Origin of the sequence: Trinickia sp. EG282A (assembly GCF_040965455.1) — a bacterium.
Taxonomy (GTDB): domain Bacteria; phylum Pseudomonadota; class Gammaproteobacteria; order Burkholderiales; family Burkholderiaceae; genus Trinickia; species Trinickia symbiotica.
Genome location: NZ_JBFRCC010000011.1, coordinates 1 through 55,755, shown reverse-complemented (window position 1 = coordinate 55,755; position 55,755 = coordinate 1). Strand labels below are relative to the sequence as shown.

Below are 55,755 nucleotides of genomic sequence, written 5' to 3'. Positions count from 1 at the left end.
CCTGCTCGGCCTGCTTGACACGCTGCGCCGCGCGCGCCCCGAACACGGCGCATTACGCTATGGTGTCGCGCCGCATTCATTGCGCGCGGTATCGAACGAATCGTTGCGCGCGTTGCTGAACGGACTCGACGCGATGTCGCCAGGTGCGCCCGTGCACATCCATATCGCCGAGCAGATGGCGGAAGTGGGCGCCTGCGTCGAAACGGAAGGCGCGCGTCCAGTGCAATGGCTGTTCGATCGCTTCGACGTCGATCAACGCTGGTGCCTCGTGCATGCCACGCATATCGACGCCAGTGAAACCACGGCTCTCGCGAAAAGCGGCGCCGTCGCGGGCTTGTGCCTGACGACGGAAGCGAATCTCGGCGACGGCATTTTCCCCGCGCACGATTATCTGGCGCAAAACGGGTGCATCGGCGTGGGCAGCGACAGCCATATCGGCGTCGACTGGTGCGCGGAACTGCGGCTGTTTGAATACGGGCAGCGGCTCCTGCGGCGAGAGCGCAATGTGCTTGCCTCCACCGACATGCCGCGCGTAGCGGACCGTCTGTTCGCTGCCGCGCTCGATGGTGGTGCGCAGGCGACGGGGCGGGCGGTCGGTGCGCTCGCAGTCGGGCAGCGCGCTGACTGGATTGTCCTGGACGCGAATCATCCGAGCATCGCGTGCGATGTGCCGGACGCATGGCTTTCGTCAGTGATCTTCGCGGAGCATGGCGAAAACGTTGTTCGAGATGTCTATGTGAGTGGCAATGCAGTTGTGCAGGACCGCGTCCATCGTGACCAAGAAGATGCATATAGGGGCTACAAGGCCGCGCTCGGCGAGTTGCTGGGCCGCTAATCCAGGACACCGCAGGAATCGGAAATGATCGAACGCAAGGACGAGCCAGTTTTCTTTCTCCATCGAGGCAAGATTCCATTACTCTTGTCGATTCCTCACCTCGGGACTCAAATCCCGGAAGACATCGCTGCAACGATGACGGATGTGGCTTCGCGAACCGACGATTGCGACTGGCATCTGGATCGCTTGTATTCGTTTGCGGAACGGCTTGGCGCCTCGATCATTAAACCTTTGTGTGCACGTTACGTGATCGATCTCAATCGCCCACCTGATGACGCAAACCTCTATCCAGGGCAAGACACCACGGGACTGGTGCCACTCGACACATTTGAGAAAGAGCCGCTTTATCGCCGCGGGCACGTGCCCACAGATCAGGAAATATCGCGTCGACGCGCTGTCTACTGGCAGCCCTATCACGATGCGCTCGCTCGCGAACTGGATGCGCTGAAGGAAAAGCACGGTGTCGTGTTGCTGTGGGATGCGCACTCGATTCGCTCGCAGGTACCGCGTTTATTTGACGGGGTATTGCCTGATTTCAATTTTGGCACGGCAGGCGGAGGGAGTGCGTTACCGGGTCTTGCCGAAGCGATGGCCGGCGCTGTACAGCACCGCAGTGCGTACTCGGCGGTCGCAAACGGTCGTTTTCGAGGGGGGTACATCACCCGTCACTACGGCCGGCCGGAAGACGGCATCCATGCGCTGCAACTTGAGCTTTCGCAGCGCACGTATATGCACGAGCAGATGCCCTATGCGTACGACGAAATTCGAGCAGCGAGAATTGAGCCGCTACTCGAATTTCTGGTGAGCCGTGCCGTCGAAACCCTGCATACCGGAAGAAATGGTTGATGGCCCTGATGCCACTGTCCGCATGCTTTGTCGTCCAGCAACTCTAACGAAGGTAGAGAAATGCTTCCCACTGAAGTTAACATAGCGGCGTTCGGGGTATCCGACACTGCAACCGCTTTCGACTCGCATCCAGTGAGCAACAGTGCAGCGCAGAAGTCGCAGTATGCGATCTTGCTGCGGGCGCCGATGTCATCATTGGCCAGCAGCGCCAGCGACGGTGCCGATGCCTATTCGGCGGCAATCCTGGGCTACAACTGACGTTCTGAAATCCAAACAAAGCACGCCGTAAAGGCCGCCATCCAGACCGATACGCCTTCCACAGGCAAATGCTTTCTTTAAGACCGGGCCTGCTAACCTGAAGGTTCGAATCCCATCGCAGATGCCGAAATCCATCGGGGTCGGCGAAAGGCAATCATGGTCGGTAGACAGCGCGCCTCTTTGGCCACGCCGCGATCCACTTAGGTCAGCATCGCGGTAATCGTAGTTCAGTGTGCGTCGCTGCTCATCGGTCGCTCGAAGGTCCCGGCTGCCTCGGCCAGTGCGTCGGCAATCAGTGCGACCTGTTCAACGCTAATGCTAGTTGCGACGCGGATATGAGGTCGGTGCGCAACCTGAAATCGGGAACCTGGCTGTACGGCAATCCCGCGCGCAGCGAGTGTGACCAGCGCGTATTGTTGATCCCGGACAGGCAGCCAGACGCACAATGTGTCCTGTCCAGAGACCGACAATCCGCGTTCTGCAAGCGCGGCAGCCAGTCGCGCTCGTCTGGTTGCATAGGTGTCGCGAGCAAGGGCGACCTGATGCAACGACCCTTGATCGGTGAGGAGAGTAGCGGCTGCGCTTTGTAATAGCCGACTGGTCCAACCTTCGCGAAAATTCCTGAGTGCCTGGATCTGATCGGCAAATCTCGGGGAGCTAGAAAGCACGGCCAGCCGGAAGTCCGTTCCCAGGGATTTTGAGAACGTACGGATATGCACAGTGCGCTCAGGGTACGCGGACCCAAGGGTAAGGGGAGGGGTGCTGGCGAGACCCGCCAGACCATCGAGCTCCACGATCATTGTCGCGTTACCCACTAAAAGTCTTCGCATCTCTTCGAGCCGTGACGGGCTCACGCGCATACCAGTGATCGAATGGGAGCCCGGCTGATAGACGAAAGCAACCGGGTGCTGCCCAAGGGCGGCCCTAAGCGATTCCGGGAGTGGTCCTTGTGAGTCGCATTCGACGCCGATTGGCCGCGCGCCGAGCTTTTCCAGAATGTCGAACACGCGCAATGTAGTTGGATCTTCGACTGCCACCGCGCAGCCGGGAACAACGATTATCTGCAACACGGTGTGGAGACCGTCGTATCCACCGTTAACAGCAGTAAACATGCATTCGGCATATGGCCAGCCCGGCGCCACGGCATTCTTCAACTCGCTGCAGATGGACTCCCGAGAATAGCTATGAAGATTGCGCAACTGATGTGCCTGAGTCAGGGCGTATTTGGTGTCGGGCAGCAGTTCCGGATCGGGCGAAGCGAAGCGGAGGTCCGCCACTATGTTTTCGCCGTAGTTTGCGAAGTCCTCATAGCGTGCTGGCCGCAGTGTTGTCTGATCACCGCGTACCCATGTGCCAGTACGGCCTCCGCCGTCGACCATCCGGAAGGAGCGTAGATGTTTCCATGCACCGGATATGGTGGCAGGGCTTACCCCGAACGCTTCGGCGAGGTCGCGAACCGGAGGCAGCTTAGTTCCGATGGGGATCCTTCCGTTGCGGATGAGTTCGGCCACCTCCAGAGCGATTCCGCGCATGGTCCGCGAACTGACCTGCGCGACGAGCGTCTTGAGATCCATCTCCAATCATAATGTTCAATAACGAAAAAGACATTGTACATTTTTTTTGATAAACATATGCTTTGATCACGGTGCTCAAGAAACGGCATCTGATCGCAAAGAAAGCGATCGCGAGCTTTGGGCGCTGGCTAGAGGCCGCGTCGTGAAGCGGGCATGAGAACTTACTACGGAGACACTTCATGAAAGGCAGTCGTCTGATTTATCCAGCCATCCCGTACTCTGGTGCATGCTTGTCTGAGACCTGACATGCAGTCCGGGACGCCTGGCAACCTTGCCTATGCGCAACCATGATCGAGTTCGGGCTGACGGCGTTACCGATAGGCCTAGGTTGCGCAAGCTCGTAACCGTGTATGGTCGTCCCTGATCCTTTCTATCATTTGATAAATCCAGTCCGCAGAAACGCCATCGACAATTCGATCCAGGCAACAGGCTGCACTAGTGCTGCAGTGTGGCAGGTTTCGATCAGTGGCCTTGAAGCGATCACACCAAGGGAACACCATGATTCTTCGGTCTTACAGAGCGATCTTCAGTGGGTGCCTCATCGTTGCAGCTAGCATGACGACCCTGACAGCCCGTGCTGAGGACATAGCTGCGGGTACCACCTACGACATCAAACTACCGACCAAGGTAGCCAAAAGCGTTGAGCCGCCCGAGAAACTCGCGAAAGCGGGCAAGATCGTGTTGTGCACGGAACTCGGTAATCCGCCGGGTGGCTTCCTTGCCGAAGATGGCGCGACGCCTAAGGGTTTCAATGTGGACATCATGTCTGCCATCGGGCCCGCGATGGGGATCAAGAGCGAAGTGGTCAACTATCCTTTTGCTGACATCTTCGCGGCGCTCGACTCCGGGAAATGTGACGCGGTCATGTCGAATAGCTCAAAAAGCCCTACCCGTGTCGCACGCTACAATTTTGTTGACTACATGACGATGCGCCTGGGCCTGATGGTTCCCAAGGGCAATCCACTGGCTCTGAAAAACTTTGCGGATCTTTCCGGTCATCGCGCAGCGGTTCTGGTATCCAGCACCACCGAGCGCCTCCTGAAGGAAGCCAGCAGCAAGGCCGTTTCTGAAGGAAAGAAACCGATCGAGATTCAGTCCTACCCGCAAAACACCACCGTGTTTCGACAGCTGGAACTGAAGCGCGTCGACGCGTTCGTTGGCGATGCCATGACAATTGGCTACTTCATCCATCTGATCCAGAACCGCTTCGAGGTAGGCGGACTTCCCGTGGACCCGCTTACTATCGGGATCGTCATGCGGAAGAACGATCCTCAGCTCGAGGAGGCCGTGCGGAACGCCTATTTCGCCCTCTATGACAGCGGCTATGTGGAAAAGTCGGCCAAGCGATGGGGTATGGATGGGCTGGTTACATTGTGCCGTGACGACAAACCGTGTTCGTGACTTTGCGAAGGCATCCGGCCATGTCGCTCGTCTGGTGATCGCTCAATGTCTGTGTCGTCAGGAGCAGTGAATCCGGGAATCCCGACAGCTTTATGAAGATGGCTGACTAGGATTTCATCGAAGAGCGGAGAGATTTTCGAAATGCATTTCGACGTAGGCTATTTTCTAAGTTTCGTCTTCCACCCTCCGCTCGCGCTGCTGCGGGGACTGCTAACGACGGTATTGACAACGTTTGTGTCGATGGCATTCGGTGTACTACTCGGGCTATTGCTCTCCGTGTGCGGGCTAGCGCCATGGCGTCTACTTCGGTGGTTCAACACCGCATATATCTTTGTATTTCGCGGTACGCCGCTTTTGGTACAGGTCATCATGATCTATTTTGGTCTACCGTATCTAACCAATCTGGATCTATTTCCGCAAAGCATCCAGTTGTTCGGTGTGATCTCCCTCGCGGGCGCAATTGTGGCTGGCGTGACAGCCTTCGCTTTGCACGAAGCGGCCTACTTCAGTGAGATATCGCGTGCCGCGATTGCGGCGGTGGATCGTGGGCAATGGGAGGCAGGCAAAGCGCTGGGCATGTCACCGGGACTCGTTATGCAACGCGTTATACTGCCGCAAGCTGTGCGGACCATGTTGCCTCCGCTGGGCAATCAGATCAACGGAATGTTCAAGGCGACTTCTCTGCTGTACCTGATTGCTGTACCTGAGATGCTGTTTATTGCGGACGCTGTGCAATCAGTCAACTATAAGACAATCGAGGTCTACCTCGGTGTCTCCGTCTACTACCTCGCGCTTACGACCGCATGGGGTTTCGCACAGGAGGTGTTGGAAAAACGATATTCAAGAGGGTTCGGTTCGATATGAGATCGGGTTCGACGAGACTATCAGATATCACGCTCACTACGGCGGTACTCCGTGGTGATAGCGAACCTCCACGCTTGGGAGAGCACTCATGAATTTCGATCTTCACTACTTCCTTGAACTCGTCTTTGTGCCACCACCACAATTGCTCTATGCGGTGTGGGTGACAGTATCGGTCACCTTGACGTCAATGGCCGTCGGTACTGGCGTAGGTCTGATGCTCGCATTGTTTGGAACCAGCCGTCTCGGAGCGTTTAGAGGATTCAATCGCTTTTACGTCTGGTTTTTCCGCGGTACTCCCGTTCTGGTTCAGATGTTTTTGGTCTACTTTGGGCTGCCATCTCTTTTCGGTGTTGATCTATTTCCGTCGACGGTACATACGCCCATCTTTTCGATGAGCGGCAGTATCGTAGCCGGCATTCTAGCGTTCAGCATGCACGAAGCGGCACACATGAGCGAGATAACGCGGGCTGGTATTCGGTCGATTGACAAGGGCCAGAACGAGGCTGCGCAAGCCCTTGGTATGTCGCCTGCACTTGCTATGCGTAGGATTATCCTGCCCCAGGCTTTTAGGACCATCCTGCCATCGCTGGGAAACCAGTGCAACCTGATGTTCAAAACTACAGCTTTCTTGAGTGTTATTGCTGTTCCCGAGTTGGTGCACGTGGCTGACAGCCTGCGTTCCGGAAACTTCAAGACTTTCGAAGCCTATGGCGCAATCTCCATCTACTATCTTCTGCTCAGCGGAACGTGGATGTTGCTGCAGCGTTGGGTCGAAAGCCGACTCTCCTGGAGCCCGCGTGCAGTGACGCAGAAGCTGGACGACAAAACTACCACTCTCTTACAGATGGAGAACTGATATGGCCGAGAGTCGCGCTGTGCCTGCCGTCGAGCTCCGCAATGTGAGCAAGTCATTTGGCAACCTGAAGGTGTTTGATCATGTCTCGCTCACTGTGGAACGCAACGAGGCAGTGGTGATCATTGGCCCTTCAGGTTCGGGGAAGACAACGCTGATTCGTTGCATCAATCATCTTGAAGAAATCCAGGACGGTGAGATCTTGGTGAACGGAACGCGTGTCAGCCATAAAGTTGTCGGGGGAAAAAGGGCTCCTCTCAGCGAAAACGAGAAGACGGCAAACCGCCGCAGCGTGGGAATGGTCTTCCAACGGTTCAACCTTTTTCCGCATCTCACGGCGCTCCAGAACATTGTGGAAGCTCCGATGCATGTGCTCAAGCAGACAAGACAGGAAGCGACTGAACATGCACTCGCGCTACTCCAGCGAGTCGGTCTGGCCGACAAGAAAGACCAGTATCCGGCTCAATTGTCCGGCGGCCAGCAGCAGCGTGTCGCGATTGCGCGCGTCCTTGCGATGAAGCCCGAAATCGTCCTGTTCGACGAACCAACCAGTGCACTCGATCCGGAAATGGTCGGCGAGGTGCTGGCAGTGATGAAGGAACTGGCAGGAAACGGGATAACCATGATCGTTGTCACTCATGAGATGGGGTTCGCCCGTGAAGTGGCCGACCGCGTCATTGTCATGGACAAAGGCGTCATCATTGAAGAAGGTTCACCCGATCAGATTTTCTCCCAATCTAAGAACGCGCGCACTGTTTCATTTTTGAAACGCGTTGCCTGATGGCCTGCCGAGTTCGTCTCACCTCTGATCTTGGACGACCCGTTATCGTCTGGTGGAAAGCCAATCGTTCCCTCTAAATGAACATGAGGGGGAGGAGCGGTTGTTTCGGCAATCCTAAACCGACGAATCCGAAATTAGTAAATCGACGCAAGAAAGGAGACGTCATGGCAATTTCAGCGACCACTAGCCTTGCTGAGTTTATATCTAATGTGCGTGAATTGCCTGCGGTCGTCTGTGAACGGGCCAAGCTTCATATCGCAGATACGTTGGCGTGCATCTACGCTGGTTCGGCCTCCCGTGCTGCTGCGCTTGCAAAACAGATTTCCGCTCGCGAGGACGAGTGCGCCCGAATTATCGTGCCCGGTCTGGGACGATGGAATGATCCCGCGCTTGCTGCCTTGCTTACAGGAGTTTGTGCACACGCGGACGATTTCGACGATACCAGCGAGCACTCAATGAACGGTCACCCGAGCGCGCCGATCGTTAGTGCACTGATCCCGACAGCATGCATGCTCGGTGCGAGCGGCACAGACGTAGTTCGCGCATACGCCGTTGGGGTAGAGGTGGCGTGCAAGCTCGGGGTTGCCGTTGGCCCGGCACATACGAGTCGCGGTTGGCACACGATGTCAACTCTGGGCACCTTGGGCGCCGCTGCGGCTGCAGCCAATCTGCGCGGCCTCGATGCTGTTCAGACGCAGCATGCAGTGGGGATCGCGTGTTCATTTGCCGGTGGGTTGCTCGGAAACACGGGGACTATGACTAAAGCCCTTCATTGTGGGCGCGCAGCACATGGCGGGTATCTGGCAGCCGCCCTTGCCGAGCAAGGCTTTACGGCTGGCGCTGATATTCTGGAAGCAGAGGCCGGATTTATCGATGCATTGACGGACCGGTCGGTGGACCGCATTGATCTTCCGGGTCTCGGCGGGGACTGGGAACTGCTGCGTCCTGGTCTCGCCGTGAAGCTGTATCCATGCTGCAGTTGCACGCATCTCGCTATCGATGGGGCAATTGAAATTAAAGGTCGACATACATTCGATCCGTCGAGTATTGAGCGAATCACTTGTTCGGTTCGCGAGGAGTGTACACATTATCTGCGATTTCCGAACCCTAGGAATGGCATAGAAGCCAAGTTCAGTATGACCTACACGGTGGCAGTGGCATTAACGCGCGGAAAAGTGACGCTCGAAGATTTCGAGACGACCGCGCTTGATCGCGAGGACGTAGCCGTGCTAGTGCCGAAAGTTCGCATGGTTGCTTGCTTTGATGAAAACGAGGTGGGCAGCATCGAGGTTGTCCTGAAGGATGGGCAGCGTTTTGCCACACGCAGAGCTGCTCCGCATGGATCCCCGGATGACCCGCCGGAGTGGGATGACATAATAGGAAAGCTCCGACAATCTGTCGCGCGTGGAACGAGCTGTGTGCCACAGCAGCTTGAAGAATTTTTTGTCGCAATTCGAGGGATGGACAAACTATCAAAATTTGTCGATCTACTGGAAACGTACCTCTGAAATCGATGTCGTTATCGCGAGAGAGCGGTAAACCAGAACACTGTCCGAACAACTGCAACATGACTTTCGGACGAATCTCATTTGTCAACTTCGTTACCGTGTGCGTGAGCCACGTCGTGGGCAGGGGGAAGTTGCCTGCCCAACAAAGTGGGTACGAGACGTTCCACGCCAGCTCGCGTTCCGGGAGTTCGCGAGCTGTTGGCCCGGCATCGCCGGGCACTTTTGTTGAGCGATCGTGTCCGCCGTGAGGATCGGGCGACGCGCGTGCTGCGTCGGTAGGGCTTTCGCTCGGTGCCGCTGATGTAACGGTATTTTTCGGCGGTATCCAATCGATGCTGCCGTGCATCGGCTTGATCAATGACTCTTAACCCAGGCCAAGACCGTATTGGCGGCTTCATTGATGGACGTCGAGCTGGTGTCGATGAAGATGTCCGGGGCCGTTGGCGGTTCATACGGCGAGTCAATGCCGGTAAAATTCTGTATCACCCCTCGTCTCGCGAGCCGATAAAGTCCTTTGGTATCGCGCGCCTCGGCTACGGCCAAAGGTGCGTGAACATGAATTTCGACGAACTTATGCTGGCCCGCGGTGCACTTGGCGATCTCTCGATCCGAGCGGAAAGGCGAGATAAGGCAGACCAGCACCACGATCCCCGCATCGGCCATCAATTTTGCGACTTCCGCAACGCGTCGTATATTTTCGCGTCGATCGTCATTGCAAAAGCCGAGATCTTTGCAAAGCCCGAGTCTGACGGAGTCGCCGTCGAGGACGTAGGTAAGGTGTCCAGACGCATGGAGACGCGCCTCGACCCTGTTGGCGATAGTCGATTTTCCGGCCCCGGACAGACCGGTGAACCAGAGAATTGCCGGTGTTTGTCGCAGCAACTGTGCCCTTGACTCGGGAGCAACCTGAAAGCCGTGTGTGCAAAGATGTGGAGCGGACGCCTCTATCGTCATACTCGCCTCAGTACATGGGATTTGAATCGTCAATGAGATTGCACTCCGCAGGTCAACACGCAGCAATCCGCCCAGGCAACATGTCTTGATCGTCGTCGGACCCGAGGTGATAGCGCGAACTGCCAACGCAAATGACAGCGGCGTACAGAGCACCGATGACCCGCGTCAGCGGTCTCCAATCGGAGACGCAGATGAAAGTGTTTCGTCGACTGTCGACGGCCGGCCAGTTCCGCATGCCTTGGTCAGTAACACGCCATCACACCAGACATGATCGACGCGTCCCCAGTCGCAGGCTGAAGCCGCGTCCGGGAAGAAACCTCGCCCATGGTAGTTGGCGCTCGTATTGCAGAGCACTGGGATACCCGTGAGCCTTTCGTATTCGACCAGAAGTTGCGCCACCGGATGCTCGGAGTTTCTTGAAATGGTCTGCAATCGCGCAGATCCGTCGAGATGCATGACAGCAGGGATCTTCTCTCGCCATTCCGCCCGAATCTGATGGTCGAACAGCATGTAGGGATCGGGAGTCCCCGGGTTAAAGATGGTCGGCGCACGGTCCTCGAGGCATATGGGTGCCACGGGGCGGAAGTGCTCGCGAAGCTTGACGTCGTTGAGGTGATTCTTCATTTCCGGCAAAGTCGCAGCGGCTAAGATGCTTCTGCCTCCCAATGCCCGTGGTCCAAGCTCGGCCCGACCAGCAAGGAAAACGACAGGTTTGTTATTGGCAAGAATTCTGGCGAGTCCGGCCACGGAGCAAGGCGAGGCCGTCCATCCGTGTGGTATTTGGTCACATTTCATTGACGGCCCGCTGTACAGTGACCAATCCAGCGGCACGAAACCCTCGTCAGTTGCCAGTGCGCAGCAGGCGGCACCGATTGCCGATCCGCTATCGTTTGGAAATGGCGGCACCCAGATCGCGTCGAACAAGCCGCTCGCGCGCAGCGCGCTGTTCCATTTGATATTGAGCCCGCATCCGCCAGCGATACACAGGTTTCTTTGTCCCGGAAACGAATGGCGCTGCAGGGCATTCGCCATTTCATGAATGAGTAGACGCTCAAGAAAGACATGAAACGAGGCGAGCACGTCTTCGGGAGGCTTGCCTCCCAGCAGCAGTGCGCTTGCTTCGAAGAAGTCGCGCACAGCCGCTAGTGATAGGTCCGCGTCGTGGATGTTTTCGCGATAATCATGCGCACATTCAGTATCGCCAGCAAACCGTTGATGGTACAGCCCGCGAAATACCGTCACGATGTCTTCGTAAACCGACCCTAGCGCGATGTAAGCCATCAACTTGCCGGCCACACCCAGATCCCATCCTGCACCATTCGCCTTTTTGTAGGGTCCGAAGTGATGACCTGCCGCCGCGTAAATGTGACCTATGACGGGGAACAGGCAATCAACTAGGCGGGCGCCGTGGCGCTGTACATGATAGAGGCGAGGGACAATCCCACCATCCCACACCAAGCATAACGCTGGCTGCCCGTTTTGAGCGAAAGGGCTAGTGCAGTACGCGGAGGCCACATGGCCTGACACGTGAGGGTAGCTCTTGTAAGGGAAGGAACGGCCGCCGACAATCAGTCCTGAGGCGTCGTATGAGGCGAGAAGATTATCCGCCTTGCGTTCGGCATAAGGAGCCCCTTTCAGAATAACGGGGATAGACCCACTGAGTATCCGAAACTGCGACTCGACTTCTCCGTCCCAACCGTCGATGACAAACTGGTCAATATCTTCGACTCGAAAACCATGCTCGGACAATATGATCTCGATGACATCGAGGTCGTCGATTGCCAAATACCGAGGATTGTTGTCTCGCTTTTCCTGCTCGATGCAAAAGACGAGCTTCCCTTCCTCGACGACGGCAATCGCTCCGTCGTGGGTCAGTTTGATGCCGCAGATGCGCATAGTATTTCCTGCCTAGTGATGGAAAGCTGTTTCATCCGAAACCGGAGCCGGGTTACGAAAGCACGCGAGCAGACAATCTTCATTCAGCGACTGACCGATGCAGCTCAAGCGATCGACCTCAACCAGCTCTTCTGTCAGGATCGCTATGACCGTTTCTGCTCCAGCGATGTGACCCCATCGCTGGCAATTGGCGTCACGTGCAGAGCCGAATACCAGCTGACCAGCGGGCGCAAGCATCCGTGCCAAATTGCGGACAGCGGTGCGCACCTCGGCGATGCCGTCGAGATAGTAGAGAACCTCCGCTACGACGATCAGATCGAATTGTTCCTTACTCCGGAAATGCTGGACATCGGAGACGATCCAGTTGATGTGAGGTGCGTCTTTCATCCGTTCGCGTGTCCTGGCAATCGCACGTGGCACGATATCAATCACGGTAAGCCGTTCGCAATGGGGTGCCAGTTTTTCCGTGAAGGCTCCCCTCGCGCATCCGACTTCGAGTGCGCTTTTGATGGACCCCTTGGACAGTGACAGATGAAGCATTTGCCTATGGCGCTCGTGCTCGAACGGATTGCTGTCGAGTCGCCACGGATCGTCTGCTTCCAATTCCCGATGCAGCAATTGGAAATTCGTTTCATGTGTCAATGTCACCTCCCTTCGTACCGTGCCGCTACAAGTGTCGCCAAGCACCGCCCATCTTCAAAAAACGTAGCAAGGCGAATCGCCAAAATCGCGGGCAGTTTGAACGTGCCGCACTCATAGCGACCGCAGGAAAACCCGCTTCGTATTTCAGATCGGTGAGTGGAGCGTTTCATAGCTCCGGACCGTTGCGATCGATGAACGTACCAGCCGGCCACTCACTCATCGAGCTGGCAATTGGCAACACCACAGCGAGTACATCCTCAACGCGCGTAGGCGGCAACTGGGGGTGCATGTCCGGGAGCGTCGATCGCACGCGGACTCCCGATAAAACCGTCCCAAGACCGTGCCGGCAGAACCTCGCAAAGTGGTTGTGCAGTGCATGTCGAACGGCACCGAAAGCAAATGGAACGCCAAGCTCTTGCAGCACGGGATACATCGCGCGTATCGAATGGCCGATTCCGAACCCCTCGAGGTCTGGACGTACGCCGTACAATCCCAGTTCGGCTACGAGCAGATCGACCTCCCCAACCTTGATGAAGCGACGCAGCGAACCCATGTGAGCCGCCACACCGTGCGAATCGTAGGCGATTGCGCGGAGTTCGGGCCTAGCCCCAGCCCAGCTTCGGCCGCGCTCGAACGGTTTTGCGTTGAAGGCTCCAGTCGGCCCATAGGTCTTTCGAAAGAAATCAGCCAATTGGACATGGTCGGAGAGCTGCAGCTCGTTTTCCCAGCACAGTCTCCATTGCACCTTTGAGGACATGTAAAGTCACCTGTTTTCGACGCGTTCGTGCCGCCGCAACGCGGCCGCAGCGACGTCGCGCACCGTGTAAAACGGTTTCTGTCGCTACATAGCGACCGCAAGATTGATCAAATCGAATGCTTCTAGAGCAAACGTGAAGATATGGATGGGTGACGGCCAGCGCTTTCGTGGCATGTATTTGTGCCTTTCATCGCCCCGATCTCGAAAAACCTCGCATACTGCCCCCCTGCAAAGTGGCGCTTCAATTCATGGAAGTTCTCTAACGTTTGATCCAGCGATCGGCCTTCTTGGCGCTGAAGGATAGTGCCACCTGAAAAGGGATGCGCCGCTGCCCCCAGGAATTTCCAGATCTTCTCAAGGCATGCACACGGCTCCTCAAGAAGGCTTTCATAGTCGATCGCCAGCATGTTGGTCGAAGCGAACGTGCGCGCCACACGGGCGTGGAAATCGTCGGCAGCCTTGAAGTAGGTCTCGCAGTCTTCGACCGTCAATCTGACGCGTGGCGGCAGAGCCGAATCGCTGTCCGAACCAAACTTCAGCCATTGACCACTTTGCCTCGCCTGTTTCAGCGATCGCAGCGATTCCAAGGTGTTTTCTCGAACCACGAGGATCACCTTGAGGCCCGGCCAGCGGGTCAACTCATCAAAGAATCCCGGGCGATCATGAAACTGCGGTTCGTTGATCTTGCAACCCACATGCGCCACATTTGTTTTGCCGGCCCGGGGGGGATAATGCTGGTAGGCTAGCTTCAGGAGTTCTTGATCGCTACGTACCAGGCGATCGCTATCTGCCCAATTCGCATCATACCGATTGAGCAACTCGCCATTACTCGATACGTTCGGATGCTCGTTCAGCAATTCTTCCAGATAGTGTGTACCTGTCCTCGGCATCGCGAGGATTACAAATGGCTGGGGGGGTGGCGTAGCGGAGTTCATTACATGTATCTCCATGATGCGGTTCATGGGCCAACTCGGATTAGCCCCAAGTTTTGTCAAGACATGAGGCGCCGGCGAAAAAGTGCCGTCGACAGGAAAAACGGCAACACGGAGTAGACGCAAAGTGCCCCGATATGCAGGCCGATTCCGCCCGCTGTGCGCCCCAGCATCGCCGGACGAATGAGATCGACCGCATGCGCCAGCGGCAAGAATTGCCCTAGCTGCCGAAAAACACCGGGGAGTTGGCCGACCGGGAAAATCACGCCGCTTAGGAAGAGCATGGGCGTGAGAACGAGCGTTTGATAGAACACGAAGTAGTCGTAACTGGGTGCAACCGCAGTGAGGATCATTGCCAGGCTTGCGAAGGCGAGGCCGGTGAGGATCACTACTGGCATGACGTAGAGGACAGATGGGAGTGCTGCATAGCCCAGCATAGCGGCGACCGACATAACCGCAGTTCCGGCCAGAAAGGCCTTGGTGGCGGCCCATGCCAACTCACCAAGAATGACATCGCCGAGTGTGAGCTGTGTGCACAATATCGCTTCCCACATGCGCTGCGTATGCATGCGAGAGAACGCTGCATAAATCGTTTCGAAAGTAGCGGAGGTCATCGCGGTCGTTGCGACCATGCCGGCCGCCAGAAACGCGATATATGGAGTTCCGTCAACGCTGCCTATCATTATTCGAAGACCGAAGCCAAGCCCAAACAGGTAGATCATCGGGTCGGCGAGATTTGCGAGAAGCGACGCGAACGCGGCTTTTCTCCATGCCAGGTAGTTGCGGCGCCATACCGCACCCCAGTTCCAAGCGTTCGCTGGCAGGGCCGTCAGATATGCTTCACTCATCATTCAGTCCTTCATCTCACGTCCGGTTATCCGCAAAAACACATCTTCCAGATTCGCGGGACGCTGTAGAAAGCGCAGACCCGTACGCGCGCGCAATTGCACGCGTAGCAGAGCCGTATCGGCCGCATAACAAAAGAGCGTCTCACCGCTTACCTCTACGCGCTGCGCGTACGGCCCAACCAGCGAACGCAACTCGTGCGGATCGCCGCCGTAGATCTCGATCACGTCGCTCCCAATCCATTGTTGAATTAGTGCATGAGGGCGGCCTTCGGCGATGCAGCGCCCATCCTCGAGGATGCAAAGTCGATCGCAAAACCGCTCGGCTTCCTCCATCAAGTGGGTGGTCAAAAGAATTGTCTTCCCGCGTGCCAGCAGCGAGCGCAGGCGTTCCCAGATCAGATGGCGCGCATGCGGGTCCAGGCCAGTTGTAGGCTCGTCCATTACCAGCAACTGTGGGTCGTTGATCAGCGCGCGTGCCAGTGTCAGCCGGCGCTTCATGCCACCAGATAGGTCAGTAACGCGCGAGTACGCCTGGCCCTCAAGGTGAGCGAATTCGAGCAACGACGGCATCACTGCTTCGATTTCACGTGTGCTCATGCCGAAGTAGCGTCCGAATACCAACAGGTTTTCCCGCACTGTGAAGCCGGGCTCGAGGTTGTCGAATTGCGGAACCACGCCAATGCGCGCGCGTGCCGAGCGAGCGCGTGCCGGCACCGGTTCTTCAAGCACCGTGATCTTGCCTGCTTCAGGGAGCGCCATGCCTAGGACCATACGCACCGTCGTGCTCTTGCCTGCGCCATTTCGTCCGAGCAGGCCGAAGCACTCCCCGGGTTCAACGCTGAACGACAATCCATCGACAACACTCCTGCCGCCATATGACTTCCTTACGCCGGTGAACTTGATTGCTGTTGTGGGCATGGAGCTAAGAAGCATATGTATTTGCTTTAAAGTGAAAGGGCCTCTATGCCGCGCCCAATTTCGTTGCAAACGCCCGGGTCTACCGAAGACGCGGGCATCACGTGTGGGCGAGCCGCTAACAGGGAAGGGTTGGCATCTCTGGGGATGATGCCGACGTTGTGAGCGGACGATTACTGCGCGAATACGACTCGGCATCCCATATAGCAAGAGGTCACTCGCTGCTGACGAACTCGTCACGCGTCACCAATGTCGACGAATCGGGCGTGAGATGCGGCTGACCAGACTGAGCGTCAGCTGCCCGCGATCCCGTCGCACATTGTTTCTTGGCCTGATCGTGGGTATTGACCTCTTCTTTCTGCTCATTTGTTACATTGCCCGCGGAACCGCGGGTCAGCCAATCGCTGTTGCTCAACGTACATAAGGCATAGGCCTTCACCGGGAGTAGGAGAAAGACGTTGATCAGCGTGTGCACAGTAAACCCGAGGAATCGGATCTGACGAGCCCGAACTGCTGCCACGCTGCAGCGAATGGTGGTCATTGCTCCGATGACGAGAATGGCCAGCCAGGGCACTGTGGCAGTCAGCGCGAGCTGCAGGAACCCGGATAGCAACGATAGGGAAAGCAACAGCGGACCTAGGTTCTGCCCAATCAGGTCCAGCGTGAGGTAGCGATCGAGGGTAGGCAGTAGTCGCAGCGCAAGCAGCGTGTCACGATAAGTGCTGCGCGCCCAGCGTAGTTGTTGGTGCAGGTAAGGCCGTAGCCGGTCTGGAACAACTGTGGTCGCGATGGCATCTGCAACGTACTCGGTTCGGTAGCCTGCCATCAGCATCAGAATCGTGAGGTGTCGATCCTCGCCGAAGTCGCTCGGCTTTCCCCGAAACAGCTGTGTCTCGTACTGGTCCAACAGCAAAAGAAGCGCGGTGCGTCGATATATGGCACATGGACCGCAGCAGCACATAACGGCGCCGAAGCGAGCCTGAGCGGCACGCTCTTCGTTGCAGGCCAACCAGTACTCCATATCGATTAGACGGGTCAACAAAGTATCGCCCCGGTTGCTAGCCTTCAATTGCCCCATGGCAGCGCCGATTGCGGTATCTCGCATTGCCACTACAAGCTTCTTGACGACGTCGGGCGCAAGTGTCGTGTCTGAGTCGACGTTGAGTATCAATTCTCCGGATGACAAGCGTATTGCGGCAATCTGCGCCTTGCGCTTTCCAACATTTTGGGGAAGCAGAATGAAGTTGAATCTCGGGTCGTGCGCGTACGCGCGGTGTACCGGTCTCAACGCGTTGCAGTTGCTGGAGCCGTCGTCGACCACATGGACTGTCAATCGTCCGGCGTATTCTTGAGCGGCAATGGAGGCCAAACATGCCCGGAGTGTGCGCGGGTCTTCGTTGAAGCACGGTACGACGACGTCCACGTCCGGTAGAAAGTCGGCGCCGACCGTGTTGTTCGACGCCGGAGGACCGCTTGTCGGCAGAGTGTGAAAGTACTGCACGCCCTTATATACGGTGGATAGAAGTGCATACAACAAAACTGAAACGGTGTTGATTGTGGCAGCGCCGTTCATGTTCATAGAGATCAGTTTGCTCAGTGGCGTTGAGGAAGTGAGCTGAATACAAACTTGCGGTCGTGCAGTGCAGGGATCAGACGGGAAAGCGCCATGAGCGTCTGATCGCGCGATTGGGCATTAGAGCAACCTGCTGATTCGGCGGGAGGTACGCCGTCATGCAAGAGCACGATTGAGCCTGGCTGGATGGACGTCAGCACCGCATCGACAATCGCATCGACACCGGGGCGAGCCCAGTCTTTTGGATCCACCGACCAGTGCAGGGCTGCCAGCCCCGCTCTTGCTGATACAGCGAATACCTCCTCGGTCCATATTCCGTACGGTGCACGCACGTGTCGCACCTTGGCTTCGGCACACGCCGTCTGAATGATCCTGTTGGTACCGAATATTTCGCGCTGTACCTCATCAGACCCACATCTGGACAGATCAGGATGAGTCATCGTGTGATTGGCTACTTCGTGCCCTTCGGCAACCATCCGTTCGATGAGCTTTGGCTGATCCGCCGCGTACGCACCGATAACGCAGAACGTTGCGGGAATCCGATGTTGCGCGAGTAGGTCAAGTACATCCGGTGTGCAAGACAAATTCGGTCCGTCGTCAAACGTCAAGTAGATGTCGCGATGTTGGCAGAGTCGCGGCCCTGCAGTTCCAAAGTTCATAAGATATGAGGCTACGAAGGCTGGTTGCTTTCGTTCAGGACGATGCGAACTTTGCAGTACGTCGATAAATTTGTAAAATTAATTGTTTCGATGACATGCATCCATGACGTGGATGCCGTAAAAAAATGCGTTTCAAAGGCCTTGATCTCAATCTCCTCGTCGCGCTGGATGCGCTGATGACGCAGCGTAACGTGACAATGGCGGCGCGAAGCATCAATCTCAGCCAACCAGCGATGAGTGCTGCCGTCGCTCGGCTACGCGACTATTTTGGCGACGAATTGTTCGTGATGAGGGGGCGCGAGTTCGTTCCGACAGCGCGCGCGATGGAACTCTCCGGGCCGGTTCGCGAAGCTCTATTGCATATTCAGCTTTCCATCATTTCCCGAGATGCGTTCGACCCGGCCCAGTCGAATCGCCGCTTCCGGATCTGCCTCTCCGACTTCATGATGCTCGTGTATTTTCAAAACGTCGTAAGGCGCGTGGCGCGGGAGGCGCCCTCCGTCAGTTTCGAATTGCTACCCCTCGACGACGACCCCAATGACATACTCCGGCGGGGCGAGGCGGATTTTCTTATCATGCCGGAATTGTTCCTCAGTAATACCCATCCCAAAGTGCGGCTCCTCGACGAGAGGCTCGTATGCGTGGGCTGTCCGACGAACAAACAGCTATCGCGGCGGCTCTCGCTCGACAAATATATCTCGATGGGGCACGTTACCGTGAGGTTCGGACGCGGGCGCAAAGCCTCTATCGAGGAATTCTTTTTACTCGATCTTGGCCTCAAGAGGAGGGCCGAAGTCGTGGTTCCAAGCTTCAGCATGATCCCGCCAATGCTGTCAGGTACCCAGCGTATCGCTACAATCCCCTTGAGGCTGGCCAAGTATTTCGCGGAATTCGTACCGCTGCGGATCGTCGAAGTTCCTCTGCCGCTTTCCACATTCACTGAGACCATCCAATGGCCTGCGCTTCATAATGGTGATCCAGCGAGTGTCTGGATGCGCGGGCTGTTACTGCAAGAGGCTCGAAGCAGTATCAAGTGAACGACGGGATGAGCGAGAACTCAGGTGGGCCGAGGGGTACAGTCTCGCAAATCGTCCAGGGGCCCGCCCCGGTTCATGCTCGTCACAACGTCAGTAAGCGTAAAGCGGAATTCGCGCAGCGTCGCGTCGATTGCCGCGGCGATTTCGTCTTCCGACGTGCCCCGATAACGGAACCGCGCGAGGATCGTGTCGTAGCCGCCCTTGCCTTCGAATACATGATCGCGCTTCGGCAAGATGGCATGGTAGAGAGCCGCGATTCCTTCTGGCAACTCGGCGTCGACGAACCGGCTGCCGATTGGCTCGGGCAGCATCAGAAAGCCGCCGCGCCTGGGCGACGCCGATACGGCTCGCGTTGCTGCCAGCCGTGCGTCGAAATGTGCCTTATCACCGGATTGCTGCGCGACCCACAGATGGCACAGATCAACGCCGTACAGATCACGGAATAAGAACGGAATTTCTCCACCACCCACGCGGGCGCCGACCTCAAGGAAGTAAAGACCATCGACGCCATCAATTATTTCGATATGGAATGCACCGTCGCTCAATGCTAGTGCGTGCAGGCACGCACGCGCAAACGTGAGCAGCGCATCGTTCAACGGTCCCGGATCGAGCATCACCGAGCCGAGGGGCTTGCCCTGCGCAAAGTCGAGGCAAGTGTTGACGTAGCGGGACGCGCGCGCAATCGCGAATGCCCCGCCCGCAACGAACCCGTCAACGTGGTAGATGGTCCCTTCGATGTACTCCTCGCATTCATAGTCGGCAAGCGGTAGCGTTGGCCAAAGCGCATCTAGTTCCGCGCGCGTGTCGACGCGTCGAACGCCTGCGCTTGCCGCGCCTGAGCGCGGCTTCAAGATGAGCGGAAAGCGCATGGCACCAATCAGCTTCGGATCTCGGAACACGACATCTTTCATCGCGACGAAGCGGGGCACACGCAGGTCGGCCGCTGCGACGGCACGCTTCATGACGGCCTTGTCGCGAAAGCGTACGACTGTGAAGGGCCGGTCACCAAAGATGCCGAACGCATTACGAAGGCGGGCAGCCGCCATCAGGTCGAATTCGGACAGCGCGATCAGCCGATCGATGCCACCGAGAGCCGCGCTGCACGCGAGCACGGCCTCATGCAGCGCACGCTCGTCGACGAAATCGGGCACGTGCTCGACGTGCGCGATGCGCGGCGCAGCGAGCGCCGCGGCGCCGTTTGGCGTGCAGACATATGCGACATCATGCGCGGTATGGTCGATATAGCGATGGTAGGCGGCGAAGTCGTCAGACCAACGGTTCAGTACGACGATGCGATTGCGTTCGGAGGACGGATTGAGCGTCATGTTGCTTGGTCTCATCAACTATCGGTACGCGACAAATCGAGTTTGAGCGCGCGAAGCGCTTCAGCAAGTCGCAAATCGAGCGTTTCGCCAGCTTCTGCGAGAAAGCGATAGAGGTCGCTTGCACTTGGAGCCTGCTTGTACTGTGCGGCGAAATGACGGATGCGGTCGAGCAGCAGTGGGACGAGCCACTCGGCCACGCTCACGCCTAGCGCGCTGTAGGCCTGGTGCACGCTTTGGGGGCCACAATGTTCTCCGAGTGCTACCGACCGCTGCCGTCCTGGCTGGGGATATTCGAACTCCTCGTGTGTCCTGCGATGCTTCGTGATGCCGCCGGTGCGATCGCTGGGGTCGGACGTGAGGACGCCGCGATCAACGATGCTCTTGTCAAAAAAAATGATGCGGCCCGACGCCCATTCGATTAGTCGACAAACTGCGGGCAGGGCTTCGGTATTGATCCCGGTGTCCCGTCCTAGCAGGTGTCGCGCGCCGATAACGATCTCTTCGAGTGCCGCATTGCCGGCTCGCTTGCCCAAGCAGTCGACTGTGGTGTTCGCGTGGGTGGCTCCCGCCCGCAGGGCAGCGAGCGTGTTGGCTGTGGCGAGTCCGAGGTCGTCGTGCGCGTGGATTTCGATCTCGAGGTCGACGGCATCGCGCAGCCTTGCGATGGCCTCATAGGTCGAAAACGGATCGAGCACGCCAAGGGTATCGGCGAAGCGCACGCGCTGCGCGCCGTGTTGCTGCGCGCAGCGCGCCACTTGCACGAGGAAGGCGGGGTCTGCGCGCGAGGCGTCTTCCATGCCGAGGGAAATCTTGCGGTCGCTCTTCACTGCCTCGGCGATGACGCGCGCGATTTGCTCCAGCACCCATCTGCGCGGCTTTTGCAGCTTGTCCTGCAAACGAATGTCAGAAACGGGAATTGAGAGGTGGACGATATCGGCATTGCAGCGCAACGCCGCGGCAAGGTCTCGTTGAGTCAGGTCCCCCCATACCATCAGGCGGGCGTCGAGATTCAAGTCGACGATCGCCTTGATGCACGCGATTTCGTCTTCACCCAGGGCGGGGATGCCGACTTCGATTTCGGCGACGCCGGCTCGTGATAGCGCGGCCGCGATCGCGCATCTTTGATCGCGTGTGAACGCGACGCCGACGGTTTGCTCGCCGTCGCATAGGGTGGTGTCATTGATAATCGGTGCAGACATTTCACTATTCTCTCGGGTTATCGCCCATGGGCTCTCGCGCATGAATTCGCGCTCACGACATCCGTGAGCGCTATGCGGAAATCGTGCGGCACCGCGCGGATTGCTGCGGCGATTTCGTTTTCCGATGCGTCGCGGTAGCGGAACCGCGCGAGGACCGTGCCTTAGCAGACCTTGCGGCCGAATGCGTGATGGCGCCGCGGCAAGATGGCATCATCAATTGTCGATACAGGATTGATCGAGTCTAAGCATGCGCAGGGCTTCGGCGAGACGGAAATCGAGCGTCGGTCGATCCGAGGCGGTAAACAGTACATGCCCGACGCGGCCGCGAAAGTCAGTCAGCTGCGGCACCGTACCGCCGATGTGCGAGTAGACCTCGACCTCCTGGAAGCCGGGCAGTGCGCGCACTTTTTGGATGCCCGCGGCACCGGCGAACCGCTCCGCTGAGGTGGCGAGGAACCTAACGCCGCTCACGCACCTCGCGAGCGCCTCTTTGCAGTCGGGCGTCGGAACCACGTCGCCGAGATGACCACGTATCATTACTTCCGGCAGCGAGATCGATTTGCTGAGTTCGACGAGCCGGTAGATCCGGTCACCGCCGAGCCGCGCGGCCATTTCGATCAACACCGGGCCGTCTCGGGTAATGCGAGCCTCTGCATGGAACACGCCGAGCGTGAGGCCGATACATTTCGCGACCGCCTCGACATATGCAACAAGTGTCGCTCGACGGTCCGGTGTGAGGGGCGCTTCGACGACATGTCCCATCTCGACAAAATATGGCTCTGGGCCGAGTAGCTTCTCGGTCACTGCCACTACGCGCGGCCCAAGTGGACCGATGTAGCCTTCGATGCTGTATTCGGGGCCCTCGAGATATTGCTCAAGCAGCAAAGCTTGGCCGATCTTGCAGCCCATATCGACAACAACCGCGCGCATGGCGCTCTCGGCCATAAACCGCAGTTCCTGCAGGGAGTCGACTCGCGTGACGAGCTGGCTGCCGCAGCCGTCGACAGGCTTCAGGACGGCCGGGAAGCCGACCAGCGAAGCCGCCGCGACGACGTCTTGCGAACCTGTTATTCGGGCGAAGCGTGGCACCGCGAGTCCGGCGTCTGCGAGGCGTTTCCGACTCTGGTACTTGTCGCGCGCGAGCGTCGCCGCTTCCAGCGGCAGATGCGGCAGGCCGAGCTGCGCGGCCGCTTCCGCAGCCGGGCAGACCGTGTATTCGAAACCGGGCACGATCGCATCGGCGCCGACGGCACGCGCGGCGGCCGCAACCGCGTTTGCCGACGCAGTATCCACCGTCGTGAAAGAAGCGGCCGCAGCGCGCAGTTCAGGTGGCACAACTCGCTCGTCGCAGTCGGCGGAGAATACGTGCGCGGCGACTCCAAGGCGCGCAGCGGCAGCGATAAGCGCCGTGCCCGACGATGCCGGTTCGACGACGATGACTGCGGTCATGGAACGCTCCCTACGCTGCGGGGGTTTTGGGCTGCGGAACGGTCGCGGCGCGCAACTCATCGAAGTATTCGCCGATCAGCGCGATGAAGTGGCGCAGATACGTTTCCGCCTTGTCGATTCCACCCCAGCTGTCGATTGACCGCTGCACGGCGGCCCACATCAGGTCGTCATGAAAGTGCGTTTCGTCATACTCGATATGGCGGCGCGAACCCTGCACGTGTTGGTCGCCGAACACGCGGGCGGCAGCTGAGGTGATCGTCTTGTTGTAGAGATCCGAATACCATTCGACGAACCAGTTCCATACCATCGTCGGCAGCGGACCGTCACGGCAGATGCTCAGGTACAAGTAGCCGATCAGCTTGTCGGTGCTGTGGAATGGCGCGATGTGGTCCACTTGATCGGCCGTCAGGCCAAATTTCTCAATGTCGCGCAGGAATAGCCCTTCGTGCCCATATTCCTCGGAGAGGTATTGCGCGAGAGTCTGCGCGAGCGCGTTGTCCTTGGAACCTATCTTGTAAAGCGCGAATGCGTCGACTTCATTGTTGAGGCGGATACGCAGCACTGTTTCGACGAGGTGCCGACGATAGTATTCGCTGTCGATCCACTCGCCACGATGAAACGCCGCGGTTTCCGGCGAAGCGGTGAACATCTGCTGCATTCCATGCGCCGCTACTTGTTCGAGACGTGCACGGTCGTTCCTTACCATCATTCAACCTCCAGATAAAATCAGAAAACAAAGACAGGAATACGGTGCAACCGGTGCCGTCCCCACTCCGATCGTGGGAAGCCGGGAGCCAGGTGGTCTGTAGATGAAGCAATTCTGTATGTTCGAACTTGCGGAAAACCCCTTACTGCCATGCCGAAACCGCGGCAAGTCATTGCGCGATGAGAAGGCGGTACTGCGGAACACTTTTCGACGATTCCAGTCCAACCCCGCCTTTGTGAGACGGGGCACGTCAAAGCTTTCGATGCCCCTTTCATTGATCTGCGTCGGGAGAAGCGGGTTGATTCCGCGTTTCTGGTCGTAGCGCCGACTGTCGTGAATCCCTTGCACGAACGCGCCGCCTTGCTGACAGCGAGATCGGTTTCTCCACCAGAATCGCGCAGATGCTCGCGGTGATAACACAGAGCGTGCCAAAGATCCGGGACGTGCTCATCGGTTGTTGAAGTATGATGAAGCCGATTGCGGCCGCAATCGCAGGCTCCGCGCTCATTAGAATGGCGAACACTGACGCACTCATTCGGCGCAGCGCGATCAGTTCTAGGGCGTATGGGACGAGCGGTACCAGCACCGAAAGATACGCGGCGTCAATCAGTTGTCTGGGAGGCAAATGGCCCCCACTTTGTAAGAGTCCGAAGGGAGTCGTGACGACGGCAGCCGTGATCAGTGACACGGCAAGTCCTTCTAGTCCCTCGAACAGTGTCCCGACGTGCTTCGTCAACACGATGTACGCGGCCCAGCCGCACGCCGCCCCGATCGGGAAGACCAGGTCGGCCAAGGCGACAACCCACGTACCGTTATCGCGAATGAGTAGTAGCACGCCGGCTGCCGCGAGAACCGGCCACGCCAGCAATGCCGGTTTGCGTACACTGAACGTCGCGACCGCGAGCGGCCCGAGGAAGTTGATCGCGACTGCAAGCGCGAGTGGCATGCGGCGCACTGCCTCGAAGAAGCACAGCGTCATGCATGCTGCCGCGCTGCCAAGCGCGATCGCGGCGAACCAGTGCTTCCGCGAATACGTGTTCAGCGGCGGCCGTATGATGGCCGCGAGGGCGAAGGCCGCAAAGCAGAGCCGCAGCCAAGTTATGCTAATGGTGCCGTACTCTAGCGTCGCAGGCCGCGACAGCGCGGCGCCGAGTTGGACACTGCACATCGATGCGACGACGAGCAGCGGTGCAACGGCGCGTGAGAACAATTTTGACAAATTCGGCGCTTTGCGCTCGGGTTCTTTTGCCGTTAATTCCTTTGCATTTAATTCTTGATTCATGCATCCTCTCCGCGTCCTTGATGAGGATGCTAACCGCAGCTGTACGCTTGGTGTAAGCTGATAATGTTTATGTTTGCATGAGGAAAATTGATGGTTCGCGATCTCGACAGCACGCTACTGCGTATCTTTGTGACTGTGGTGGAAACGGGTAGCGTGAGCAATGCCGCGATAGCACTCAATCGCACTCAGGCTGCTATCAGCATGGCGCTTCGACGCCTTGAAGACCAAGTCGGTCAGCGTTTGCTCGAGCGCTCGCCGCGCGGCGTCAAGCCGACGCCGGCGGGCAGCGTGCTACTCCCGTACGCGCACAAGCTGCTCGAAATCGGCCTCGCCGCGCGTGCCGCGCTGAACGCGGGCGACATCTCAGGCGCGGTACGGGTCGGCATTCTCGAGGATATCGCAATGAGTCACCTTCGGCACGCGCTGCGCCAGTTTTCGGCATCGTTTCCCGATGTCGCGCTCGAAATCGTCGTCGACTCGAGTCCCGCGCTATCCCGGCGGCTCGCGAGCAACACGCTCGATTTCGCGATCGGCGATCCTGCGCACATCTACGCCGAACCGCTCGTCACTTGGCGGCATCCTCTTCGCTGGGCAGCCGCGCGTACGCGCAGTGCTGACTTACGCGGCGGCCCCCTACCGATTGTGGCATTCAGCGGAGCATGTCGATGGCAGGAAAACTTCTTCGAGACGTTGCGCGAAGCCGGCATCGCGTGGCGCGTCGCGTGCGTGAGCACGAGCCTGTCCGCAATCCAGTCGGCCGTCGAGGCCGGGCTCGGTGTTGCTGTGCTACTCGACTGGAATGTGCGCCGCGATACGATGCATGCAATTGATCCGTGTGTTGCCGGTCTGCCGACGCCGCCCGTGGCCGAATTCGGGCTGTTCAGCCACGGAAATGCGGACGGCTGCACGCCAGCGGCAACGACGCTTCAGCGCTTCTTATTTCGGGCGCTGCAGCTAGGTTCGTCCGATGACGACGTGCTCCACTCGAGAGGGAGCGCATCAACAGGCCGCTGCAGCTCGTGATTTTCTGCACGAGTCGCGGATTGGGTGGAGGAGGGAATTGGCAATTTTCGCGCTCGCGCAGCTTCGCTGGACGCGTGAAGCATTCAGCCCACAGTGCATTTCTCCCCACATGAATAATGATAGCGATCCGAACGACTTTCATCATCATAATTGGGTATTGTGGTAGAAAGGCAATCCGATTCCGTATCCATCAACAAGTGCCGCCGTTAACAATCGGCTTTGCTAATTCTGTTTTCGCTCGATTGACCTTAGTGCGGCGCGCAGCGGTGCGGCATCGCTGCCCAATCGCTTACTCGCGGCGATAGCCGCCTCAATCATCGGCCGCTTCATCCGGCCTAGCCGAGTTACGTCGATGCGCGACGCGGTTCCTGTCAACGCGAGAGCGCCAGCGAGCGACTGCATCGCCGAGAACACCGGAACGGCGATGCTGGCGGTATCCATTTCATGCTGACCTGGCAATACACAACAGCAGTCGTACCGGATTTGCTCATAGCGCTTACCGGGTGCATGACTGAATGCAGCTAGCACATAGCCGGCGGCGTTTTCGGTCATCGTCTGTACGTCGCCTTCTTGAATGTGATCGCAGACCGTGCGCGACGAATTCAAGCGGCATAGGCAGACGATTAACTTCTCGCGCATTACGTGAAACGAGAGGCTCTCACCGCTGTCGTCGCGCAGTGCGTGCATCGACGGCAAAATTGCATCACAAAGTTGCAGGCCGCGCTGATAGAGCGCGCCCAGTTGCAGCGCTGTGGGTCCAATGTGGTAGCGGCCGTCGTCGTCTCGATAGATCATCCGGAGTTGCATGAGCGACGCTGTCAATCGTAGGACCGTGCTTTTGTAGAGCCCGGTGCGCGCGGCAAGCTCCTCGAATGAGAGGCCTTTCTGGCCGGACAAGCGGAACGCAAAGAGAATCGCGAATGCACGGTCGAGCGTGGCGGCGCCCTCGGCGCTTGTTTCGGGGATTGGTCTTGGTCGCATGCGGTGCCTATGTTTTGTGGGGGGGGACGTGACCTGGGCTTTAAATGCGGAGCGCAAGCCGATCGGCGGGATCGAGCACGTATAGGCTTGTCGAGCAGTGCGTTCGGCATCGAGATCGCCTTGCAGCCTGAAGCGAACGTGGCACGAGGGATGTCGCTTATGGCGGCTCTTTCGCGACGTTGCTCGCTTCCATCAGGAAGCGATATAGATCACGCTCGTCGGGCTCTTGCTTGCGTTCGGTCGCGTGGTGGCGGATCCGTTTGAGCAGAACCGGTACGAGCCGCTCACTGAGCGTCAGGCCGAGCGCGCCATAGGCTTGGCGCACGCTTTGCGAACCGGAGTGCTTGCCTAGCACGAGCGAGCGCTTGCGGCCAAGTTGGGCCGGGTCGAAGCCCTCGTACGTAGCGGGGTTCTTCGCAAGACCGTCGGCACGGATCCCCGATTCGTGCGTGAAAGCACCACTTCCTACGGTGCTCTTGCCAAACGCAACGGTCCTGCCCGAGGCATGTTCGACGAGCCGCGAAAGGCCGACGAGCGCCGTCGTATCAACGCCTGTGTCCCGGCCGAGAAGATGGCGCGCGGCCATCACGACTTCTTCGAGCGATGCATTGCCCGCTCGCTCGCCGAGGCCGTTGACGGCCGTGTTCGCATGTGTGGCGCCGGCACGTAGCGCGGCAAGCGTGTTTGCAGTCGCGAGCCCTAGATCATCGTGCGCATGAATCTCGATCTCGATATCAACCGCGTCGCGCAGCCGCGCGATTGCCTCATAGGTGGAGAATGGATCGAGTACACCGACTGTGTCCGAGAAGCGGATCCGCTGTGCACCGCAATTCTGGGCGAGCCACGCGACTTGGGCAACGAATGCGGGATCCGCGCGCGACGCGTCTTCTGCGCCGAGCGACACCTTGAGGCCGTCCTTCACTGCCTCGCCGACCACTCGCCTGATTTGTGCAAACACCCATGTTCGTGGCTGCCGCAGCTTGTACTGCAAGTGAGTGTCAGATACTGGGATGGACAGGTGAACGATGTCGGGATTGCAGTACAGCGCGGCAGCTAGATCGCTGAGCGTTAGCCGGCCCCATACCATAACTCTGGCTTGGAGACGCAAGTCCACGATTGCTTGAATGCACGCAATTTCCTCCGGCCCCATCGAGGGAATACCGACTTCGAGCTCGGGGACGCCAGCCCCAGATAGCGCGGTCGCGATTGCGCATTTCTCTGCGACAGTGAATGCTACGCCGGCAGCCTGCTCGCCGTCGCGCAAGGTCGTGTCGTTGATGATCGGAGTCGACATGGGTGCGATCCCTCGAGTCTTTGCGGTTGTACCTGCAAGGTGCGGGCCAACCCTCTCTTGGCGCTACGAGTCCGAGCGACAATCAGGACGTCGGCATGTCGTGAGTGTCTTGTTCCCGACAATTTTCTTCATCATTTCGCCCACTGTGGAGCGGATTCGAAATGAATTAGATAGAGGAAGTCGCACGGTCCCGCCAGCACTTTTTCGGTTAGCATCGTGGACTCAGTGAAACGTGTTGTTGTCTTTGTCGTTCATTTCCGACATTGCAACGGCGATTTTGTTGTCGGCTTCGTGGATGCACGTGCCCGCGCCGTCCAGATTCGTACGAAACGATACGGATTGTGGCTTGCAACCGCGTCTGGCATGCGCACAATGATCCCGGAGAGCCCATCGCTGGAGCGAAAAAACCCATGCCGAACATCCATGCCAAAGCGACTTCTTGTGATTTCGATGTGATCTATGAAATATGCAAGACGCTAATCTCATCGGAAGACGTGAGGCAGACATTCGATACGTCGTTGCGTTACATGGCATATGCGCTCGGCTGGCGTTCCGCGTTCATTGCCATTGCAGAGTCAGACGGACGTTTGCGGGGTCTATGCAGCACGGGGCTGCAGGAGGACTGGCGGCAGCGCGTATGCTTTCTGCCCGGCGAGGGGATCGTCGGACGGATTTACACGATCGGGTCGCCCGTAATCGTGCCCGCGGTGCGCGACGAGCCGATGTTCCTCGACCGCACAGGGGGCGCGGGTGCGCCCGACGATGAGAGCGTGGCCCTGCTCGCGGTGCCGATTCGGCACGAATGGCGCCCTCTGGGTGTGCTGGTCGCATTCTGCGAGAATCCAGGCGGCAACCGCCTGTTGGCGAACGACCTGCACCTGATGAAGGTGGTTGCGACGCCGATGGCGCAGGCGCTTTTGCTCCATCTGGGGGCGAGCACGACGCGCGGCGGCAAGCAGGACGAAGTCTGGCGCATCCGGAAGACGGTCCGTCCCGTTCTGCAGCTCGACCAAGTGGTCGGTACGTCCGCACCGATGCAGGAGGTATTCGGACAGGTCCATCAGGTCGCGCCGACGCGCACAACGGTGCTATTACGCGGCGAGAGCGGCACCGGCAAAGAAGTGATCGCACGTGCGATTCACCGCCTGTCACCGCGCAAGGAGCAACCATTCGTCTCGGTCAACTGTGCGGCGCTCACGGAATCGCTGCTGGAGAGCGAGCTGTTTGGCCATGAAAAAGGCGCGTTCACGGGTGCGCAATGTCAACGCAAGGGACGATTCGAACTGGCGCAGGGCGGGACTCTCTTCCTCGATGAGATCGGCGATATTTCGCCGTCCTTCCAGGCAAAACTTTTGCGCGTGTTGCAGGAGCGCGAGTTCGAACGAGTGGGCGGCGTGAGACCAGTGAAAGTCGACGTGAGGCTGATCTTTGCCACCAATCGAAATCTAGAGCGGATGGTGAGGGACGGCGAGTTCCGTGCGGATCTGTACTACCGGATCAACGTCGTCAGTATTCCATTGCCGCCGCTGCGCGAGCGGCGCGACGACATTCCCGCGATGGCGCAGCACTTTCTCGATCGCTTCAATCGCGACCACGGTCGCTCGCTGTGCTTCAGCGATGACGCGATGCGCGTGCTGATGAGCTGTCATTGGCCCGGTAACGTACGCGAGCTCGAGAATTGCGTTGAGCGTACGGCGACAATGACGCATCATGACACGATCGATCGCCTCTCATTCCTCTGCGAGTCCGATCGATGCACGGCGAAAGTGTTGCACCATATCCAGCGAGAGGACGCCGTGCGCCCTGCAGGCACGTCAGACATCTCAATTAGCGAAGTGCCAGACTCCCTGCGGAGCGCCGCGATGCCACCATCGAGCAGGGTCAATGGCACTGATCGCGATCACGTAGGGCTCAACCTGCCGAACGGTGACGACAGGCCGGATGGCGAGCGCGAACGGCTCATTTGGGCGATGGAGCGCTGCGGCTGGGTGCAGGCGAAGGCGGCGCGGCTTCTCAAAATCACGCCGCGACAGATCGGCTACGCACTGCGCAAGCACGGGATCAAGGTACGGCGCTTCTGATCGTCAGCGACGCGCACCGTGTTCTCTCCGCCATGCGGCAAGTGAACTGCGCCTCGCACGCCGTTGGATGTGGGCGGAGTTGACTTGCGTTGTGCACTTTGTAACGGCGTCGCTAAATGCACGGGAGGTATTGTCGCTTGGCACGGATCTGGCGTCGGTGATCCGATAGATCATATCGACAAGGAGCATCTCCATGAGCCTCAAGATTGTTGCGTCAACCTGCACAGGCTGCTCGGCTTGCGAGCCGCAATGTCCGAACGTCGCGATCACCGAGAAAGGCGGTGTGTTTGCCATCGACCCGAAGAAGTGCACGGAATGCGAAGGCCACTTCGATAGTCCGCAGTGCGTCGCTGTGTGCCCTGTGGACGGGTGCATAGTGCACTGTTAATCCCCGATCTTCGATTGGGTCGCGGTTGAGCGATCATCTGCCGCGCTGCAGCCTTTACCCGCGCCACTCGTCATCAAGGTTGCGTTGAATTCCCCTCTTGCACGCGGTGCTGGAGTCGTCGCAGAGCGGCTCCGAGGATACTCGCGTGCAGTTCGCCGCCGAACGGTCTCCGAGCGGACAGTTGCCGCCGATCTGGGCCTCCTTCAGTGGGCGAGCCCAATCCACGCGTCCACATGCTCGGCATCGAAACCGACTACCCGCATGCCGCTAGCTTCCATCAGTGGACGGCGGATCAAAAGCGGTTCGGCAAGGAGGCACGCGAGCGCGCTTGCAGCATCCAGCAATTCGGGCGCGAGCCGACCCGACTTTATCTCGGGCGCCGCGCGGTTGAACCATTCGGGAACAAGCAGCGGCTCGAGGAAGGCGAACAGCGTTTTTGGCGTCCATGGCCAGCGCAGCAGATTGCGCACCTCGAGCGTGTGCCCGGCGGCGATGAGTAGCGCCTTCTGCGCCGCATTCGCGCTGCAGCCGGGTTTTTCGTAAAAAATCACGTGCGTCATTTCGGATCGATTTCAGCGGAATGATTTCACGGTTGGCCTTCGTGTAGGACGAGCGCAAAATTCGTGATCTTGAGATGCGCCGGTATGGTAAGAACTGTCATTGGCACTGCGGTATGCAGAAAATCTCGACACCGATAGCATGAGTCCACAGTACGGCATCTGCCGGCGATCGACCGGAAGCGTCGCGCACGGCAAGTCAAGGTCGCGGTCTGCCAAGATGTCCATCGCGCTGCGTCCGTCCGGCGCGCATAGTGTGACATTCGCGCCTTGCGCAATTAGCAACCGCATTACCTCGGTCCTGCCGTTCGCCGCTGCCTGCATGAGGCACGTGATACCGTCATCGTTCGCGTGGTCAATATCGATACCTGCATCGACGAGGCGAACGATCGATGCAGGTGAACCGCCGGTACTCGCATACCAAAGCGCGTTGTTGCCGGCGTCGTCGACCGCATAGATCTGCAAGCCAAGCGCGATGAGCGCGTTCATCACAGCGTGATCGTCTTGTCGCACGGCTAGCATCAATGGCGTAAGGCCGTTGACGCTGCGCGAAAGGGGATGAGGAAAGTCGTTCCGCGCGAGCCAAGTCGCGACTAGCGCGGGGAGAGGTGTCGCGTCATTGTCGGCGCGCAGTGCTCGCTCCGTGTCGGTGTCTCTAGATAGCGGTGTGAGAGGAAAAGGCATATTCATGGTCCTGTTGCAGTTGTGAGGTGGCGTCTGAGCCACGGGCGGGACGACTAAAGCGTGTGGGTGTGTTGGTGGCCAGCGCTGGCGCAACCACCATGCCAATCGACCCAATGCCACTCAGAGCGCGAGGCGCGGGTTCAGCGGTCAGAGCGTGCGTTCCCTTCGCGACAAGGACTGCTCCGATTGTGCGGAAGCTGACATCGGAAGCGCAAGACACGACAGTCGCGCTCGCATCCCAATGTAGCTATCGACGAGGACAACCGGAGAGAGGACCAAGCGGCGCAGCGGCGCGTTCCGCGCTGGCGGAAATCGTGGTGCGGAACTTGCGAGTTGGCGCGGACCCAGATAGTCAGGAGCTTGTTATGTCTGCCTCCCTCAAGGCAAAGGTTGCCGAGGTCTTCGACGAACGCGGTTGCGAAAGAAACCAGGCCAAAAGCGAGAAGGAGCGCAAGACCGGCTGCACGAAGCAGCTGTCGCCAGGCGCGTCGGCGGGCGGCTGTGCGTTCGACGGAGCAAAGGTCGCGCTGCAGCCAGTCGTCGACGTGGCGCACCTCGTGCACGGGCCGATCGCGTGCGAAGGAAATTCCTGGGATAACCGCAATGCAGCATCGTCGGGCTCGACGCTCTATCGCACTGGCTTCACGACTGACATTAATGAACTCGACGTCGTATACGGCGGTGAGAGGCGGCTGTTCAGGAGCGTGCGCGAAATCATTGAGAAATACGACCCGCCCGCCGTGTTCGTCTATCAGACCTGCGTGACCGCGTTAATCGGCGACGACGTCGAGGCGGTTTGCAAGCGGGCGTCAGAAAAGTTCGGCAAACCCGTCGTTCCGGTGAACGCGCCCGGCTTCGCGGGCTCGAAGAATCTCGGTAACAAGCTCGGCGCCGAGGCGATTCTCGATTACGTGATCGGCACACGTGAGCCGGCACACACGACGTCATTCGACATCAACATCATCGGCGAATACAACCTGTCGGGCGAACTGTGGCAGACGAAGCCGCTCCTCGACGCTCTCGGTATTCGTATTCTTTCGTGCATTTCTGGCAACGGCCGATACGGCGAGATCGCGACCTCGCACCGGGCTAAGGTCAACGTGATGGTGTGCTCGAAGTCAATGATCAACATCGCGACGAAGATGGAGCAGCGCTACGGTATTCCGTATTTCGAGGGCTCCTTCTATGGGATAGGCGACGTAAGCGACACGCTGCGCCAGATGGTGAGGCTGCTGGTGCAACAGGGCGCACCCGATGACCTGATCGGGCGGACAGAGCGCCTGATTGCGGCAGAAGAGGCTCGGGCGTGGGGGCGGATCGCGCGGTACCGCAAGCGCCTGCAGGGCAAACGCGTACTGCTTATTACGGGCGGTGTGAAGTCGTGGTCTGTTGTCGCCGCGCTGCAGGAGGTTGGGCTCGAGATTGTCGGCACAAGCGTAAAGAAGAGTACCAAGGAGGATAGAGAGAGGATCCACGAGATTATGGGCGACGGTGCGCAGATGATCGACAATATGGCGCCACACGAGATGTACAAGATGCTGCGCGACGCAAGGGCCGACATCATGTTGTCCGGCGGGCGTTCGCAATTCGTTGCGCTGAAGGCGCGCATGCCCTGGCTCGATATCAACCAGGAGCGCCATCATCCATACGCCGGGTATGAGGGCATCGTCGAACTGGTGTGCGAAATCGACCGCGCGATGCACAACCCCGTTTGGCAGCAGGTCCGTATCCCGGCGCCGTGGGGGGACGACGGCGAGACGCTCGATGCCGTGCAGCGACAGGTACCCGAGCTCGCCACGCCCGTGCCGCCGCTGGAAAGCGTGCGCGCCCGCGCAGTAGGTGTCGAGTCGGCCTTCGCGTCTTAAGCACAGCGGGGAGCGGAGACAATGGCTGTCGTTGTCGAATCCAACAAGGCGTGTGCGGTCAACCCACTGAAGATGAGCCAGCCGTTAGGCGCGTGCTATGCGTTCATGGGGCTCGACGCGTGCATGCCGGTGATGCATGGTCCCCAGGGGTGTACGTCGTTCGGTCTCGTGCTGATGGTGCGCCATTTCAAGGAGGCTATCCCCCTGCAGACTACTGCAATGAACGAGGTCACGACCATTCTTGGCGGATACGACAACGTCGAAACAGCACTGTTGAATATCCACAAACGCGCGGCGCCAAAGGTCATTGCAGTCTGCTCGACAGGGCTCACTGAAACAAAGGGCGACGATGTCGAGGGCTATCTCGCGATGGTGCGCAAGCGCAAGCCAGAGCTGGATAGCACGGAGGTCATCTACGTGTCGACGCCAGACTATGTCGGTGGCTTCGAGGATGGCTATAGTCGTGCGCTCGGCGCGATCGTGAAGGCATTGGTAAAGCCGTTGCCGCGCGTCGCGAGGCAGGTAACGGTGCTGCCCGGTAGCCATCTGTCGCCGGGCGACATCGACGAACTGCGCACAACCATCAGCGCGTTCGGGCTCGATGCAATCGTGCTGCCGGACCTGTCTGGCTCGCTCGATGGTCACATCCCTCAGGACTGGCGCGGCACGACGCTTGGCGGTACGACGCTAGATCGGATACGTGCGGCCGGTGCATCGGCATTGACAATCGGCGTGGGCGAGCAGACCCGCGAGGGGGCTCAGGCGCTAGAGGCCCTGGCAGGTACGCCGTTCGAAATCTTCGAGCGGCTCACCGGACTGGAACCCAACGATCGGTTGCTACAGCGCCTTGCTCAGCTGTCGGGCCGGTCGGTTCCTGCAAAGTACTGCCGGCAACGTAGCCAACTGCTGGATGCAATGCTCGACGGACACTTCTACACGGGCGGCATCAAGGTGGCGCTCGGCGCCGAGCCGGACCTGCTGCTCGCGCTCGGTTCACTGCTGCACGAGATGGGCGCCGAACTATCGGTCTGCGTCAGCACGACCGCGTCGCCATCGCACGCACTTCTGCCCGCAAGCGAAGTCGTGCTCGGCGATCTCGAAGACATGGAGAGCGCCGCAAGCGGCTGCGATCTCCTTATCACAAATTCCCACGGTCGGCAGATGGCAGAGCGCCTCAGCAAGCCGCTCATGCGCGTAGGCTTTCCCGTGTTCGACAGGATCGGGAATGCTCACCGCTGCCAAGTCGGCTACCGAGGCACGATGAACCTCATCTTCGAGGTCGCAAACCTGATGATCGAGCAGATTCCTCGCTACGGCCCCGCCGACTGGGCGCTTCCGCAGCCGGCGGCTGATCTGGCCGCGCGCGATCCCGCCCGAGGAGTAGAGATTCCGGTCGCTGCGACCGGCTACGAATGTTACGAGGAGCCCACCCCATGAAAATCGCATTTGCAACTCAGGACAAAGTGCACATCGACGCACACTTCGGCTCGGCGAAGACTATTGTCACGTACGACGTGACGACCGACGGCCATAAGTTTGTCCAGGCGTTCGACTTCGGCGGCGATCTGGAGGAGGACGGTGACGACGACAAGCTCGCGCCCAAGCTCGAGGCCGTCCGAGACTGCGCGATCCTGTATGTCGCCGCGATTGGCGGCGCGGGGGCGGCGCGCGTCGTGGCGCTAAAGATCCATCCGATCAAGGTGCCGCGGGCAGAGCTGATCGAAGATGTTCTCGAGAAGGTGAGCGGCGTGCTGAAAGGTACGCCACCGCCCTGGCTGCGCAAAGCGCTCGCGAAGGACCGGCCGCGGTCGTACGATTTTGCTCAGGACGACGAGGTAGCTCATGAGTGAAGGCAATCCTGAGAAGGACGCCGTCGATGCGGCGAGCGAAGAGGTGCTTCTTGCAACCCCGTTCGTCCAGCAGCTGGTCTGGCAGCTGCGTGCGCAGCTGCCCCACGGCTCGTGGAATGGGAAAAGCGACCAGAGATTGCTGAAGCCGTACATCCTGACCGCGGAAGAGCGTCGCGCGATTCCGATCGTGGGCGACCCGAATCCCGAGACGCTCTTGCGGCTGGAGCTGTTCTATAACGCAATCGCGGTGGCGATTGAACTCGAAACTGGACAGATGGTCTCGCCGATGACGAAGATGAGCCATGAGGGCTTCGGGCGGATAGTGCTGATTGCGGGCCGGCTTGTGGTCGTCAACAAGCAGCTGCGCGAAGTGCACCGCTTCGGTTTTCCGTCGCTCGAGAAGCTGGCCAAGGCGGGCAGCAACCTGGTGAGTGAATCCATCGAAATGATCTGCGCCTGGCCGGCGGTTGCCAAGTACGGCGTGTGATGAGCGAGGAAATGATGAACACTACGGAAGTCATGAAGGCACGCCTCAAAAGGCTCCATGCACAGGCCCTGGAAGCGAAGTTTGAGCTGCACGATCTATCTGAGGAACTGCCGACGAATTGGGAGCGGATTCTGGCGGTTGCGCAGCGCTGCTACGACGCTCACGCTGCGCTGATGGAAGCGCGCAAGGCCGCAGCGGCGTCGGCGTGACCGTGCGGGAGATTGACGTGAGCGAGACTTTCAGTGTGAAGCTTCCGAGTGGCGAGATGTGGACACCGACCTTCGTGTCCACGCTCGACCAGGAGAAATGTATCGGCTGCGGACGATGCTTCCGGGTTTGTGCGCGTGGTGTACTAGAACTCGTGGGGCTTGACGCGAGCGGTACCTATGTTCCGCTCGACGGCGACGACAGCAATGACGACGAGTACGAAAAGAAAGTGATGACGATCGCGCACAGGGCCCCGTGCATTGGCTGTACCGCATGCGCGAGGATTTGTCCGAAAAAGTGCTACACGCACGCGGTGGCTCAGCTCTGACCAAGTCCGCACGGCTATGGAATTCCACGCGACTTTAATGCGCCATGCTGTAAGCGCCGACAGCCCGACGATACTGGCGCTCGCTGGCGTGCTTTCGACGGCGTTTGAGGTGGCGGGTGTGCACGTTCTGCCTATCCGTGGATTAGACGCCCTAGAAACCCAGTGGTTGCTTGCACACTGGTTTCCAGGTGCTGACAGTGCATTGTCGCTGGCATGGGACTCATCGGATGTAGCATTTCGGTGCGCGTCGCGGCACGACGAAATGGAAGACCTTGTAGTGTTGCTCGAGGCACATGCTGATCCAGGCGCCGGGACGACCGACGAAGTGCATTGCGTGGCCCACGCATTGGCCTGCGCGTTTCCGGGCGCTAATCACCTCTGGCAGGACCTGAGGCTCCCTTCGCGGCGCGAACTGTCGGCGTTGCTTGGCTACTGGTTTCCGCTGCTCGCGGCAAAAAACGTTTACGGCATGAAGTGGAAGAAGTTCTTTTACAAGCAACTGTGCGAACGCGAGGGGCTGGTTGTCTGCAAGGCGCCGAGCTGCGGCCTTTGTCCCGATTGGGCGCATTGCTTCGGGCCTGAGTAGGAAGCTCCTCCCGGAATAAGACTCACAAACGAGGTATCCGACCTATGACAGCCAGTGCTATGCGCACTTGTACGAGAGCGTGCGATGACGGCGTCTGATGAAGGGCGTCTTCACGCCCACCTCGCGAGTCTCGCCCATGAGCTGCAGTGGGTTGAGCGGGTACTGCTCGATGGTGGCGCGCTGAGTGAGTTGCTGGCAGGACGTCGATTTGTCTATGTCGGAGGTCGTCCACGAAGCAACGCAGTTTTGCGGGAGCGGTTGGCGCATAACGGGGGCACTTTCATCCATCACATTGCCCTGATTGACGCTGACGGAAGCGCCCGTGAGAGGCGATTTACAGCACTGTTGAGTGGTGTCGACGCTGTGCTGTGTCCGCTCGATACCATTGATCCAGAGTCGCTGTCCGCGCTGCGTATTCTCTGTTCGCGCCACGGCGTGCCGTGGATCGCATTGCGGACCTCGAGTGTGGCGAGCTTCGTGGCAGGTTTGCTGAAAGCGGCCTGCAAGCCGTGCCGTCGTGCAGCATTGCCGCACCGCGGATTCTGCATGAGGGGGTGAGTGACAGTACTCGGGCAGAACCCTTGCAACGGCGTCTGCCTTCCGGGTGGCACGAACAGGGTGCCACGGTGCAGCGGCGGCTTGTGATTGCCGCGTTCCTCTAGCCGAACTTGAACAGTATGCCGTGCCCGCCGCGCGGGTACTCCCATTCGATGTTATCGTGGTCCGCACAGAGGATGCGGCAGCTGCCGCATTCCAGGCAGCCGTCGGCGATCAGTGTGACCGTGCCGTTGCTCTCGACTCTGTAGCACGATGCCGGGCAAACGAACGTGCAGCTTTTCTCGCCACATTCGTCGGTGCAGACGTCCGCATTCCTGATCTGGACGTGGGGCCGGCCCGCGTCCACGCGGTAGCGGTTCTGAAAAAGCTTTTCCTCGATGTTGACAGCGATGTTGCTCATCGGAAGGCCCTCCAAAGCTTGTATGCATCGCCGACAAGGCCAGTGAGCGAGCGGCTTCTACGGAAGCTTGCCATGACCTCGTGCTTTTTGGTTTTCTTGTCGACGCCGTCGACAGTGAACATCGTGCGGGCCGCGTTTGCGACGAGGTCCGGGTATGTCGTAAAGAACTGTGGATTGCGGTGCAGGATGTTCGGCATGTCGCGATACTTGTATAGATCCTTCATCACGAAGCTGTCGTCAAGCGCGGCCTTATACACCGAAAGCTCGTTTGCGCCGTAACCGCGCCCGGCTGCTTTCGCCGCGATCACGGTCTCGGCGGCGAGGCGCCCGGTCGTCATTGCGAGGTTGGACCCTTCGCGATGCGCGGCATTGACGAAGCCACCCGAGTCTCCGACGATCATCCAGCCGTTGCCGTAAACCTGCGGAATCGCGTTGAAGCCGCCTTCTGGAATGAGGTGCGCGCAATACTCCTTCATTTCGCCACCGGCAATCAGCGGCGCGATTGCCGGATGATGCTTCATCTCTTCGAGCAGGACGTACGGGCTTGTGCGGTTTGGGTTTTTCTTGAAGTCACTCAGCATGCAGCCGACGCCGATGGTCAGCGATTCTCTGTTCGTGTACAGGAAGCCTGTGCCCACCATCCCGTCGGTGATACGGCCGACCATCTCGATCACGACACCTTCCTCGTCGCCTATGTTGAAGCGCTGACCAATGGTCTCTTCTGGCATGAAGAGAATTTCCTTAACGGCCAGGGCAACGTTGCTCGCCTGAATTTCATTGTGAAAGCCGGCCTTGCGTGCGAGTGTCGAATTCACGCCGTCAGCGAGAATCACGACGCCGGCATAGACGTCGCCTTGTTCACGGTCGCATTGCACGCCGACGACCTGGTCGTTGTCCAAGATCAGGTGATTCACAGTCGTCTCGCAGATTAGCAACGCGCCGGCTTCGCGCACCTTTGATGAGAACCACTTGTCGAACTGCGCACGGATGATCGTGTAGCGGTTATATGGCGGCTTGTTGTAGTCGTCGCTGCGCAGGTGAGTGCCGACGAACGACGTTTCGTCGAGCATCCACATACGCTGTTCGATGATGTGGCGCTCGAGCGGCGCGTCGTCACGGAAATCGGGAATGATCTCTTCGAGTGCATTCGCATAGAGGATTGCGCCCTGCACGTTTTTGCTACCGGGATATTCGCCGCGTTCGATCTGCAGCACCTTCAGTCCGCTCTTGGCCATCACGTAGGCCGCGGCGTTGCCAGAAGGTCCGGCTCCGACGACGATCGCATCGAATTGCGAGGGTATTTTCATCCGATTCTCCTCACGCGATTGCTCTGTCGCATAGTGCCAGACGGTCTGCGCACGCGCGCGTGAGAGCCGGCAGTACCTGCAGTGCGTCGGCAATAATGCCGTAGTGCGCAAAGTCAAAAATCGGCGCGTTCGGGTCTGTGTTGATCGCGACGATTAGGTCCGAGCTTTCCATGCCGACGCGGTGCTGGATCGCTCCCGAGACGCCCGCCGCGATGTAGAGCTTCGGCCGTACCGTCTTCCCAGTCTGCCCAACCTGACGGTCGGCCTCGACCCAGCCCGCCTGCACGCAAGGACGTGTCGCGCCGACTTCGCCACCCAGCGCGCGCGCCAACTCGAAGACGAGGCGAAAGTTCTCAGGACTCTTCAGCCCCTTACCGCCGCTAACGATCACGTTCGCGTAGGGCAGGTTGATCCGGTTGCTCTCCGTATCGGCGATGAAGTCGATCAGTTTCGTCACGATGTCGGCCTCGATCATGTCAAGCGTCTCCTGAACGATCTCGCCGCCGCGGCCCGCCTGAATCTGCGGCATCGCCATGACGCGCGGGCGCACCGTCGCCATCTGCGGGCGGTACGCAAGCGTCATGATCGTACACAGCAGCGAGCCACCGAAAGTCGGCCGCGTGGCCGCGAGCGCGCGCGAGGTCGGGTCGATGTTCAGCGCCGTGCAGTCGGCGGTGAGGCCAGTGGCGAGCGTCGTCGCGACCGAGCCCGCGAGATCGCGGCCCATCGAGGTGGCGCCGAGCAGCAGGATTTCCGGCTGATACTTGTTGACGAGATCGGTCAGCCCCCTGGTGAACGGCTCATTGCGATAGCCGAGCAGCACTGGATCGTGAATGACGTACGCTTTATCGGCGCCGAAGCAGAAGGCCTCCTCGGCAAACTGCTCGAGAGGCTCATCGGAGCCGCCGAGCACCGCGACGGCGACGTCGCTGCCGAGCTTGTCCGCGAGCTTGCGTGCCTCACCGAGCAGTTCCCACGACACGCTGTGCACGTGGCCGCGGTCGTGCTCCAGGAAGACCCACACGCCCCTGTAGACTTTCAGGTGTTCGGGTAGTTCGAAGTTGCGGCCGCCGGCCGGTTTAGTGGGCGCGGCCGGCTTCTTGTCCGAGGTGGCGGGCGAGTTCATGAAGTCCTCTTCATCAGCAGGTCCGCCTCCAATGTCGGATGGCGGGTGAATAACTTATGCAGCAGTTTCAGCGACACGTCAGGCAGGCTCGACATGTTGAGTTCTAGCATCTCGGCTTTTTCGCTGCGCGGCGTCGGACCGAACACCTTGCTCACCACTGTCGGGGAGCCCTTTAACCCGATCTTGCTCACGTCCTCGATGCCAGCCTGCTCGCGGTTCCATTTGCGCACCGGAAAGCCCGCCGCATGAATCATCGCCGGCAGTGTCGCGAAGCGTAGCTCGTTCGTGTTCTCCAGCATCGTCACCAAGCATGGCAGCGCAGTTTTCAGCACCTGTACGCCGCCTTCGGCGCGGCGCTCGACGACGATCGTGCGAGTACCCAGGTTGGTCTCTACGATCCTGGAAACGTAGGTGAGCAATTGCAAGCTCAAGCGCTTGGCGATGCCGGGGCCGACTTGCGCAGTGTCGCCGTCGATCGTCTGCTTGCCTGTGAAAACAATGTCCACTGCCTGTTCCTTCGTGATCTGTCGGATCGCGCTGGCGAGCGCATACGAGGTCGCGAGTGTGTCGGCGCCAGCGAACGCTCGATCGGTGACGAGCACCGCGTCATCGGCACCGTAGCTGATGCACTTGCGCAATACATCCTCGGCCTGTGGCGGTCCCATGCATAGCATCGTGACTTTGCCGCCGAAGCGGTCCTTCAGCCGCAGCGCTTCCTCCAGCGAGAACAGGTCGTATGGGTTGACAATCGCCGGCACGCCTTGGCGCATGATGGTGTTGGTGACAGGATGGACCCGGATCTGCGCTGAATCCGGAACCTGCTTGATGCAGACGACGATGTGCATTGCAGCACTCCGAGTTAGGCGGCGCCGCCGGCCGGTAATGACGCGTGCAGATTGTCGAGGGAGACTTGCTGTCGTCCGTCGACATCCTGGAACACCTTGAACACTTTCTCCGCCGCGGGCGTGGACACGACGAAATCGTTGTAGGCTTGTTGCAGCAGGCATTGATAGACGGTAAAGAGGCGCGTCTCATTGTCCTGCGGCACAGCTTCCTGTTGCCGGAGATACTGAAAGAAGCGTTTGAGGATGTGCAGGCGGCTGACATTCACCACCTTCTGGTCAAATGCGATGCCAAAGAATTGCAGGAAATCCTCGGCCGAGGAGAGGGTTTTAAGTTGCTCCATGAGTCCTTGCATGTCTTCTAATCACTATTGAACGTACTTTGCCGGCTGAGTTCGAAGGAATCGATTCACTCGCGTGTTCTCCGGTGCTTCGCAATGTCGCCGGTGTGATTGCCAGGGTGCGGCGTAAAGACGCCGCTACGGGCAAATTCTCTTGTTGGAGAAGAGGATGCGGCCCGACGCACTCTTGATCAACCGACGAACTGCGAGCAGGGCCTCGGTATTGACCCCGGTGTCCCGTCCTAGAAAGTGCTGCGCGCCGACGACGATCTCTTCGAGTGCCGCATTGCCGGCTCCCGTGTCCAAGCAGTCGACTGTGGTGTTCGCGTGGGTGGCTCCCGCCCGCAGGGCAGCGAGCGTGTTGGCTGTGGCGAGTCCGAGGTCGTCGTGCGCGTGGATTTCGATCTCGAGGTCGACGGCATCGCGCAGCCTTGCGATGGCCTCGTAGGTCGAAAACGGATCGAGCACGCCAAGGGTATCGGCGAAGCGCACGCGCTGCGCGCCGTGTTGCTGCGCGCAGCGCGCCACTTGCACGAGGAAGGCGGGGTCTGTGCGCGAGGCGTCTTCCATGCCGAGGGAAATCTTGCGGTCGCTCTTCACTGCCTCGGCGATGACGCGCGCGATTTGCTCCAGCACCCATCTGCGCGGCTTCTGCAGCTTGTCCTGCAAACGAATGTCCGAAACGGGAATTGAGAGGTGGACGATATCGGCATTGCAGCGCAACGCCGCGGCAAGATCTCGTGGAGTCAGGTGCCCCCATACCATTACACCGGCGTCGAGATTCAAGTCGACGATCGCCTTGATGCACGCGATTTCGTCTTCGCCCAGGGCGGGGACGCCGACTTCGATTTCGGCGACGCCGGCTCGAGACAGCGCCGCCGCGATCACACATCTTTCCTCGAGCGTGAATGCGACGCCAGCAGTCTGTTCGCCGTCGCATAGGGTGGTGTCGTTGATGATCGGTACGGGCATTTGATCAATCTCTCCGGTTATCGCCCATAGGCTTTGGCGCAATAAACTGCGTTCGGGCAATCGAACATCGGCAGGCTGCGTGAGTCGGCCTGGTGCCTCGAGGCTGCGTGCGCAGCGAAGGGAGGCTGTGCGGTGGAGACAAGTTGTTGTGGCGTTTGCATCGTGCTGGTCATCCTTCAAGAGAGCGCGTCTCGCAGTTTGCAACGACCATGCCACCGTTGTTTTTATTGGCAACTCTCATTGCTTTTCGGTTGGGTTGTTAGTTTTGTCGGTTACATGCGCTGGGTCACAAGTCACGTTCGTTGTGTTTGCGACAGAAATCGGTGCGCTTGTTGCTTTTCTTTGGGGCCGGTGCAACGAGATGAAACGCATGAGCGGCCCGTTTAGCCAGCGTTTCAGTGGACCGGGCGCGAATGGCATGGATCTGGCTGTCACCCGCCGTGTAGTCACTGTCGGTTGTGAGGAGAGATCGATGCAAGATAGCGCCAACGCCTGCACGCTGCCCGCTTCCGCCTACATCGGCATCGGGCAGATAAAGCCCCTGGGATCGACCATGGAAGCGCCGGTCACGCGCAGCGGCTGCGGTTCCCAGCACGGTGATGGCGAGGCGGACTGCGGTTTGTCAGGCAGCCCCGAGGAGCTGCCGGCGGAGGTATGGGAAAAGGTCAAGAATCACCCATGCTACTCGGAAGATGCGCATCGCCATTACGCGCGCATGCATGTGGCAGTCGCGCCTGCATGCAACATCCAATGCAACTACTGTAACCGCAAGTACGACTGCTCGAACGAGTCGCGCCCCGGCGTCGTATCGCAGAAGCTGACCCCCGAGCAGGCTGTAAAAAAGGTGATGACGGTCGCGAACGAGATTCCGCAGATGACGGTGCTCGGAATCGCTGGGCCAGGCGATTCGCTGGCCAACCCTACGAAAATCTTTGACACCTTCCGGATGCTCCGGGAGCAGGCTGGTGACATCAAGTTGTGCCTGTCGACCAATGGTCTTGCGCTGCCGGACCTCGTGGACGAGATCTGCAGGTATGACATCGACCACGTGACGATCACCATCAACATGGTCGATCCGGCCGTCGGTGAAAAGATTTATTCGTGGATTTTCTGGGACCACCGCCGGGTGAAAGGCTACGAGGCCGCGCGCATCTTGCATGAGCGGCAGATGCAGGGACTCGAGATGCTGACTGCCCGTGGTGTACTCACGAAAGTCAACTCGGTCTTGATCCCGGGTGTCAACGACGCGCATCTGGTCGAGGTAAATCGTGAGGTAAAGAAGCGCGGTGCGTTCCTGCACAACATCATGCCGCTGATCTCAGAGCCCAAGCACGGCACGTACTTCGGCCTTAATGGCCAGCGCGGCCCGACCGCGCAGGAGCTGAAGGCTGTGCAGGACGCATGCAAGGGTGGTGCTAACGTAATGCGTCACTGTCGGCAGTGCCGCGCGGATGCGGTGGGCTTGCTGGGCCAGGACCGCAACGAGGAGTTCGCATTCGAGAACATTGAGCAGATGGAGGTCGTATATGACCTCGAGCGTCGCCGCAAATATCAGCGGCGGGTCGAGGTAGAGCGCAACGCGCAGCGCGAGGCGAAGCAAAAGGCGCAGGCCTTCTCACAGGCGGTCAGCATGGCCGGAGACGACCTGAAAGTGCTGGTCGCGGTCGCAACCAAGGGCGGCGGGCGCGTGAACGAGCATTTCGGCCACGCCTCGGAGTTCCAGATTATCGAGGTGAGCGCAACTAAAGTGCTCTTTATCGGCCATCGCAGGGTGGACCAATATTGCCAGGGCGGCTATGGCGACGAAGAGAATCTGCCATCGGTCGTTCGTGCGATCAACGATTGTCACGCGGTCCTGGTCGCGAAGATCGGCGAGTGTCCGCGCGATGACCTTTCGCACGAGGGCATTGAGCTGGTGGATAAGTACGTTGGCGAGATCATCGAGAATGCCGCACTTGCCTGGTTCAACGACTACCGCAGCCGCATCGGCAGTGGAGCGGTGGTGCATAAGTTTCGCGGTGACGCTGCGATCCGACAGGGTGCGTTGACGCGCACGACTGAGGCTCCCTGAACTTTGGCAGGAGCGACTCATGGGTGACATCAACCGCGACGACGACGCGATCGAGATAGCGTCCCCGCCGCGCTTCGGCTTCGGCGAGCGCGTGATCGCTCGCTCGCTTATCCGCAACGACGGCACGTACGCCGGCAGAGATATTGGGGAGGTACTCGTGAACAAGGGCGACGTCGGCTACGTCACCAACATCGGTACCTTCTTGCAGCAGTTCTACATCTACGCGATTGACTTTGTGGAAAGTGGTCACCGAGTCGGCATGCGCGCAAAGGAACTATGCACGCTCGACAAACTGCCCGAAGACATCGTGGCGCGTCTCGGGGAGCGCGCCGCCGCGCTACGCACGATCGGTACGGGTTGCGCTGGCGAGACAGGCGGCGAAAGGGAATCTTCACGCACGCGCGAAACAAGATAGGGGTGCGCTGGATGAGCATCGAATTTATTCAGCCGGAGTATTCGTTGGGCATGCGCGTCATCGCGCTGGACGATCTCTGCAACGACGGCAGCTATCCGGATTGGGGCGAAGGAGGGCGCTTAGTTACAGCCGGCGCGCTCGGCGAGATTGTCAATGTTGGGCGGGTCATCGAGACAGGCGAGCCAGTATACCTCGTCGATTTTGGCGGACAGGTTATCGGCTGCACCGAGGATGAGATCGCGCCTGCCCCCGCCGGACTGTTGCCCGAAGAACCGTGCCGGCGTGCGTAGTTCGCGTTCACTACACCTAGGAGGTTCCGTTGTGAAAGTCATGATCCGCAAGAACAGTATGGGCACACTGACCGCCTATGTACCCAAGAAGGACCTGGAGGAGCCGATTGTGTGGATGGCTCGGCCGCAGATGTGGGGCGGCCTCGTCACGCTCGCGAACGGCTGGCAGCTCGAGCTGCCCGAGATGGCGGCTGGCACGATGCTGCCCATTACGGTTCACGCTCGGCGCGTGAAGGACGAAGTGGATTGACGCGGCGGTCGCGTCGATCAGAGTCATTATCGAGTTGGCCTGCATGCGCCGACGAATGCCGTGCAGAAATCCGCGGGTGCTGAGCGACGGACCGGTATAGTGATGATCAGAAGCAAGCGCCGGACGCGTGCGCCGTGCGGCCGGGCTTCAAGACCGCCGATCGGCCAACCGCTTTGTGTTCCCGTCAGGAGCCCCTGCAGTGTGCCGTTACTGGAGTGACGTCGTTCAGCGGCTGGTGCCGTATATTCCGGGCGAGCAGCCCGCGCGTGCTGATCCGATTAAGCTCAACACCAATGAGAACCCGTACCCGCCGTCGCCGCGCGTCATCGCGGCGGTTGCACGCGAGCTGGGCCAATTGGGAGAGAGCCTCCGCCGCTATCCTGATCCGCTCGCGCGTCGACTCCGCGAGACAGTCGCGGCTCATCACGGCCTGAAGCCGGAGCAAATTTTTGCCGGGAACGGGTCGGACGAAGTGCTCGCGCACACCTTTTGGGCGCTGCTCAAACACGAGAAGCCGCTGCGCTTTCCGGACATTACGTATAGCTTTTACCCAACCTACGCACTGCTCTACGACGTGCGCTATGAAGCCATCCCGCTCGCCGACGACTTCTCGATTCGCTTGGAAGACTACCTCGGCGACGCGGGCGGCGTGCTGCTCGCCAATCCGAACGCACCGACCGGTCGTGCTCTTTCGCTCGCGGACATTGAGCAGATCGTTACCGCAAACCCGTCGTCGGTGGTCGTGATCGACGAGGCCTATGTCGATTTCGGTGCGCAATCGGCGCTCTCGCTGATCGACCACTATCCGAACCTGTTGGTCGTCCAAACGACGTCCAAGGCCCGGTCACTGGCGGGCATGCGGGTTGGCTTTGCATTCGGCCATGTATTGCTTATCGAAGCACTCAATCGCGTGAAGGACAGCTTCAACTCGTATCCTCTCGACCGGCTCGCGCAGGTTGCCGCTCAGGCCGCCTACGAGGACGATGACCATTTCCTGTGCAACTGCCAGCACGTGATCACTAGCCGCGAGCGGCTGAGGCAGGCGCTCGAGAGGCAAGGTTTCGAGGTGGTGCCGTCCGCTGCCAACTTCCTTTTCGTGCGTCATGCGTCGTTCCACGCTGAAGCTCTGGCAAAACGCCTGAAAGATCGAGACATCTTCGTACGACACTTCAAACTACCGCGAATCGACAGGCATCTGCGCATCACCGTCGGCACCGACGACGAGTGCGACGCACTCATTGCGGCGCTGCGCGAGATACTCGACTGACCGTATGGAATGGGACATCTACGTTGCCGCGTCCACTTTAGGCCGGGTCCAGCAGCTTTCTGCGCTCGCGTGCCGAGTAGTTGCTTAAGTGTCCTTGACTTGCAGCCTGGCGCCGCGCCGATGCGACGATCGCCTTGCTTCGTCCAGGGGGAGCCGGGGCGGCGACCTGCTTGTCGAGCGCAGCACTGCCGCAGCGTGGACAGACGGCGATCGTGCCGGGCCGCACCAGTGTTTCGAACTGCAACCGGCAGTTTCGACATTGATATTCGTAAAGGGGCATAAGGAGACTCCTGTGTAAAGGAAAGATGCCGCGCAGCCCGCCGTGGCGGCAGCACAGCCGTCGAATGATTGCTGTGCCTGGCCGACTGCGCCTTCATGTCGGCGGCAGGGCAGTAGGAGCGCCGTGCACTGTAGTTCCAAGCCGCGATAGGCGACTGATGTCGAGCGTCACGCGCGGTAGCGATTTCAATGCGCCCCGGCGCGCGCTCAAACGAACGTCAAACGGGCCGGTTTTCGTTTGGATTGCGCACTGGTCCCATCAGTTCGAGTCCCTCCGCATAGGTGATCGAGTCGAACGTGGCGTCGAATTTGATTCCGGCGTCAGCGATTGCGTCGAGTTTACCGGCTGTGTCCTTCTTCTTCAGGTCATTCTTCTCCAAGTAGAGCAGCTCAAGTATCTCGTTGTAGACGGTCGATTCCAGAATCGGAAGCACATAGAAGATTGCCTTCTCATACTGCACCTGGTAGCGCGTGCTCAGGTCAATGTTGTCGCAAAACAAGAAATACTTACCATTTTCTGATAGGGCGTCGCCGAGCACTTCTGCGACGTTCTTCAGGTGTTCGAAGCTTAGCAGCCAGCCGGCGAAGAACGGCAGATGCCGTTCGCCTACGTCGGCGACCGCCATGAATTGTTCGCAGGAAAGCTCGGGCGGACGCGCCTCGTCGGCGAGCCTCGGCGAGAAGCGCAGTGCGAGCTCGCCGCGAAAGCCGACTCGCCCGAACGTGTTCATGAATCCCTTGAAGACCGGGTTGAGTAGTCGACCTTCGTGCTCCAGCCGGGCGAGGGCGGTGTCATCAAGCTCCTTGCGGGTGAGCGTATAAGTCATTAGTTATTCCTTGTTTCCATAAATTGGGCGCAACGAGAACGCCGGTTCGTACTTGGTCGGATAAACGCGTCGGCTCGTCTGCCGCAATTGCGCATCCGACAACGGAATTGACTACGTAGTGTTGGCCGCTTGTTCGCAATAACTGCACCAGCGGCCACGTGATCAAGCGCATTGCTGAAGAGGGGCACACGAACGTAAAGGCGGCCCTCTGTGCTTTCAGTTTTGTTTGCGACAAAAGGCGCGCCCTTTGTCGGGAAGTCTACGTCGCTGACGTCAGCCGATGCGAATCTGGCAAGCGCGCCAGAAGCCCCGTCCTCCTGGGATTGCGGGGACTCAGGTTGAGATGGCGCGAAAGCTGCTGGAGGGCGGTCCGCGCGGACGCGCTCCGGCCGATGCGTGATTGGACACAAGAAGACTGACGGATATCGCAGGCTGAAGGGATGGTAGCGGTTTTGCAGCGCTGAGATTTGCAACCCTGGTTTCATTATTTCTGAACAGGAGAAGATTAATGACTCAACTTCGACAAATTGCCTTCTACGGTAAAGGCGGTATCGGCAAGTCGACGACATCGCAGAACACGCTCGCGGCGCTTAGTGATCTCGGGCAGAAAATCCTCATCGTCGGCTGCGACCCGAAGGCGGATTCGACTCGGCTGATCCTGCACGCGAAGGCACAGGACACGATCCTTTCGCTCGCGGCAGAAGCCGGCTCGGTAGAGGACCTTGAACTCGATGACGTGATGAAGATCGGCTACAAGAATATCCGCTGCGTCGAGTCCGGCGGTCCGGAACCGGGCGTCGGCTGCGCCGGACGCGGTGTCATCACCTCGATCAATTTCCTTGAGGAGAACGGCGCGTACGACGGTGTCGATTACGTTTCGTATGACGTGCTAGGCGACGTGGTGTGCGGAGGCTTCGCGATGCCGATTCGCGAGAACAAGGCCCAGGAGATCTACATCGTGATGTCCGGCGAGATGATGGCGATGTACGCGGCAAACAACATCTCGAAAGGCATCCTGAAGTACGCGAACAGTGGCGGCGTGCGCTTGGGCGGCCTCATCTGCAACGAGCGGAAGACCGACAAGGAGCTCGAACTCGCTGAGTCGCTCGCGAAGATGCTCGGCACGAAGCTCATTCACTTCGTGCCGCGCGATAACATCGTCCAGCACGCGGAGCTACGCCGGATGACGGTGATCGAGTACGCACCAGACAGCACGCAAGCGGCGCAGTATCGCGCACTGGCCGAGAAAGTCCACCATAACGCGGGCAATGGCGTGATCCCGACGCCGATCACCATGGATCAGCTCGAAGACCTGTTGATGGAGAAGGGCATCATGGTGCAAGTCGACGAGTCGCAAATCGGCAAGACCGCAGCGGAACTGGCCGCCTGACGAATGCTGGGCGACGGTCGCCGCGCATCTAAAGGTGGCCGGGTCCGGTGATGACGTTGCTCACTTATGGAACATTCAATGACCGCGACGGTTGAAGAACGCAAGGCCGCTAATAAGGCCTTGATAGACGAAGTCCTGAGGGCTTATCCGGACAAGATGGCCAAGCGGCGCGCCAAGCATTTGCGCTCCTTTGAGGAAGGCAAGCCCGATTGTGGCGTGAAATCCAACATCAAGTCGCTGCCTGGTGTAATGACGATCCGCGGCTGCGCGTATGCCGGCTCAAAAGGTGTCGTCTGGGGGCCGATCAAGGACATGGTCCACATCAGCCACGGGCCGGTCGGCTGTGGCCAGTACTCGTGGGGCGCGCGCCGCAACTACTACGTCGGCACTACGGGCATCGATTCTTTCGTCACCCTGCAGTTCACGTCTGACTTCCAGGAGAAGGACATCGTGTTCGGCGGTGACAAGAAGCTCGAAAAGATCATTGACGAGGTCCAGGAGCTTTTCCCGCTTAACAAGGGTATCTCGATCCAGAGCGAGTGTCCGATCGGCCTCATCGGTGACGACATCGAGGCGGTGTCGAAGAGGAAGAGCAAGCAGTACGGAGGACATACGATCGTGCCCGTGCGCTGCGAGGGTTTTCGCGGTGTATCGCAATCACTCGGGCATCACCTCGCGAACGACGCGATCCGTGATTGCGTGTTCGAGACCGATGACAGGAAGCGGTCCACGCTTGAGTCGACGCCCTACGACGTCGCGATCATCGGCGATTACAACATCGGCGGCGATGCGTGGTCGAGCCGTATCCTGCTCGAGGAGATGGGGCTGCGGGTGATCGCGCAGTGGTCCGGTGATGGCACGCTTGCCGAACTCCAAAACACGCCGAAATCGAAGCTCAACCTGTTGCACTGCTACCGATCGATGAACTATATCAGCCGTCACATGGAGGAGAAGTATGGCATTCCATGGGTCGAGTACAACTTTTTCGGCCCGACAATGATTGAAAAGAGCCTTCGGGAGATTGCGAGCCGATTCGATGACACGATCAAGGCGAATGCGGAGATGGTGATTGCAAAATACCGTCCGTTGATGGATGCCGTTATCGCCAAGTATAAGCCACGCCTGCTTGGCAAAAAGGTAATGCTATTCGTAGGGGGCCTGCGCCCGCGCCACGTGATTGGTGCTTACGAGGACCTCGGCATGGAGGTGGTCGGCACCGGCTACGAGTTTGCACACAACGACGACTATCAGCGCACGGCGCACTACGTGAAGGACGGCACGCTCATCTACGACGACGTGACCGGCTACGAGTTCGAGAAGTTCGTCGAGCGGGTGCAGCCGGACCTCGTCGGCTCGGGCATCAAGGAAAAGTACGTTTTCCAGAAGATGGGCGTACCGTTCCGCCAGATGCACAGCTGGGATTACTCGGGCCCATACCACGGCTACGATGGTTTTGCGATCTTCGCGCGCGACATGGACATGGCGATCGCGAGTCCAGTCTGGAACCTGGCAAAGGCGCCGTGGAAGAAGACCATGTAAGCGCGGCGTGTTGCGGCCGCGCCCCAGGGGTGCCGGCCGCGCGCTGCTTAGGTTATTGATTCAGGAGCGATTCATGACCCAATCGGTCGAAAAGATTCTCGACTACGAACTGCTGTTTCGCGAGCCGGAGTATCAGGCAATCTTTCGCAACAAGAAGGAAAACTTCGAATTCAATCATTCTGAGGAGGCCGTCAAGCGGGCCGTCGAATGGACGAGGACAGAGGACTACAAGCAGAAGAACTTCGCTCGCGAATCGCTGACCATCAACCCGGCGAAGGCGTGCCAGCCGCTCGGCGCGGTATACGTCGCGAACGGCTTTCACAAGACGCTACCATTTGTACACGGATCGCAGGGCTGCGTCGCCTACTACCGCTCGCATTTCTCGCGGCATTTCAAAGAGCCCACGTCGTGCGTGAGCTCGTCGATGACCGAGGACGCTGCTGTGTTCGGCGGCCTGAACAACATGGTCGACGGACTCTCGAACGCATACAGCCTGTACAAGCCCGAGATGATCGCCGTCTCGACAACATGCATGGCGGAGGTGATCGGCGATGACCTCGACGCGTTCATCAAGAACAGTAAGCAAAAGGGTAGTGTACCGGAGGACTATGATGTGCCATTTGCTCATACGCCGGCGTTCGTCGGCAGTCACGTGACCGGCTACGACAACGCGCTGCTCGGCATTCTCAAACACTTTTGGGACGGAAAGGCCGGGACGGCCGAACCGCTTGCACGCACGCCGGACGACAGCGTGAACTTTATTGGCGGCTTCGACGGGTTCGTGGTCGGCAACATGAAGGAGATTCGCCGAATTTTTGAACTGTTCGGCGTGACGGTCAACGTCATCTGCGATCCGTCCGGGACATGGAACACGCCGACAGATGGGGAGTTCCGAATGTACGAGGGCGGCACAACGAAGGAAGAGGTCGAGCGCGCGCTCAACGCGAAGGCGACCTTCGTGTTCCAGGAGTATTGCTGCGAAAAGACCCGCAAATTCATTGCCGAGCACGGGCAGGAGGTCATCGTACTTAACGCGCCCGTTGGCGTTGCGGGTACCGACCATTTCCTGATGGAGATCTCACGCGTGACGGGCAAACCGATTCCGATTGAACTCGAAAAGGAGCGCGGCCAGCTCGTCGATGCCATGGCGGATAGCCAAGCAATTCTGCACGGGAAGCGCTACGCCCTCTACGGCGATCCGGATCAGATGCTCGGCTACACACAGTTCCTGCTCGAGCTCGGCGCAGAGCCGGCGCACGTGCTTGCGACGAATGGCAACGACGACTGGGCGGCGAAGGTACAGGCGCTGTTCGACGCGTCGCCGTACGGTGTGGAATGCAAGGTCTACCCTAAGCGAGACCTTTGGCATCTGCGCTCGTTGCTGTTCACGGAACCGGTGGATTTCCTTATCGGCAACACCTATGGGAAATATCTCGAACGCGACACTAAGACGCCGCTTGTGCGACTTGTCTTTCCGATTTTTGACCGCCACCACTACCACCGGTACCCGACGTGGGGATATGCCGGTGCATTGCGACTTCTCGTGATGCTGCTCGACGAACTTTTTGAGGCGCTCGATGTAAATACCATCGCGGTGTCGAAGACCGACTACGGTTACGACATCGTGCGCTGAGGGCGGCGCGGTTATCGCCATCTGGCAGTAGCGACAGATTCAATGATCGTCTTCGGCCATATTGGTCGTTAGCGTCTGAGAGCCCGGTTCCCTCGGATCCACCTAATGTCATTGCTTCAATGCATCAACGGATTGAGACGGACTCGGCTAGGCGGCGTTTCTTCGAATTGGAACCGTGATCGGCACGCTGTTGAGAAAGTCCGACAGCCGCGAGAATCACAATCGGGCAAAGGCTATCCTCTCGGAAATGCTGGAAGGCTTGCCGCTGTTTTGCTCGCGTTGGCTTGCTGGTCAGGCTCAATGAGCCGAGGGGATCTTGCTACCGATCTGGCGTCGATGGTTTCACTCTGTCGCGATGGGATCCTGGGCCGCCAGATGGCCCTTCGTATTTATATCGGAAGCATTCCGCAATCCAAGGTTCGTTCCCGCTAAGACACGGTGCGCCACATGCTGAGCGCCGGCCGGTCATGAGCGCCGGCGGGGGACCGCTTTGATGTCGCTCTTGATGGCGACGTAATTGCCGTCGAGAACGCTGAGCATCTTCGTGATACGCAGTGCGGCTGCTTGCAGCATTGGGGCGAGCAACGTTACTTCTTCGAGGGATTTGCGAGCCTTCGGAGCCGAAATACTCAGGCAGGCGATGGTCCTGCCATTCGAGCCATCAACAGGAACGGCGGCGCCAACTACGCCGATTGCAAATTCGGAATCATTGCTGGCATATCCCTGCTTGCGCACCTGCTCGATCTCGTGGCGGAGGCGGCCCGGGTCGACGATGGTGTAGGGCGTAATCGCTTCCCATGGCCCGCTCAACATGAAGGCCTCGAGCTGTTTCTTCTCCATATTGGCGAGGAAAACCCGGCCGCTCGATGTGCAGTGAACGGGAGTGCGGTGCCCTTTCTGAAAGTTGAGCGTCAGCGGTGAATTGCCGATCGCGCTATCGATATAGACCACCTCGGAGCCACGCATCACACCGAGACTCACGGTCTCCGATGTCCGCCGCGAAACGTCCGTCAGCAGTGCGTGAATCGGACCGTGAAAAGCGGACGCCGCCAGCGTCTTGGTCGCGAGTTCCAGAAGGCGAGGACCTGCCTGATAGCGTCCACGCTCCAAGCCATGCTCGAGGAATCCGAACTCTTCCAGGTTACATCAAGCGTTCGCTTCGGTGTTTCTTCTGCAGGCGTACATTCATATGAGCTTCGCGCAGCAACTGAGCATGCTGCTCGTAATGCTCGTTTCGAGCAAGGGGATTGCCGGCGTGCCACGTGCATCGATTGTCGTGGTGGCCGCTACGCTGCCGCTCTTCAACATCCCGGTGGAAGCGATCGCGTTGCTGCTGGGCGCCGATACGTTCATCGATATGGGGCGCACGGTCACGAACGCCGTCGGCAATAGCGTTGCTGCCGCGGTGATCGCGAAATGGGCCGCGCGGCACGCAGGAAAAGGCGAGGCGTCGGTGGATGCGCACGTCGCAGGCAGCCGCCCGGGTGCTGCCGAGTCCGGCAGCCGTTGATGCTCAATATCGCGAGCGCTCCATATCCTCCAATACCGGCTTTAACAGTGGGATGAATGATGAATGTCAGTGAAAAGATCGCCGCCGTCCGCGCACAGTTCCCGGTGACCAAACGGTTTCTCTATCTTGACTCGGCGCATCAGACGTCGCTCTCCGCGAAGGTTCGCGACGCGCTCGAAGAGTTCATGTCCGAGGGCTACGAAATGGCGGGACCGAAGCCCGTATTGTTGCGTCGTGCCGCGGAGACCCGGGAGCGAGTGGCAAAGCTCTTCAACGCAGCCCCCGGCGAAATCGCGTTCACGAAGAATACGTCGAAAGGCCTGAACATCGCCGCCAATGCTCGGCTTTCGCTTCGCGCCAGTTGCCTTTGAATCAAGGACCATGGCATTACTTGCAGCATGAGCTGCCGCGGTGATTGTTGGGACAACGCTGCGATGGAGAGCTTCTTCACCACGCTCAAGACGGAGCGCCTCAGTCGCAGCGTCTATCGCACGCGCAATGATGTCCGCGCAGACGTCTTCGACTACATCGAGCGCTTCTACAATCAACAACGCAGGCACTCGATTCTGAACTTCGTTAGCCCGGTTCAGTTCGAGCAAGGCCTAATGGGCTAGCAAGGGCGTCCGGGAAACCGGGGCAAGGCCAGTCCTCCATGCATCAATGAGTTGCATCGTGGCGTGCGGTATTTGGCCTCTGCACCTTGGCCAGTTCGACTGTCATCCAGATCAGGTCCTTCGACTCAAACGTCGATTTCCAAACAGCTTTACCCACTTCAGCCAGCTTGGCTGCGTCGGCTTCATCGATCTCTCCGAGCACCGGCTGGGAAAGATCCTCAGTGGTCGGGCCATACTGGACGATGAATTTTTGACCCGTGGACTGCGAGAAACGGATCCGGCCGATCGGCGCGTCGCAGATGCGTTCGCGCAGACGAATCGGCGCTGTGCTGACGAAAGGCGACCATGCGTACATCGACTCGCCCGTCACGACGGCGTGATCTTGGATGGTCGTAAAGGGGAGCGCAGCGACGAGATCTGCGCACAGTTCCGGGTTCTCTTTGGTGGCCAGTGTGGCGTTGACCGTGATGTTCAACGGCTTCCATGTGATCCGGATCCGTTGACCGCTGCGGATGTGGGCGCGGGTTGCACCGAGATCTGCCACGGGAGGCGGGGCGGCCTGCAGACGCTCCGCCGGGTACTGGAAGTATTTGCCGAGACCCCACGGGAAGTAGTGGAACGACCAGGCCTGCAGCTTGTTCGTGTACTCGGTGAACGCGCGCAACGCTGTCACGACTTCTTCCCTGGAGGGGTTGTCCT

Annotated in this window: 55 protein-coding genes and 5 pseudogenes (1 of these 60 only partly in view); 31 read left to right on the top strand and 29 right to left on the bottom strand. The window is 59.0% G+C overall.

Translation table 11 applies throughout. The annotated features are described in order from the left end of the window. The 3 genes in view from AB4Y31_RS30755 to AB4Y31_RS30745 are tightly spaced (at most 60 nt apart) and all read left to right on the top strand, a layout consistent with a single transcriptional unit that may run on beyond the window. Nucleotides 1–835, top strand: partial view of a formimidoylglutamate deiminase gene (locus AB4Y31_RS30755; protein WP_026229491.1) — the 3' portion only. 560 nt of this gene lie to the left of the window's left edge; 835 of the gene's 1,395 nt are visible here — the last part of the coding sequence; its start codon lies beyond the left edge, outside the window; its stop codon occupies nt 833–835. Between the two features lie 24 nt (nt 836–859). Next, the gene (gene hutG / locus AB4Y31_RS30750; protein WP_368677277.1) at nt 860–1,681 is read left to right on the top strand and encodes an N-formylglutamate deformylase; all 822 of its coding nucleotides are present in this window, start codon (nt 860–862) and stop codon (nt 1,679–1,681) included. Nucleotides 1,682–1,741: 60 nt separating this feature from the next. Further along, nucleotides 1,742–1,939 carry a hypothetical protein gene (locus AB4Y31_RS30745; protein ID WP_368677276.1) on the top strand — a complete coding sequence of 66 codons (198 nt, stop codon included), beginning with the start codon at nt 1,742–1,744 and terminating at the stop codon, nt 1,937–1,939. 227 nt (nt 1,940–2,166) lie between these two features. Here the strand turns inward: AB4Y31_RS30745 and AB4Y31_RS30740 are convergent, their stop codons facing one another. After that, entirely contained in the window at nt 2,167–3,513 is a 1,347-nt protein-coding gene (locus AB4Y31_RS30740) for an aminotransferase class I/II-fold pyridoxal phosphate-dependent enzyme (RefSeq protein ID WP_368677275.1), read from the bottom strand. 555 nt (nt 3,514–4,068) lie between these two features. Here AB4Y31_RS30740 and AB4Y31_RS30735 point away from each other — a divergent pair. The 5 genes from AB4Y31_RS30735 (at nt 4,069) to AB4Y31_RS30715 (ending at nt 8,920) form a co-directional block, all read left to right on the top strand. Next, complete coding sequence (locus AB4Y31_RS30735) at nt 4,069–4,914, top strand: ABC transporter substrate-binding protein (RefSeq protein WP_223258778.1); 846 nt, start codon at nt 4,069–4,071, stop codon at nt 4,912–4,914. Nucleotides 4,915–5,055: 141 nt separating this feature from the next. Further along, nucleotides 5,056–5,778, top strand: a complete 723-nt coding sequence (locus AB4Y31_RS30730; protein WP_368677274.1) for an amino acid ABC transporter permease — start codon at nt 5,056–5,058, stop codon at nt 5,776–5,778. A gap of 88 nt (nt 5,779–5,866) precedes the next feature. Continuing rightward, nucleotides 5,867–6,634: an amino acid ABC transporter permease gene (locus AB4Y31_RS30725; RefSeq protein ID WP_018439677.1), complete on the top strand. Its 768-nt coding sequence runs from the start codon at nt 5,867–5,869 to the stop codon at nt 6,632–6,634. 1 nt (nt 6,635) lies between these two features. Then, the gene (locus AB4Y31_RS30720; protein ID WP_018439676.1) at nt 6,636–7,412 is read left to right on the top strand and encodes an amino acid ABC transporter ATP-binding protein; all 777 of its coding nucleotides are present in this window, start codon (nt 6,636–6,638) and stop codon (nt 7,410–7,412) included. A gap of 164 nt (nt 7,413–7,576) precedes the next feature. Continuing rightward, a complete protein-coding gene (locus AB4Y31_RS30715; protein ID WP_018439675.1) occupies nt 7,577–8,920 on the top strand; it encodes an MmgE/PrpD family protein in 1,344 nt (447 codons plus the stop codon). A 354-nt stretch (nt 8,921–9,274) separates the two neighbouring features. Here AB4Y31_RS30715 and cysC read toward each other — a convergent pair whose 3' ends face one another. The 9 genes from cysC to nodB all read right to left on the bottom strand — a co-directional run bounded on the left by cysC (nt 9,275) and on the right by nodB (nt 18,045). Beyond that, the gene (cysC, locus tag AB4Y31_RS30710; protein WP_102607337.1) at nt 9,275–9,874 is read right to left on the bottom strand and encodes an adenylyl-sulfate kinase; all 600 of its coding nucleotides are present in this window, start codon (nt 9,872–9,874) and stop codon (nt 9,275–9,277) included. A gap of 165 nt (nt 9,875–10,039) precedes the next feature. Beyond that, complete coding sequence (gene nodU / locus AB4Y31_RS30705; protein ID WP_368677273.1) at nt 10,040–11,770, bottom strand: nodulation protein NodU; 1,731 nt, start codon at nt 11,768–11,770, stop codon at nt 10,040–10,042. 12 nt (nt 11,771–11,782) lie between these two features. Then, nucleotides 11,783–12,418: a nodulation methyltransferase NodS gene (gene nodS, locus AB4Y31_RS30700; RefSeq protein ID WP_102607393.1), complete on the bottom strand. Its 636-nt coding sequence runs from the start codon at nt 12,416–12,418 to the stop codon at nt 11,783–11,785. Nucleotides 12,419–12,578: 160 nt separating this feature from the next. Then, nucleotides 12,579–13,169 carry a NodA family N-acyltransferase gene (locus tag AB4Y31_RS30695; RefSeq protein ID WP_107154023.1) on the bottom strand — a complete coding sequence of 197 codons (591 nt, stop codon included), beginning with the start codon at nt 13,167–13,169 and terminating at the stop codon, nt 12,579–12,581. Between the two features lie 122 nt (nt 13,170–13,291). Beyond that, entirely contained in the window at nt 13,292–14,131 is an 840-nt protein-coding gene (locus tag AB4Y31_RS30690; protein ID WP_308836379.1) for a sulfotransferase, read from the bottom strand. Between the two features lie 29 nt (nt 14,132–14,160). Continuing rightward, complete coding sequence (locus tag AB4Y31_RS30685; protein WP_102607340.1) at nt 14,161–14,952, bottom strand: ABC transporter permease; 792 nt, start codon at nt 14,950–14,952, stop codon at nt 14,161–14,163. After that, nucleotides 14,953–15,882 carry a nodulation factor ABC transporter ATP-binding protein NodI gene (gene nodI, locus AB4Y31_RS30680; protein ID WP_368677287.1) on the bottom strand — a complete coding sequence of 310 codons (930 nt, stop codon included), beginning with the start codon at nt 15,880–15,882 and terminating at the stop codon, nt 14,953–14,955. 196 nt (nt 15,883–16,078) lie between these two features. Next, entirely contained in the window at nt 16,079–17,437 is a 1,359-nt protein-coding gene (gene nodC / locus AB4Y31_RS30675; RefSeq protein WP_368677286.1) for a chitooligosaccharide synthase NodC, read from the bottom strand. 20 nt (nt 17,438–17,457) lie between these two features. After that, entirely contained in the window at nt 17,458–18,045 is a 588-nt protein-coding gene (nodB, locus tag AB4Y31_RS30670) for a chitooligosaccharide deacetylase NodB (RefSeq protein WP_233216019.1), read from the bottom strand. Between the two features lie 176 nt (nt 18,046–18,221). Here nodB and AB4Y31_RS30665 point away from each other — a divergent pair, with 176 nt between their 5' ends. After that, on the top strand, nt 18,222–19,133 hold the full coding sequence (locus AB4Y31_RS30665; protein WP_102607343.1) for a LysR family transcriptional regulator: 912 nt from the start codon (nt 18,222–18,224) through the stop codon (nt 19,131–19,133). Between the two features lie 20 nt (nt 19,134–19,153). On the opposite strand, the gene AB4Y31_RS30660 is transcribed toward AB4Y31_RS30665, so the two are convergent. The 5 genes from AB4Y31_RS30660 to AB4Y31_RS30640 all read right to left on the bottom strand — a co-directional run bounded on the left by AB4Y31_RS30660 (nt 19,154) and on the right by AB4Y31_RS30640 (nt 25,094). Continuing rightward, on the bottom strand, nt 19,154–20,473 hold the full coding sequence (locus tag AB4Y31_RS30660; protein WP_368677272.1) for an acetyl-CoA carboxylase biotin carboxylase subunit family protein: 1,320 nt from the start codon (nt 20,471–20,473) through the stop codon (nt 19,154–19,156). Then, nucleotides 20,473–21,657, bottom strand: coding sequence for a homocitrate synthase (locus AB4Y31_RS30655; protein ID WP_368677271.1), 1,185 nt, complete (start codon nt 21,655–21,657; stop codon nt 20,473–20,475). Before AB4Y31_RS30655 ends, AB4Y31_RS30660 begins: the two co-directional genes overlap by 1 nt. A 213-nt stretch (nt 21,658–21,870) precedes the next feature. Further along, nucleotides 21,871–23,106, bottom strand: coding sequence for an ATP-grasp domain-containing protein (locus tag AB4Y31_RS30650; RefSeq protein WP_368677270.1), 1,236 nt, complete (start codon nt 23,104–23,106; stop codon nt 21,871–21,873). Nucleotides 23,107–23,116: 10 nt separating this feature from the next. Further along, nucleotides 23,117–23,812, bottom strand: a complete 696-nt coding sequence (locus tag AB4Y31_RS30645) for an iron-containing redox enzyme family protein (RefSeq protein ID WP_368677285.1) — start codon at nt 23,810–23,812, stop codon at nt 23,117–23,119. A gap of 271 nt (nt 23,813–24,083) precedes the next feature. Next, on the bottom strand, nt 24,084–25,094 hold the full coding sequence (locus AB4Y31_RS30640) for a DMT family transporter (protein WP_107154017.1): 1,011 nt from the start codon (nt 25,092–25,094) through the stop codon (nt 24,084–24,086). Nucleotides 25,095–25,184: 90 nt separating this feature from the next. On the opposite strand from AB4Y31_RS30640, the gene AB4Y31_RS30635 reads away from it, so the two are divergent. Continuing rightward, entirely contained in the window at nt 25,185–26,117 is a 933-nt protein-coding gene (locus AB4Y31_RS30635) for a LysR family transcriptional regulator (protein ID WP_102607347.1), read from the top strand. 222 nt (nt 26,118–26,339) lie between these two features. On the opposite strand, the gene AB4Y31_RS30630 is transcribed toward AB4Y31_RS30635, so the two are convergent. Both AB4Y31_RS30630 and nifV read right to left on the bottom strand, forming a co-directional pair. Next, nucleotides 26,340–27,155 carry an IclR family transcriptional regulator gene (locus AB4Y31_RS30630; protein WP_368677269.1) on the bottom strand — a complete coding sequence of 272 codons (816 nt, stop codon included), beginning with the start codon at nt 27,153–27,155 and terminating at the stop codon, nt 26,340–26,342. Between the two features lie 100 nt (nt 27,156–27,255). Beyond that, entirely contained in the window at nt 27,256–28,392 is a 1,137-nt protein-coding gene (gene nifV, locus AB4Y31_RS30625; RefSeq protein WP_368677268.1) for a homocitrate synthase, read from the bottom strand. A gap of 410 nt (nt 28,393–28,802) precedes the next feature. Between nifV and nifA the strand changes: the two genes are divergently transcribed. Both nifA and AB4Y31_RS30615 read left to right on the top strand, forming a co-directional pair. Next, a complete protein-coding gene (gene nifA / locus AB4Y31_RS30620) occupies nt 28,803–30,473 on the top strand; it encodes a nif-specific transcriptional activator NifA (RefSeq protein ID WP_368677267.1) in 1,671 nt (556 codons plus the stop codon). Nucleotides 30,474–30,666: 193 nt separating this feature from the next. After that, the gene (locus AB4Y31_RS30615; protein ID WP_102607351.1) at nt 30,667–30,861 is read left to right on the top strand and encodes a 4Fe-4S dicluster domain-containing protein; all 195 of its coding nucleotides are present in this window, start codon (nt 30,667–30,669) and stop codon (nt 30,859–30,861) included. A 212-nt stretch (nt 30,862–31,073) separates the two neighbouring features. Here AB4Y31_RS30615 and AB4Y31_RS30610 read toward each other — a convergent pair. Together AB4Y31_RS30610 and AB4Y31_RS30605 are read right to left on the bottom strand one after the other, a co-directional pair. Continuing rightward, nucleotides 31,074–31,421 (bottom strand): annotated as a pseudogene (locus AB4Y31_RS30610) (ArsC/Spx/MgsR family protein); the annotation flags it as partial. A 12-nt stretch (nt 31,422–31,433) separates the two neighbouring features. Then, nucleotides 31,434–32,102: an ankyrin repeat domain-containing protein gene (locus AB4Y31_RS30605; RefSeq protein ID WP_368677284.1), complete on the bottom strand. Its 669-nt coding sequence runs from the start codon at nt 32,100–32,102 to the stop codon at nt 31,434–31,436. Between the two features lie 365 nt (nt 32,103–32,467). On the opposite strand from AB4Y31_RS30605, the gene nifE reads away from it, so the two are divergent. From nifE to AB4Y31_RS30565, 8 genes are all read left to right on the top strand, one after another. Next, the gene (gene nifE, locus AB4Y31_RS30600; RefSeq protein WP_368677283.1) at nt 32,468–33,967 is read left to right on the top strand and encodes a nitrogenase iron-molybdenum cofactor biosynthesis protein NifE; all 1,500 of its coding nucleotides are present in this window, start codon (nt 32,468–32,470) and stop codon (nt 33,965–33,967) included. A 21-nt stretch (nt 33,968–33,988) separates the two neighbouring features. Further along, nucleotides 33,989–35,404, top strand: coding sequence for a nitrogenase iron-molybdenum cofactor biosynthesis protein NifN (gene nifN / locus AB4Y31_RS30595; protein ID WP_368677266.1), 1,416 nt, complete (start codon nt 33,989–33,991; stop codon nt 35,402–35,404). Continuing rightward, complete coding sequence (gene nifX / locus AB4Y31_RS30590) at nt 35,401–35,817, top strand: nitrogen fixation protein NifX (protein WP_102607355.1); 417 nt, start codon at nt 35,401–35,403, stop codon at nt 35,815–35,817. The genes nifN and nifX overlap by 4 nt, the downstream gene beginning before the upstream one ends. Beyond that, nucleotides 35,810–36,304: a NifX-associated nitrogen fixation protein gene (locus AB4Y31_RS30585; protein WP_368677265.1), complete on the top strand. Its 495-nt coding sequence runs from the start codon at nt 35,810–35,812 to the stop codon at nt 36,302–36,304. The genes nifX and AB4Y31_RS30585 overlap by 8 nt, the downstream gene beginning before the upstream one ends. Continuing rightward, nucleotides 36,304–36,513, top strand: coding sequence for a CCE_0567 family metalloprotein (locus AB4Y31_RS30580; protein WP_223258764.1), 210 nt, complete (start codon nt 36,304–36,306; stop codon nt 36,511–36,513). Before AB4Y31_RS30585 ends, AB4Y31_RS30580 begins: the two co-directional genes overlap by 1 nt. Before the next feature lie 17 nt (nt 36,514–36,530). After that, nucleotides 36,531–36,839 (top strand): ferredoxin III, nif-specific, encoded by a 309-nt coding sequence (fdxB, locus tag AB4Y31_RS30575; protein WP_102607400.1) that lies wholly within the window; start codon nt 36,531–36,533, stop codon nt 36,837–36,839. Nucleotides 36,840–36,855: 16 nt separating this feature from the next. Next, nucleotides 36,856–37,425, top strand: coding sequence for a nitrogen fixation protein NifQ (locus tag AB4Y31_RS30570; RefSeq protein ID WP_102607357.1), 570 nt, complete (start codon nt 36,856–36,858; stop codon nt 37,423–37,425). Between the two features lie 84 nt (nt 37,426–37,509). Continuing rightward, on the top strand, nt 37,510–37,983 hold the full coding sequence (locus AB4Y31_RS30565) for a DUF2325 domain-containing protein (RefSeq protein WP_102607358.1): 474 nt from the start codon (nt 37,510–37,512) through the stop codon (nt 37,981–37,983). 100 nt (nt 37,984–38,083) lie between these two features. On the opposite strand, the gene AB4Y31_RS30560 is transcribed toward AB4Y31_RS30565, so the two are convergent. From AB4Y31_RS30560 to AB4Y31_RS30535, 6 genes and pseudogenes are all read right to left on the bottom strand, one after another. Next, nucleotides 38,084–38,383 carry a ferredoxin family protein gene (locus AB4Y31_RS30560; RefSeq protein ID WP_368677264.1) on the bottom strand — a complete coding sequence of 100 codons (300 nt, stop codon included), beginning with the start codon at nt 38,381–38,383 and terminating at the stop codon, nt 38,084–38,086. Beyond that, nucleotides 38,380–39,690 carry an FAD-dependent oxidoreductase gene (locus AB4Y31_RS30555; protein ID WP_102607360.1) on the bottom strand — a complete coding sequence of 437 codons (1,311 nt, stop codon included), beginning with the start codon at nt 39,688–39,690 and terminating at the stop codon, nt 38,380–38,382. Before AB4Y31_RS30555 ends, AB4Y31_RS30560 begins: the two co-directional genes overlap by 4 nt. A 10-nt stretch (nt 39,691–39,700) precedes the next feature. Then, on the bottom strand, nt 39,701–40,816 hold the full coding sequence (locus AB4Y31_RS30550; RefSeq protein ID WP_107154004.1) for an electron transfer flavoprotein subunit alpha/FixB family protein: 1,116 nt from the start codon (nt 40,814–40,816) through the stop codon (nt 39,701–39,703). Then, entirely contained in the window at nt 40,813–41,661 is an 849-nt protein-coding gene (locus tag AB4Y31_RS30545) for an electron transfer flavoprotein subunit beta/FixA family protein (protein ID WP_102607362.1), read from the bottom strand. Before AB4Y31_RS30545 ends, AB4Y31_RS30550 begins: the two co-directional genes overlap by 4 nt. A 14-nt stretch (nt 41,662–41,675) precedes the next feature. Then, a complete protein-coding gene (gene nifW, locus AB4Y31_RS30540; RefSeq protein WP_102607363.1) occupies nt 41,676–42,014 on the bottom strand; it encodes a nitrogenase stabilizing/protective protein NifW in 339 nt (112 codons plus the stop codon). A gap of 71 nt (nt 42,015–42,085) precedes the next feature. Next, a pseudogene (locus tag AB4Y31_RS30535) lies at nt 42,086–42,971 on the bottom strand (homocitrate synthase); the annotation flags it as partial. A gap of 472 nt (nt 42,972–43,443) precedes the next feature. On the opposite strand from AB4Y31_RS30535, the gene nifB reads away from it, so the two are divergent. The 5 genes from nifB to hisC all read left to right on the top strand — a co-directional run bounded on the left by nifB (nt 43,444) and on the right by hisC (nt 47,264). Then, the gene (gene nifB / locus AB4Y31_RS30530) at nt 43,444–45,042 is read left to right on the top strand and encodes a nitrogenase cofactor biosynthesis protein NifB (RefSeq protein ID WP_368677282.1); all 1,599 of its coding nucleotides are present in this window, start codon (nt 43,444–43,446) and stop codon (nt 45,040–45,042) included. Between the two features lie 19 nt (nt 45,043–45,061). Continuing rightward, nucleotides 45,062–45,457, top strand: coding sequence for a nitrogen fixation protein NifZ (locus AB4Y31_RS30525; RefSeq protein WP_368677263.1), 396 nt, complete (start codon nt 45,062–45,064; stop codon nt 45,455–45,457). An 11-nt stretch (nt 45,458–45,468) separates the two neighbouring features. After that, on the top strand, nt 45,469–45,747 hold the full coding sequence (locus tag AB4Y31_RS30520; RefSeq protein WP_368677262.1) for a nitrogen fixation protein NifZ: 279 nt from the start codon (nt 45,469–45,471) through the stop codon (nt 45,745–45,747). 31 nt (nt 45,748–45,778) lie between these two features. Further along, nucleotides 45,779–45,997, top strand: a complete 219-nt coding sequence (gene nifT, locus AB4Y31_RS30515) for a putative nitrogen fixation protein NifT (RefSeq protein ID WP_102607366.1) — start codon at nt 45,779–45,781, stop codon at nt 45,995–45,997. A 199-nt stretch (nt 45,998–46,196) separates the two neighbouring features. Beyond that, the gene (gene hisC / locus AB4Y31_RS30510; protein WP_368677261.1) at nt 46,197–47,264 is read left to right on the top strand and encodes a histidinol-phosphate transaminase; all 1,068 of its coding nucleotides are present in this window, start codon (nt 46,197–46,199) and stop codon (nt 47,262–47,264) included. A 37-nt stretch (nt 47,265–47,301) separates the two neighbouring features. Here hisC and AB4Y31_RS30505 read toward each other — a convergent pair whose 3' ends face one another. Together AB4Y31_RS30505 and AB4Y31_RS30500 are read right to left on the bottom strand one after the other, a co-directional pair. After that, nucleotides 47,302–47,544, bottom strand: coding sequence for a zinc ribbon domain-containing protein (locus AB4Y31_RS30505; RefSeq protein WP_368677260.1), 243 nt, complete (start codon nt 47,542–47,544; stop codon nt 47,302–47,304). Between the two features lie 217 nt (nt 47,545–47,761). Continuing rightward, entirely contained in the window at nt 47,762–48,370 is a 609-nt protein-coding gene (locus tag AB4Y31_RS30500) for a hypothetical protein (RefSeq protein WP_368677259.1), read from the bottom strand. A 508-nt stretch (nt 48,371–48,878) separates the two neighbouring features. Between AB4Y31_RS30500 and nifH the strand changes: the two genes are divergently transcribed. From nifH to nifK, 3 genes are all read left to right on the top strand, one after another. Next, a complete protein-coding gene (gene nifH, locus AB4Y31_RS30495; RefSeq protein ID WP_102607370.1) occupies nt 48,879–49,760 on the top strand; it encodes a nitrogenase iron protein in 882 nt (293 codons plus the stop codon). Nucleotides 49,761–49,838: 78 nt separating this feature from the next. After that, nucleotides 49,839–51,299, top strand: a complete 1,461-nt coding sequence (gene nifD / locus AB4Y31_RS30490) for a nitrogenase molybdenum-iron protein alpha chain (RefSeq protein WP_368677258.1) — start codon at nt 49,839–49,841, stop codon at nt 51,297–51,299. A 73-nt stretch (nt 51,300–51,372) separates the two neighbouring features. Further along, a complete protein-coding gene (nifK, locus tag AB4Y31_RS30485) occupies nt 51,373–52,932 on the top strand; it encodes a nitrogenase molybdenum-iron protein subunit beta (RefSeq protein ID WP_368677257.1) in 1,560 nt (519 codons plus the stop codon). Between the two features lie 465 nt (nt 52,933–53,397). On the opposite strand, the gene AB4Y31_RS30480 is transcribed toward nifK, so the two are convergent. Then, the gene (locus AB4Y31_RS30480) at nt 53,398–54,042 is read right to left on the bottom strand and encodes an IclR family transcriptional regulator (protein ID WP_368677256.1); all 645 of its coding nucleotides are present in this window, start codon (nt 54,040–54,042) and stop codon (nt 53,398–53,400) included. Between the two features lie 25 nt (nt 54,043–54,067). Between AB4Y31_RS30480 and AB4Y31_RS30475 the strand changes: the two are divergent. From AB4Y31_RS30475 to AB4Y31_RS30465, 3 genes and pseudogenes are all read left to right on the top strand, one after another. Next, a pseudogene (locus AB4Y31_RS30475) lies at nt 54,068–54,442 on the top strand (dicarboxylate/amino acid:cation symporter); the annotation flags it as partial. A 56-nt stretch (nt 54,443–54,498) separates the two neighbouring features. Continuing rightward, a complete protein-coding gene (locus tag AB4Y31_RS30470) occupies nt 54,499–54,813 on the top strand; it encodes an aminotransferase class V-fold PLP-dependent enzyme (RefSeq protein ID WP_368677255.1) in 315 nt (104 codons plus the stop codon). Beyond that, nucleotides 54,814–55,056: pseudogene (locus AB4Y31_RS30465) on the top strand (integrase core domain-containing protein); the annotation flags it as partial. 43 nt (nt 55,057–55,099) lie between these two features. On the opposite strand, the pseudogene AB4Y31_RS30460 reads toward AB4Y31_RS30465, so the two are convergent. Further along, a pseudogene (locus AB4Y31_RS30460) lies at nt 55,100–55,755 on the bottom strand (hypothetical protein); the annotation flags it as partial.

What these genes read in the sequence shown, in the direction of transcription:
- AB4Y31_RS30550 (WP_107154004.1), bottom strand. Translation starts at nt 40,816, where the DNA reads ATGAACTCGCCCGCCACCTCGGACAAGAAGCCGGCCGCGCCCACTAAA.
- AB4Y31_RS30635 (WP_102607347.1), top strand. Translation starts at nt 25,185, where the DNA reads ATGGTTCGCGATCTCGACAGCACGCTACTGCGTATCTTTGTGACTGTG.
- AB4Y31_RS30715 (WP_018439675.1), top strand. Translation starts at nt 7,577, where the DNA reads ATGGCAATTTCAGCGACCACTAGCCTTGCTGAGTTTATATCTAATGTG.
- AB4Y31_RS30685 (WP_102607340.1), bottom strand. Translation starts at nt 14,952, where the DNA reads ATGATGAGTGAAGCATATCTGACGGCCCTGCCAGCGAACGCTTGGAAC.
- hutG (WP_368677277.1), top strand. Translation starts at nt 860, where the DNA reads ATGATCGAACGCAAGGACGAGCCAGTTTTCTTTCTCCATCGAGGCAAG.
- AB4Y31_RS30470 (WP_368677255.1), top strand. Translation starts at nt 54,499, where the DNA reads ATGATGAATGTCAGTGAAAAGATCGCCGCCGTCCGCGCACAGTTCCCG.
- AB4Y31_RS30525 (WP_368677263.1), top strand. Translation starts at nt 45,062, where the DNA reads ATGGGTGACATCAACCGCGACGACGACGCGATCGAGATAGCGTCCCCG.
- AB4Y31_RS30500 (WP_368677259.1), bottom strand. Translation starts at nt 48,370, where the DNA reads ATGACTTATACGCTCACCCGCAAGGAGCTTGATGACACCGCCCTCGCC.
- nifA (WP_368677267.1), top strand. Translation starts at nt 28,803, where the DNA reads ATGCCGAACATCCATGCCAAAGCGACTTCTTGTGATTTCGATGTGATC.
- nifW (WP_102607363.1), bottom strand. Translation starts at nt 42,014, where the DNA reads ATGCAAGGACTCATGGAGCAACTTAAAACCCTCTCCTCGGCCGAGGAT.
- nifX (WP_102607355.1), top strand. Translation starts at nt 35,401, where the DNA reads ATGAAAATCGCATTTGCAACTCAGGACAAAGTGCACATCGACGCACAC.
- AB4Y31_RS30720 (WP_018439676.1), top strand. Translation starts at nt 6,636, where the DNA reads ATGGCCGAGAGTCGCGCTGTGCCTGCCGTCGAGCTCCGCAATGTGAGC.
- AB4Y31_RS30565 (WP_102607358.1), top strand. Translation starts at nt 37,510, where the DNA reads ATGACGGCGTCTGATGAAGGGCGTCTTCACGCCCACCTCGCGAGTCTC.
- nodC (WP_368677286.1), bottom strand. Translation starts at nt 17,437, where the DNA reads ATGAACGGCGCTGCCACAATCAACACCGTTTCAGTTTTGTTGTATGCA.
- AB4Y31_RS30520 (WP_368677262.1), top strand. Translation starts at nt 45,469, where the DNA reads ATGAGCATCGAATTTATTCAGCCGGAGTATTCGTTGGGCATGCGCGTC.
- AB4Y31_RS30725 (WP_018439677.1), top strand. Translation starts at nt 5,867, where the DNA reads ATGAATTTCGATCTTCACTACTTCCTTGAACTCGTCTTTGTGCCACCA.
- AB4Y31_RS30695 (WP_107154023.1), bottom strand. Translation starts at nt 13,169, where the DNA reads ATGTCCTCAAAGGTGCAATGGAGACTGTGCTGGGAAAACGAGCTGCAG.
- AB4Y31_RS30615 (WP_102607351.1), top strand. Translation starts at nt 30,667, where the DNA reads ATGAGCCTCAAGATTGTTGCGTCAACCTGCACAGGCTGCTCGGCTTGC.
- AB4Y31_RS30585 (WP_368677265.1), top strand. Translation starts at nt 35,810, where the DNA reads ATGAGTGAAGGCAATCCTGAGAAGGACGCCGTCGATGCGGCGAGCGAA.
- nodI (WP_368677287.1), bottom strand. Translation starts at nt 15,882, where the DNA reads ATGCTTCTTAGCTCCATGCCCACAACAGCAATCAAGTTCACCGGCGTA.
- AB4Y31_RS30555 (WP_102607360.1), bottom strand. Translation starts at nt 39,690, where the DNA reads ATGAAAATACCCTCGCAATTCGATGCGATCGTCGTCGGAGCCGGACCT.
- nodU (WP_368677273.1), bottom strand. Translation starts at nt 11,770, where the DNA reads ATGCGCATCTGCGGCATCAAACTGACCCACGACGGAGCGATTGCCGTC.
- AB4Y31_RS30655 (WP_368677271.1), bottom strand. Translation starts at nt 21,657, where the DNA reads ATGTCTGCACCGATTATCAATGACACCACCCTATGCGACGGCGAGCAA.
- nifV (WP_368677268.1), bottom strand. Translation starts at nt 28,392, where the DNA reads ATGTCGACTCCGATCATCAACGACACGACCTTGCGCGACGGCGAGCAG.
- AB4Y31_RS30660 (WP_368677272.1), bottom strand. Translation starts at nt 20,473, where the DNA reads ATGAGACCAAGCAACATGACGCTCAATCCGTCCTCCGAACGCAATCGC.
- nifH (WP_102607370.1), top strand. Translation starts at nt 48,879, where the DNA reads ATGACTCAACTTCGACAAATTGCCTTCTACGGTAAAGGCGGTATCGGC.
- nifB (WP_368677282.1), top strand. Translation starts at nt 43,444, where the DNA reads ATGCAAGATAGCGCCAACGCCTGCACGCTGCCCGCTTCCGCCTACATC.
- AB4Y31_RS30735 (WP_223258778.1), top strand. Translation starts at nt 4,069, where the DNA reads ATGACGACCCTGACAGCCCGTGCTGAGGACATAGCTGCGGGTACCACC.
- AB4Y31_RS30545 (WP_102607362.1), bottom strand. Translation starts at nt 41,661, where the DNA reads ATGCACATCGTCGTCTGCATCAAGCAGGTTCCGGATTCAGCGCAGATC.
- nifN (WP_368677266.1), top strand. Translation starts at nt 33,989, where the DNA reads ATGGCTGTCGTTGTCGAATCCAACAAGGCGTGTGCGGTCAACCCACTG.
- AB4Y31_RS30605 (WP_368677284.1), bottom strand. Translation starts at nt 32,102, where the DNA reads ATGCCTTTTCCTCTCACACCGCTATCTAGAGACACCGACACGGAGCGA.
- AB4Y31_RS30640 (WP_107154017.1), bottom strand. Translation starts at nt 25,094, where the DNA reads ATGAATCAAGAATTAAATGCAAAGGAATTAACGGCAAAAGAACCCGAG.
- cysC (WP_102607337.1), bottom strand. Translation starts at nt 9,874, where the DNA reads ATGACGATAGAGGCGTCCGCTCCACATCTTTGCACACACGGCTTTCAG.
- AB4Y31_RS30665 (WP_102607343.1), top strand. Translation starts at nt 18,222, where the DNA reads ATGCGTTTCAAAGGCCTTGATCTCAATCTCCTCGTCGCGCTGGATGCG.
- AB4Y31_RS30650 (WP_368677270.1), bottom strand. Translation starts at nt 23,106, where the DNA reads ATGACCGCAGTCATCGTCGTCGAACCGGCATCGTCGGGCACGGCGCTT.
- AB4Y31_RS30505 (WP_368677260.1), bottom strand. Translation starts at nt 47,544, where the DNA reads ATGCCCCTTTACGAATATCAATGTCGAAACTGCCGGTTGCAGTTCGAA.
- AB4Y31_RS30580 (WP_223258764.1), top strand. Translation starts at nt 36,304, where the DNA reads ATGAGCGAGGAAATGATGAACACTACGGAAGTCATGAAGGCACGCCTC.
- AB4Y31_RS30560 (WP_368677264.1), bottom strand. Translation starts at nt 38,383, where the DNA reads ATGAGCAACATCGCTGTCAACATCGAGGAAAAGCTTTTTCAGAACCGC.
- AB4Y31_RS30745 (WP_368677276.1), top strand. Translation starts at nt 1,742, where the DNA reads ATGCTTCCCACTGAAGTTAACATAGCGGCGTTCGGGGTATCCGACACT.
- AB4Y31_RS30570 (WP_102607357.1), top strand. Translation starts at nt 36,856, where the DNA reads ATGGAATTCCACGCGACTTTAATGCGCCATGCTGTAAGCGCCGACAGC.
- nifE (WP_368677283.1), top strand. Translation starts at nt 32,468, where the DNA reads ATGTCTGCCTCCCTCAAGGCAAAGGTTGCCGAGGTCTTCGACGAACGC.
- nifK (WP_368677257.1), top strand. Translation starts at nt 51,373, where the DNA reads ATGACCCAATCGGTCGAAAAGATTCTCGACTACGAACTGCTGTTTCGC.
- nifD (WP_368677258.1), top strand. Translation starts at nt 49,839, where the DNA reads ATGACCGCGACGGTTGAAGAACGCAAGGCCGCTAATAAGGCCTTGATA.
- AB4Y31_RS30740 (WP_368677275.1), bottom strand. Translation starts at nt 3,513, where the DNA reads ATGGATCTCAAGACGCTCGTCGCGCAGGTCAGTTCGCGGACCATGCGC.
- AB4Y31_RS30645 (WP_368677285.1), bottom strand. Translation starts at nt 23,812, where the DNA reads ATGGTAAGGAACGACCGTGCACGTCTCGAACAAGTAGCGGCGCATGGA.
- AB4Y31_RS30690 (WP_308836379.1), bottom strand. Translation starts at nt 14,131, where the DNA reads ATGAACCGCATCATGGAGATACATGTAATGAACTCCGCTACGCCACCC.
- AB4Y31_RS30730 (WP_368677274.1), top strand. Translation starts at nt 5,056, where the DNA reads ATGCATTTCGACGTAGGCTATTTTCTAAGTTTCGTCTTCCACCCTCCG.